Annotated in this window: 40 protein-coding genes and 8 tRNA genes (2 of these 48 running past the window's edge); 35 read left to right on the forward strand and 13 right to left on the reverse strand. The window is 42.8% G+C overall.

The window, feature by feature from the left end; all coding sequences use genetic code 11:
• From SWOO_RS10845 to pdsR, 3 genes are all read right to left on the reverse strand, one after another.
• On the reverse strand, positions 1–265 hold the 5' end (the start) of the coding sequence (locus SWOO_RS10845) for a cystathionine beta-lyase (protein ID WP_012324749.1). It extends 911 nt beyond the left edge of the window; only the first 265 of its 1,176 coding nucleotides appear in the window; it begins with the start codon at positions 263–265; its stop codon lies off the left edge, out of view.
• A gap of 99 nt (positions 266–364) precedes the next feature.
• Positions 365–2,542 carry a proteobacterial dedicated sortase system histidine kinase gene (gene pdsS / locus SWOO_RS10850; protein WP_012324750.1) on the reverse strand — a complete coding sequence of 726 codons (2,178 nt, stop codon included), beginning with the start codon at positions 2,540–2,542 and terminating at the stop codon, positions 365–367.
• Positions 2,543–2,611: 69 nt separating this feature from the next.
• A complete protein-coding gene (pdsR, locus tag SWOO_RS10855) occupies positions 2,612–3,307 on the reverse strand; it encodes a proteobacterial dedicated sortase system response regulator (protein WP_012324751.1) in 696 nt (231 codons plus the stop codon).
• Positions 3,308–3,606: 299 nt separating this feature from the next.
• Between pdsR and pdsO the strand changes: the two genes are divergently transcribed.
• From pdsO to SWOO_RS10870, 3 genes are read left to right on the forward strand one after another with little or no spacing between them, the layout of a single operon-like run.
• Complete coding sequence (gene pdsO, locus SWOO_RS10860; protein ID WP_012324752.1) at positions 3,607–4,323, forward strand: sortase-associated OmpA-like protein PdsO; 717 nt, start codon at positions 3,607–3,609, stop codon at positions 4,321–4,323.
• A 27-nt stretch (positions 4,324–4,350) separates the two neighbouring features.
• Positions 4,351–6,570: a marine proteobacterial sortase target protein gene (locus tag SWOO_RS10865; RefSeq protein WP_012324753.1), complete on the forward strand. Its 2,220-nt coding sequence runs from the start codon at positions 4,351–4,353 to the stop codon at positions 6,568–6,570.
• A complete protein-coding gene (locus SWOO_RS10870) occupies positions 6,563–7,168 on the forward strand; it encodes a class GN sortase (RefSeq protein ID WP_012324754.1) in 606 nt (201 codons plus the stop codon). Before SWOO_RS10865 ends, SWOO_RS10870 begins: the two co-directional genes overlap by 8 nt.
• Here SWOO_RS10870 and SWOO_RS10875 read toward each other — a convergent pair.
• The 4 genes from SWOO_RS10875 to SWOO_RS10890 form a co-directional block, all read right to left on the reverse strand.
• Positions 7,165–8,190, reverse strand: coding sequence for a GGDEF domain-containing protein (locus SWOO_RS10875; RefSeq protein WP_012324755.1), 1,026 nt, complete (start codon positions 8,188–8,190; stop codon positions 7,165–7,167). The genes SWOO_RS10870 and SWOO_RS10875 overlap by 4 nt on opposite strands.
• Before the next feature lie 195 nt (positions 8,191–8,385).
• Positions 8,386–11,010 carry an MlaD family protein gene (locus SWOO_RS10880; protein ID WP_012324756.1) on the reverse strand — a complete coding sequence of 875 codons (2,625 nt, stop codon included), beginning with the start codon at positions 11,008–11,010 and terminating at the stop codon, positions 8,386–8,388.
• Positions 10,979–11,629 (reverse strand): paraquat-inducible protein A, encoded by a 651-nt coding sequence (locus SWOO_RS10885; protein ID WP_012324757.1) that lies wholly within the window; start codon positions 11,627–11,629, stop codon positions 10,979–10,981. The genes SWOO_RS10880 and SWOO_RS10885 overlap by 32 nt, the downstream gene beginning before the upstream one ends.
• Positions 11,622–12,248 (reverse strand): paraquat-inducible protein A, encoded by a 627-nt coding sequence (locus tag SWOO_RS10890; RefSeq protein ID WP_012324758.1) that lies wholly within the window; start codon positions 12,246–12,248, stop codon positions 11,622–11,624. The genes SWOO_RS10885 and SWOO_RS10890 overlap by 8 nt, the downstream gene beginning before the upstream one ends.
• Before the next feature lie 239 nt (positions 12,249–12,487).
• Here SWOO_RS10890 and SWOO_RS10895 point away from each other — a divergent pair, with 239 nt between their 5' ends.
• The 18 genes from SWOO_RS10895 to rmf all read left to right on the forward strand — a co-directional run bounded on the left by SWOO_RS10895 (position 12,488) and on the right by rmf (position 40,178).
• Positions 12,488–12,772: a YebG family protein gene (locus SWOO_RS10895; protein ID WP_012324759.1), complete on the forward strand. Its 285-nt coding sequence runs from the start codon at positions 12,488–12,490 to the stop codon at positions 12,770–12,772.
• 17 nt (positions 12,773–12,789) lie between these two features.
• Entirely contained in the window at positions 12,790–13,248 is a 459-nt protein-coding gene (locus SWOO_RS10900) for a GAF domain-containing protein (RefSeq protein WP_012324760.1), read from the forward strand.
• A gap of 287 nt (positions 13,249–13,535) precedes the next feature.
• Positions 13,536–14,168 carry an RNA chaperone ProQ gene (gene proQ / locus SWOO_RS10905; RefSeq protein WP_041417597.1) on the forward strand — a complete coding sequence of 211 codons (633 nt, stop codon included), beginning with the start codon at positions 13,536–13,538 and terminating at the stop codon, positions 14,166–14,168.
• A 30-nt stretch (positions 14,169–14,198) separates the two neighbouring features.
• Positions 14,199–16,271, forward strand: a complete 2,073-nt coding sequence (gene prc / locus SWOO_RS10910; protein ID WP_012324762.1) for a carboxy terminal-processing peptidase — start codon at positions 14,199–14,201, stop codon at positions 16,269–16,271.
• Between the two features lie 90 nt (positions 16,272–16,361).
• Positions 16,362–18,923 carry an aminopeptidase N gene (pepN, locus tag SWOO_RS10915; protein ID WP_041418111.1) on the forward strand — a complete coding sequence of 854 codons (2,562 nt, stop codon included), beginning with the start codon at positions 16,362–16,364 and terminating at the stop codon, positions 18,921–18,923.
• 88 nt (positions 18,924–19,011) lie between these two features.
• Complete coding sequence (locus SWOO_RS10920) at positions 19,012–19,227, forward strand: DUF2835 domain-containing protein (protein ID WP_041417599.1); 216 nt, start codon at positions 19,012–19,014, stop codon at positions 19,225–19,227.
• A 330-nt stretch (positions 19,228–19,557) separates the two neighbouring features.
• A complete protein-coding gene (locus SWOO_RS10925) occupies positions 19,558–21,606 on the forward strand; it encodes a DUF1302 domain-containing protein (RefSeq protein ID WP_012324765.1) in 2,049 nt (682 codons plus the stop codon).
• Positions 21,607–21,624: 18 nt separating this feature from the next.
• Complete coding sequence (locus SWOO_RS10930) at positions 21,625–22,989, forward strand: DUF1329 domain-containing protein (protein ID WP_012324766.1); 1,365 nt, start codon at positions 21,625–21,627, stop codon at positions 22,987–22,989.
• A gap of 56 nt (positions 22,990–23,045) precedes the next feature.
• Complete coding sequence (locus SWOO_RS10935; protein WP_012324767.1) at positions 23,046–24,074, forward strand: WD40/YVTN/BNR-like repeat-containing protein; 1,029 nt, start codon at positions 23,046–23,048, stop codon at positions 24,072–24,074.
• A gap of 16 nt (positions 24,075–24,090) precedes the next feature.
• A complete protein-coding gene (locus SWOO_RS10940; RefSeq protein ID WP_012324768.1) occupies positions 24,091–26,403 on the forward strand; it encodes an efflux RND transporter permease subunit in 2,313 nt (770 codons plus the stop codon).
• Positions 26,404–26,673: 270 nt separating this feature from the next.
• A complete protein-coding gene (locus SWOO_RS10945) occupies positions 26,674–31,518 on the forward strand; it encodes an NAD-glutamate dehydrogenase (protein WP_012324769.1) in 4,845 nt (1,614 codons plus the stop codon).
• Positions 31,519–31,577: 59 nt separating this feature from the next.
• On the forward strand, positions 31,578–32,600 hold the full coding sequence (gene pyrD, locus SWOO_RS10950; protein ID WP_012324770.1) for a quinone-dependent dihydroorotate dehydrogenase: 1,023 nt from the start codon (positions 31,578–31,580) through the stop codon (positions 32,598–32,600).
• Between the two features lie 164 nt (positions 32,601–32,764).
• Positions 32,765–33,298, forward strand: a complete 534-nt coding sequence (locus tag SWOO_RS10955) for a cell division protein ZapC (RefSeq protein ID WP_041417601.1) — start codon at positions 32,765–32,767, stop codon at positions 33,296–33,298.
• A gap of 292 nt (positions 33,299–33,590) precedes the next feature.
• Positions 33,591–35,726 carry a bifunctional 23S rRNA (guanine(2069)-N(7))-methyltransferase RlmK/23S rRNA (guanine(2445)-N(2))-methyltransferase RlmL gene (rlmKL, locus tag SWOO_RS10960; RefSeq protein ID WP_012324772.1) on the forward strand — a complete coding sequence of 712 codons (2,136 nt, stop codon included), beginning with the start codon at positions 33,591–33,593 and terminating at the stop codon, positions 35,724–35,726.
• Positions 35,716–35,955: a glutaredoxin family protein gene (locus SWOO_RS10965; protein WP_012324773.1), complete on the forward strand. Its 240-nt coding sequence runs from the start codon at positions 35,716–35,718 to the stop codon at positions 35,953–35,955. The genes rlmKL and SWOO_RS10965 overlap by 11 nt, the downstream gene beginning before the upstream one ends.
• A gap of 1 nt (position 35,956) precedes the next feature.
• The gene (locus SWOO_RS10970) at positions 35,957–37,876 is read left to right on the forward strand and encodes an ABC transporter ATP-binding protein (RefSeq protein WP_012324774.1); all 1,920 of its coding nucleotides are present in this window, start codon (positions 35,957–35,959) and stop codon (positions 37,874–37,876) included.
• 35 nt (positions 37,877–37,911) lie between these two features.
• The gene (locus SWOO_RS10975) at positions 37,912–39,825 is read left to right on the forward strand and encodes a DUF3466 family protein (protein ID WP_012324775.1); all 1,914 of its coding nucleotides are present in this window, start codon (positions 37,912–37,914) and stop codon (positions 39,823–39,825) included.
• A 176-nt stretch (positions 39,826–40,001) separates the two neighbouring features.
• Positions 40,002–40,178, forward strand: a complete 177-nt coding sequence (gene rmf / locus SWOO_RS25935; protein WP_012324776.1) for a ribosome modulation factor — start codon at positions 40,002–40,004, stop codon at positions 40,176–40,178.
• Between the two features lie 96 nt (positions 40,179–40,274).
• Here the strand turns inward: rmf and fabA are convergent, their stop codons facing one another.
• Together fabA and SWOO_RS10985 are read right to left on the reverse strand one after the other, a co-directional pair.
• Complete coding sequence (gene fabA, locus SWOO_RS10980) at positions 40,275–40,790, reverse strand: bifunctional 3-hydroxydecanoyl-ACP dehydratase/trans-2-decenoyl-ACP isomerase (RefSeq protein WP_012324777.1); 516 nt, start codon at positions 40,788–40,790, stop codon at positions 40,275–40,277.
• A gap of 68 nt (positions 40,791–40,858) precedes the next feature.
• Positions 40,859–42,490 (reverse strand): S16 family serine protease, encoded by a 1,632-nt coding sequence (locus tag SWOO_RS10985; protein ID WP_012324778.1) that lies wholly within the window; start codon positions 42,488–42,490, stop codon positions 40,859–40,861.
• A 184-nt stretch (positions 42,491–42,674) separates the two neighbouring features.
• Here SWOO_RS10985 and SWOO_RS10990 point away from each other — a divergent pair.
• From SWOO_RS10990 to rplY, 14 genes are all read left to right on the forward strand, one after another.
• Positions 42,675–42,765 (forward strand) — tRNA-Ser (locus SWOO_RS10990).
• Positions 42,766–43,140: 375 nt separating this feature from the next.
• Positions 43,141–43,231, forward strand: a tRNA-Ser gene (locus tag SWOO_RS10995).
• A gap of 691 nt (positions 43,232–43,922) precedes the next feature.
• Positions 43,923–44,573, forward strand: coding sequence for a UvrY/SirA/GacA family response regulator transcription factor (gene uvrY / locus SWOO_RS11000; RefSeq protein WP_012324779.1), 651 nt, complete (start codon positions 43,923–43,925; stop codon positions 44,571–44,573).
• Positions 44,574–44,594: 21 nt separating this feature from the next.
• Complete coding sequence (gene uvrC, locus SWOO_RS11005; RefSeq protein ID WP_041418112.1) at positions 44,595–46,427, forward strand: excinuclease ABC subunit UvrC; 1,833 nt, start codon at positions 44,595–44,597, stop codon at positions 46,425–46,427.
• A gap of 45 nt (positions 46,428–46,472) precedes the next feature.
• On the forward strand, positions 46,473–47,030 hold the full coding sequence (gene pgsA / locus SWOO_RS11010) for a CDP-diacylglycerol--glycerol-3-phosphate 3-phosphatidyltransferase (protein WP_012324781.1): 558 nt from the start codon (positions 46,473–46,475) through the stop codon (positions 47,028–47,030).
• A 138-nt stretch (positions 47,031–47,168) separates the two neighbouring features.
• A tRNA-Gly gene (locus tag SWOO_RS11015) sits at positions 47,169–47,244 on the forward strand.
• 15 nt (positions 47,245–47,259) lie between these two features.
• Positions 47,260–47,355 (forward strand) — tRNA-OTHER (locus tag SWOO_RS25940).
• Positions 47,356–47,466: 111 nt separating this feature from the next.
• A tRNA-Cys gene (locus SWOO_RS11020) sits at positions 47,467–47,540 on the forward strand.
• A gap of 91 nt (positions 47,541–47,631) precedes the next feature.
• Positions 47,632–47,717, forward strand: a tRNA-Leu gene (locus SWOO_RS11025).
• A 662-nt stretch (positions 47,718–48,379) separates the two neighbouring features.
• Positions 48,380–48,453, forward strand: a tRNA-Cys gene (locus SWOO_RS11030).
• A 91-nt stretch (positions 48,454–48,544) separates the two neighbouring features.
• Positions 48,545–48,630 (forward strand) — tRNA-Leu (locus SWOO_RS11035).
• Positions 48,631–49,360: 730 nt separating this feature from the next.
• Entirely contained in the window at positions 49,361–50,746 is a 1,386-nt protein-coding gene (locus SWOO_RS11040) for a L,D-transpeptidase family protein (RefSeq protein WP_012324782.1), read from the forward strand.
• A gap of 112 nt (positions 50,747–50,858) precedes the next feature.
• On the forward strand, positions 50,859–51,407 hold the full coding sequence (locus SWOO_RS11045; RefSeq protein WP_041417602.1) for a DUF882 domain-containing protein: 549 nt from the start codon (positions 50,859–50,861) through the stop codon (positions 51,405–51,407).
• 674 nt (positions 51,408–52,081) lie between these two features.
• A complete protein-coding gene (gene rplY / locus SWOO_RS11050; protein WP_012324784.1) occupies positions 52,082–52,369 on the forward strand; it encodes a 50S ribosomal protein L25 in 288 nt (95 codons plus the stop codon).
• 67 nt (positions 52,370–52,436) lie between these two features.
• Here rplY and SWOO_RS11055 read toward each other — a convergent pair whose 3' ends face one another.
• From SWOO_RS11055 to sodB, 4 genes are all read right to left on the reverse strand, one after another.
• Positions 52,437–53,963, reverse strand: coding sequence for a SpoVR family protein (locus SWOO_RS11055; RefSeq protein ID WP_012324785.1), 1,527 nt, complete (start codon positions 53,961–53,963; stop codon positions 52,437–52,439).
• 8 nt (positions 53,964–53,971) lie between these two features.
• Positions 53,972–55,240, reverse strand: a complete 1,269-nt coding sequence (locus SWOO_RS11060; RefSeq protein ID WP_041417604.1) for a YeaH/YhbH family protein — start codon at positions 55,238–55,240, stop codon at positions 53,972–53,974.
• A 50-nt stretch (positions 55,241–55,290) separates the two neighbouring features.
• Complete coding sequence (locus SWOO_RS11065; RefSeq protein ID WP_012324787.1) at positions 55,291–57,225, reverse strand: PrkA family serine protein kinase; 1,935 nt, start codon at positions 57,223–57,225, stop codon at positions 55,291–55,293.
• Positions 57,226–57,504: 279 nt separating this feature from the next.
• Positions 57,505–57,671: the 3' portion of a superoxide dismutase [Fe] gene (sodB, locus tag SWOO_RS11070; RefSeq protein ID WP_012324788.1), read on the reverse strand. The gene runs 415 nt beyond the window's last position; only the last 167 of its 582 coding nucleotides appear in the window; its start codon lies beyond the right edge, outside the window; its stop codon occupies positions 57,505–57,507.

Genomic DNA, 57,671 nt, shown 5'->3' on the forward strand with positions numbered 1-57,671 from the left:
CGCTAATCGCCGCAGAACCAGATGGATAGAGGGCAGTGCCTACTCCGCCTTCAAGCTCTGCAATAGCTGCTTGAAAAGCAAAATGAGTTGGGCCGCCACGTCTGCCGTAAAACATCTCTCCTTTGGCTCTATTTTTAGTCGCAAAACGCATCTCCTCCATGGTATCGAATACCATGGTTGATGCTCTAAAAACAGGCGGGTTTATCACCCCTTTAGTCCATTTTTTATCACGTCCGACACTGACTATCTGGGTATCTTTTTTCATAGGGCAGCTCTTTTTTACAACTAAAGAATGTGGTTTTAGCCATCTTAACATCTAAACGGCTAAATGAAAGTGAAGATTTATAGGTAACAGGTTTACCCACTAATCAAGGGGCAAACTCACCCGTATCTCCACACCTGTGATTGATTTATCATTTTCATCTACAGGGAGGTTTTTGGCGATGATCTTTCCATGGTGAAAGTCGGTGACTAGCCTTGCAATGTAGAGGCCTAAGCCAAGGTGTGGTTTCTCTTGAGCCTTCTGTTGCCTGACAGAGACCATAGATTCAAATATTTGCTCTGCCATATTTTCTGGTAACTCTGGACCTAGATTACGGATAGAGAGCTGAGCTAAGCGATTTTTTGCCGAGAGTGAAACCGAGATTTGGGTATTCTCTAAACTGAACTCTAGGGCGTTGGCGATGAGTTTATCCATTAGCTGGGCTATATATTCAGGTACCCCTGTCATCATCAAATCCTCATCTGAGATCTCTGTGATGAACTCTTTATTGGGGTAGGTGAGCTGATAACCTTGAACGCAACCACTAATCACTTTTGAGAGAGGGAAAGTATCAAGCTCGGCTTTAGATAAACTCTCCTCCAGTCGGGTAGCTTCACTCATATTATTTAAGATCATATTGAGTCTACTTACCCCTTCTTGTGCCCGATCAACATATTTACGGCTGTCAGGATCGAGTGATTGCAATCCAAGATGCTCCAGTGAAGAGCGAACCACGGCGACGGGGGTTCTTAACTCATGTGAAAGCCGTGAGCTCATGTTTTCAAGGTAGTGAGTGTATTGCCCTAAACGGCCAACAATATTGGCAAAACTTCTGGAGAGATCACCTATCTCATCACGGACTTTAGAGCCCTTTATGTGTTGCTTGATTCGTCCTTGGCTATCGATGGCCTCTTCAGCTTCATCTCTGAGTTTTCGGATCCGGCTTGAGATACTTGATGCAAAGAAAAACAGCGCTAATGTCCCCATGCTCATGATGGTAATGATGACATTAAAGAGTTTCTCTAACGCTTTATTGCGTAAGGTTCTGATCCCGTGGGTTGTCTCTTCTGAGATCACGGCTCCCATCACCTTATCGTCTATCCAGATAGGACTGGCAGCAGCTAAAATCACTGCTTTATTGTCGGGGGTTAATCGCCAAGTCGATCCCTGTTTTCCCGATAATGCTTGTTTAATATGGCTACCGCCTAGGACGGTGGAGTCCTGTAAAGAGTCGATAAAATCTTTAGGTGGCGTGGTTAAGATCCGGTAGTAGAGCGGATGCAGGTATTTTTGCTTAAATTGTTCCCAAAACCCTGGGTTTGTCGGCTCTTTAACTGTGCGAGTCCAGACACTGTTACTGGTGCGAATATCCCCTGATTTTGCAAGCACGCGGCCATGTTTATCGACCACCCAGATCCGTGAGCTGTTATGACTCATTCCTTTAATGATGCTCTCTATCTCTGGTGAGGGGACAAGCACTGTGCCCAGTTTATTCACATCATCAATGGCTGAGGTGCCCACAATTGCTTCAAGTTCGCCCGTTTTGCTGTCGTTAACATCATAGATGGCAAAGCCCAGCTTGCTACCCACCATCTCCAGTGGGATACGCAGCTCAACATTATATCCTTGCTCTGTTTTTTTCCATTTTCCCTGGATTTTAATTTCAGGGGTGACAGGGGTAGAAAGGGCAGGATCTTCAGGCAGCTCAAATGCGCTGATCCAACCATCTTTTGTCGTAGCGACGATGTAACGTCTGAATTTTCCATCGGGTGCCAAGGTCGCGATAGCTAGATGGTCATTTCGATCGATATTAAGGGTATTTTTGCCACGGTACACTACATTGGGATCCGTGACTTCAAAGAAGCCATAGAGGTAACCTGCGTATTTACCAACCATATGGGTAAAGTTGACGCTTAAGGGGGCATCGGGATCGGCTTTGAATATCTGATGATTGTCGCCGTAATTTATACTCTTATGTCTATAAGGTGCCCAATCAGCCAGCTTTCCATCTAATTGAATAGGACCTGAGAGTGGGTAGGCGTAGAGATCTCTGCCTTGCTGTACTTGAGTCAGAAAGCTGGCTTGACTATCAAATAGTTTAGGCCTCTCATGCAGGGCGGTAGCAAGGGCTTGAGTCGTGCCCTCTAAGGTCTTCTCTTGACCATGGCGCAGGTACTTTTCCATCTCCCAGACATATTGGTAGCCGAGCCAGGGGAGGCAGAGCAGAAACAGAGAGAGTATGGCAACTTTTGTTCTTAGGCCAATAGGAAGGTTAAACATGCCAGTTTCTCTGTTTATGGATAGATAAAGCTACCGAGATTAAGGGAGTATAGAAGCGATAATATCTCATTAATTGACTTGAGGCTCCCATCGATATCCCATGCCATAAACCGTATCTATGCAATCAAATTCAGCATCTTGGGCGATGAATTTTTTCCTTATTCTTTTTACATGGGAGGTGATGGTGCTGTCGTCGACAAATATCTTAGCCTCCTGCATCAAGTCTTGGCGGTTTTTAACATGTCCTGGTCGCTTTGCCAGTGAATGTACCATCCAAAATTCAGTGACAGTGAGCTCTATTGGCACTTGATTCCAAAAAACTTGCATACGATTCGCGTCAATGGTTAGGGCGCCTCTTTCGAGTAGGTTTTCGACTTCGAGTGATTTTCCCTGCAGTTCGGCTCGCCTGAACAGCGCGGCTAGTCGGGCGATTAAGTGAGGAAAGCTCACATCTTTACTCAGGTAGTCATCGGCTCCTAAACGTAGGCCACAGACGGTATCAAAGTCGCTGTCTCTGGCGGTTAAAAAGATAATGGGTAGGTTGCTAGACATGGCTCTAAGGGATTGGCAAAGGGTAAAGCCGCCATCAATCTCATCCTCCAAACCGATATCAATAATGGCCAAGTCGGGTAAACGGGTGGAAAATGCCTGCATGGCACTGGGACGATTTGCGTATGCCTGAACGCTATAGCCTTGCTGCTGTAGTACCTCTTTATAATTTTCTCGTATGGCTGCTTCATCTTCCACAATGGCGATGCGTTTCATCAATCTCTACCTTCTACTGTTGTCGATGGCTAAAGGCGTGAACATTTATGAATGAACACTGAGCCTATTGCACTTAATCTGTATCTAAATGACCTTTGTCAGTGACTATACAGGAAATTTTTACGGATTAAAGATGCTGATAACGATTGCCATTTTGTTGCCACAATTGATACCCGTAATGTCATTTTTCCTCCCTGTAGTAGCCATTTATCTCCTGTTTAATTGACCTATCGAAACTGATATTGAGCGGTGATAGTTCACTGGTTCAATCGTTAATCTCCAATGATAGGAATAGAAAAATGAATAAGAAGATAATTGCCCTTTTAGTGATGAGCAGCCTAACCCTCTCAAATGCGACACATGCACAGGAGCAGCTTGATGAGAGAGAGCATAATGAGGAGCTTGTTGGACTGACGTCAGGCATAGTGCTTGGCGCGGTTGTTGGTGGCCCTGTAGGTGCCATTATTGGTGCATTTACTGGAGCACTATTGGGTAAATCGGTTGGGGATGATTCTGAAATTGACGCCCAGCATGCCAAGATTGCCGCGTTGAGTAGTGATAAGCAATCCTTGCTGGTTATTGCGGATCAATATGATGAAGCGCAGCAGCAGTTAGCTGAGTTAAAGCTGGCTCAAGATCAGAAATTAACTGAGCTTGCTATGGGACTTAATATCCAGTTCAAAACGGGTTCCTCTGAACTTGCTCCTCACATTAAGCGTCAACTCGATGATCTGGCCTATGCTATCACTATCTCTCCTGAGTTGAGATTAGATATGACCGGCTACGCGGACAGAAGAGGTGATTCAACCTATAACCAAGCCCTGTCAGAGCAGCGGGTAGCGGAAGTCAAATCCTACCTTGTCTCCCAAGGTGTCGATGAGAGTCGTTTATCCTATAAGGCATTTGGTGCCAGCGCGCCCTTGACTGAAGATCAGAGCTTCGAAAATGACTTTTTTGACCGAAGGGTGAATATAAAGCTCATCTCAAATGGATCTGCACTCGCTGCAAACCAATAATCAGCCAGATAATAAAGGATTATTGTGATGAAAACGGATAATCGCGGCTTCTTGGCATTTAGTTTGGCTCCTTATTTACTCACCATGCTTGCCCCCTTTAGGGGGGCGGCTGTCATTAATATACTTACTATCGGACTGCTATCTTGTTTGAGTTTGTTCAGTTATGCCCAAGAGAGGATTGAGAGTGATCAAGCAAGCTTGATCTATCACTCCGGTGATGGTGAGGAACATGTGAGCTTACCACTTACGACACAAGTTGAGATGAAGGTGTCGGGCTGGACAAACCGGGTCAATTTTAGACAGGTATTTCGCAACGACACTCAACACTGGCTCAATGGCCGTTATCAATTCCCACTGCCCGATGAAGCAGCGGTGGATCATATGCGCTTAGAAGTCGGCAGTAAGGTCATAGAGGGGCAGATTAAGGAGAAGCTCAAAGCAAAAAAGCAGTTTGAAATGGCAAAAAAAGCAGGTAAACGTGCCAGTTTAGTCTCTCAATCTACTCCCAATATCTTCACTACCTCAGTAGCCAACTTAGGACCTGGTGAAGCCTTGGTGGTGGAGATCAGTTATCAAGAGTTGGTGTCCTATAAAAAAGGGGAGTTTAGCCTTAGATTTCCTATGGTAGTCAATCCACGATACTTCTCTCCTTTATCAATGCAGGAACAAAAGAGCCGCAGTGTTAGCTTCGCAAACACCTTAGCTACAATTGAAAATGGCACGGCGTTCAATGACCATATTGGAATAGATGCTGCCGCCAAAGTGAGCATCGAGGTTGAGCTAGATGCTGGAGTAGAGTTAGGTCTGATATCGAGCCCCTATCATAAGGTAAGTCACACTCAGCTAAGTGGCTCTCACTATCGAGTGTCACTCACGGGGGTAAAGGCTGATCGAGATTTTGTATTGAACTGGCGACCACAGCTTGACACTAAGCCTGTTGCTGCTGTTTTCTCTCAGCAGGGTAAAACACACTCACTATCTTCTAAGGCACAAGTTGAACCAACGGACTCTAATGCGAGCACAAAGGCAGACAGCAACAAAGCTGTGGAGGATGATTATGCTTTGCTGATGTTGTTGCCACCATCAGATCAGAAGCAAGATGTATCTATTTCAAGAGAGCTTATCTTAGTGATAGACACCTCTGGCTCTATGTCTGGAGCATCGATTGCACAGGCAAAACGTGCCCTTAATTATGCCCTTGCGGGGTTAAAAGCCAAGGATACTTTTAATGTGATTGAGTTTAACTCTAACGTTGGTTCGCTATCTCCTTACTCTCTACCCGCTACAGCGAAAAATATAGGCTTGGCTAATCAGTATGTGCGTTCACTTAAGGCCAATGGCGGTACTGAGATGCAATTGGCACTCAATGCTGCGTTAGACAAAGGTACTGAGACTGAAGCGCTGGGTAGTGAAAGATTACGTCAGGTGCTATTTATGACTGATGGCTCCGTTGGAGATGAGCAATCCCTGTTCCACCTTATTAAGCAGAAGATAGGTGAAAGCCGATTGTTCACCTTAGGCATTGGCTCAGCGCCAAATTCACACTTTATGCGCAGAGCGGCTGAGTTTGGACGCGGCACGTTCACTTACATAGGTAAGTTGGATGAGGTACAGAGTAAAATTGAGTCACTGCTTTACCAGATAGAGCGTCCTCAATTGACTGATATTAAACTGAGGTATGCCGATAATAGAGTGCCGGATTATTGGCCTGCCATGATCCCTGATCTCTATGCTGAAGAACCTTTGTTAGTCGCAATAAAGATGAACTCGACGCAGCATGTATCATCTCCTACTGAACTTATCGTATCTGGCACCATTGGGGGGCAATACTGGCAGGAAAGTGTATCACTGAAGGAGAGAAAGCCAGAGTTAGGTTTAGATCTTATCTGGGCAAGGAAACAGATCGCAGCTCTTGAGTTGAGTAAGAACGGGGTGAATGAACAGAGAGTAAAACAGCAGATCACCGCCTTGGCTCTGGACTATCACTTGGTTAGTGCTCATACAAGTTTAGTGGCGGTTGAGATGACTCCAGTAAGAGCCAGTGGTATCACGAGTAAGAGTGTTGAGTTGTTATCTGCTATTCCATTTGGTTGGGTGCCGCCTGCAACGCTACCTCAAACAGGAACTGCGAGTCGACTGTTTATCTTGATTGGTGGTCTATTATTGAGTTTGCTGGGGATCTACCTTCTAAGTTATTACCGTGCATTTGGCTTAGTGTTCAGTCCTCAGGAGAGGAGAGATGCTTAAGTCTGTGCATTTTCACCGAGCAATCATATTCATGTTACTTGCTCTTGCGGGAATATTTCTTGGTCAGGGAGTCTATATGCAAGCGAAAGCACATTTTGCCCAATACCTTATTGAACAGGCATGGAAGCGAACATTGGTGGATCAACAGCCACATAAACCATGGAGCTGGGCTGATACTTATCCTGTTGCCCAGATGACATTTATCGATGAGCAAGGAGATAAAGAGGGGCTGCTTACTGGAGACTCGATGTATGTTCTAGAAGGGGCATCGGGTAGAAATTTGGCTTTCGGTCCAGCACAGCTTCAAGATGGTAGGGAGAGCTGGCGCGGCGAGAGTCGGATTATTGCTGGTCACAATGACACCCATTTTTCCATTTTGGAGGGGGTGAAGCAGGGCAAACAGATTAAGCTGCAGGAGAGGGACGGAACTGAAGTGATCTACCAGGTGGTGGGAACCCAAGTTGTGCATGAGTCTGATACCCAAGTGCTTAATTCTGATTCAGATAAACGACTCACTTTGATCACTTGTTATCCGTTCCATTCTCTAACAACTGGCGGCCCGCTCCGCTTTATTGTCTATGCTGAAGTGATCGGTTAGCTGGCAATAGGCATTACTCGGTTTCTGCCCAACCGCTTAGCTTCGTAGAGTAGTTTATCCGATTGCTCTATTAGCTGGGTGGCAGAGAGCGAAGGATCCCATTGTGCAACACCAAAAGAGGCCGTGATATTGTTGATCATGGCATCTTTTCGTCTGTCTTTTAGTGAGACCTTCTCAAGGGCTCTGCGCATCGCTTCTGCCAAGTGCCTGGCTTTTCTTAACTGGCTATTGGCTGTGATAACGGCAAACTCTTCTCCTCCGTAGCGGTACAGCTTGGTTCCCTCTCTACAAGATTCCCCCAGACGTTTAGCAACGGCTTTTAGTACTTGATCCCCTAACTGGTGGCCATAGTTGTCGTTGAATGCTTTGAAATGGTCGATATCGATAAGAATCAAACAGAGTCCATCTGGCGATTGGCTTAGGGAACCCTTTAGATCTGAATCAAAAGCTCTTCGGTTCAACACGCCAGTTAAAGCATCGAATAGGACATCTTTTTCTGATTTCTTTAATTGCGCCTTTAATGCATCAATCTCTTGTTGGGCCCGTTTAAGATGACCAGTAAAGTACTCAGTGCTCGAACGTATTTCATCGGATTCCTTCACTAGGTTTCGCACCACACCCAATACTTTCTCAAGACTGACTCCCTCCTCCTCAATGCGGTTGAGTTTATCAAAGTTACTGTCAATCCGTTTTTGGAAGTGTGTGGCGTCTGTGTTGGTATCTTTTAGAGACTGAGAAAGCTCGGTGGCCATCGCTTCAAGGTTTTGTCTCATATCAATGACATCTAGTTCAACCGGATCGGCAACAAATTCACGATAGAGCAGTGTTGAGTTTGAGGGAGGGCAGGTGCTGTGCTCATTAATAATCGTATCGAGTTGTTCATTAAGCTGAGGTTGCTGTTCACCTACATAGGCGTACCAGAGCGCATAGTTAGTCGGTGTTGTGGGAATTTGATGTTTGAGCATCAAAGGGACCGCTTTTTTTAAATTGAGTGCAGCGACTTGCATAAGTTCTTTGGACATTAATAAGGCACCTAAATATGAGGGAACTCCCTAAGGCACTTCACATGAGTTAAGTTTTACGTTTGAAGTGAACTGGGCAAAAATCTTGCTGTATATGAAATAATAGTTAAACAGCATTGAGGAAGCTAGCAGGTATAAAAAATAAAACCAGAACTTTTGTTCTGGTTTTATTAAATTATTTTTTATTAGTTAAGGTTATGGGGCTTTTTGCTCAGGGGCCCAATTTAGCCATTCAGGATCCAGCTGCTTTTGCAGTGGAAACTGACTATCAGCTGCTAGCTGGTTTGAATCTGAGGTTTTAGATTGTGTAACAACGCCAATGCCACCGGCCAGAATTGTCTCTAATGTCCCAGTTTCTATTTTTGCGCCAGAAAACAGACCGATGTCGACTTTGACGCCAGACAGGTTCCAAAATTGACTGCTTTGATTGACCAAGTGGCTAAACTGACTGTCTATATGAGAATGCATAAGCACAGAGTTGCCAGTTGCAGATAAATCATAGCTATCTACTTGGCCTATTTTCATGCCTCGAAAGAAGATAGGAGTACCTGACTTGATAGAGCCAAGGTTGCTGTCCTCGAGTGTGAAATAGAGCTCTCCGGTTTTACGTTGTTTAGATGGCGTGTCGTTAGCAACGAAGTTTTCACTCCTGATGTCACTCTTTCCCGGAGTGACACCGATATATGGCCCTGTTATCAAGGTTTCTGGAGAAGTGATACCTGACAGTGAGATCTGCGCATCAACAATAAAATAGCTGGCGTCTGTTTGTGTAAATTGTTTAGCGTAGTTGCCATATAAATAGGCTTTAGCGGTAACGCTATCAAGAGTTTTGTCCAGTTTTACAGATTCAACTTCACCGACTTGATGGCCATGATAACGAATAGGCGCTTTTGCACTGAGTTTAACATCCGCAGGAAAGCTTAGGCTGATTGGCTTAGCTTGAGCTAAAGCTAAAGATTTAGAGGCGTAGAGATGTTCTTGATCTCCATGTTCAGTTTCATCGAGCAAGCCCAAAGTGATACTACCTTTCAATGCACCTTGAAGAGGAGCGACATCTATCTCAATACCTGTAAGTGCAGCGTTAACTGACAGGGCACTATTTCGCCAAAATACAGTATTTGATTTCAGTAACTCTGAGAACTGCTCTTGAATGCTTAAGTTAACAGCGAAACTCTGCTCGCCAGTTTGCCAGTTGACTTTATCGACCTCACCTATCTGCATCTTTTGGTAATAGACGGGGGCGCCAGGAGAGAGGTCTGCACCATCTGGACTGCTTAATGTGAGCTTGATTAAGTTCAGATTTTGAAAATGCTCTGCGGCTGTTTGGCGTGAGGCAAATAGGGTTAACGTAGCGCCTTTTTTTACCTGTGACTTACTGCTACCTTGAATTAGGCTTATAGCTCCTTGGGTGAGCGTGGTGAAGTCACGGGTTTTAACCGAAACTCCCTCAAGGGATGCGTCAATAGAGAGTGCGCTTTCAGGTACAAAGTAACTGTCTTGGGTCATAAGCCTAGTAAATTCAGGCCAGATCTCAATCTGGTACTCTATGCCGGACAAACTGTTATTTAGCTTTACAGAGTTAACTTTGCCGATAGCGATCTGTTTATATCTGACCTCTGCGCCCTCTGCGATACCTTGGTTACTCTCTGAAGTTAAGGTGAGCGTGAGCTTTGATGTCGCTAGCTTATCAGGTTGCTCAGCTAGAAGAGGGTATTGTGATGCTGGTTCACCTGAGCCCGGTGAAAAGTTAATTACGCTTCCTGTGAGTAACCGCTCTGCATGTTTAACGCCTGAAAGTGATAGATCTGCCCCCTCTAACCAAAATTGGGAGCTTGCGGAAAGTAGTTCTGCATGCTCAGTATTGAGCTTAGCGGTAAACTCAACCCCTGAGTTGGTGAGTTTAGAGTCGGTGATGCGGCCAATGTTGATGCCTCTAAATACAATTGGAGTACCTATGGTTGCTGACTCAGCTTTATCAGCGGTCAAGGTAAACTCTATCCCGCCTAGAGCGAGTTCTTCATTGTCATAAATCTTATATTGCTGGCCTTTTTCTGCCATTTCTGAGTTTTCAGAGGAGCTGAAGCTTAACCCGCCAGCCAAAATAGTGGATAAGCTTTCGGTTTTTATCTTTATGCCAGAGAGTGAGGCATCTATTTTAAGGCCTGATACATTCCAAAATTGTGAGTCTTTTTTGACTAGGTGAGCATATTGTTTCTTAATAAAGGCGGTGAGTGAGATCTCACTTGCTCCTTTGAGTTTATAGCTTATCACCTGTCCAACGGGGATCTGGCGATAAAAGAGCTGAGAACCAACATCTAAAGAGCCCAAAGTTTCACTCGTCAGCTCTATCACTAATCCATCTTCGTTAGGCAAAATTGCAGGTGCATTCTCTTCTGCTTCAAAGAAAGACTGGGATTCGCCATCTCCGGGTTGAATAGCAATATAGTTGCCAGAAAATAGGGTATCTAACCCCTCAACACCTGTAATTGACGCTTTTGGGGCAACTAGCCAGAATTTAGTGCCTTTATTAAGAAAAGGATCGGCTCGATAATCCATTTTTAGGTCAACATTAACGCCTTTTAGCTCGTCATCAATACTGATATCGACCACTTTACCGACTGTTAAACCTTGGTAGCGGACTAATGTTTTTCCTACATCAATACCAGTAGCGCTAGGGAAGTGGATCCGCACTTCGATACCCGCTTCTTTAATACTCTTTACGCCTAACCAAGCGCCTAATGCCAGCGCCACTAGTGGCAGAAGCCAGATTGGAGAGAAGAGTTTCTTTTTAACGACTTTTGGTGCTTCTATTTTTGTCATCTTTCGATTCCAGTCGATCCCAGAGTAAACGAGTGTCCAGTACTTTTGCTGCCATCTGAGTCAGCAAAATCACTAATGCAAATGCAGTGGCGGCTGGGGCGGGCTTGGCATCCAAGAGCTGCCCCATATTAACCAGTGCGACAGTGATGGATATGACAAATAGGTCCAACATGGACCAACGTCCTATCCATTCAATGATATGGAAACCTACCATTAGCATCTTCTTGGAGATGGGCAAACGAAAACTGATGGCGGTTAGGTAAATCGTTAAGCCGACTATTTTAAGTAGAGGGACTAAAATACTGGCGGTAAACAGTATAATCGCGATAGGAAACATGTCGGATTGTACTAGGTGTGTGATCCCGGTAAAGATGGTGTCATGGCGAATACGCCCACGATCGGTCAACATGGTGATTGGATAGATATTTGCCGGAATTAACAAGATGGCTGCGGTGATAAGTAACGCCCAGCTTTTTTGCAAGCTAGTGGTATCTCGTACCATTAATGGGCTATCACAGCGAGTACAGTGAGTCTGTTTCTGCTCATTTAGTTTATTACAGGAGGGGCAAGTGGTTAATCCCATCTCCTTGCCTTGAGCATTTTCATCGATGTTACTCATCAAGCATGCTCCACATATGCTCTAAATTATATTCACGCTGTAGAAATAGAGTGACGATAAAAAGCATAGAGAAGCAAAATGTTCCCATGCCTAAGAAGATATCGGCAAAATCAGATAAATTGAACACAGACACTAAGATACTGATGAGGTAGATCTCAAGCATGGTTAGCTGCGACAGAATATCTTGATATTTCAACAGGCGTTTAAGCACGTCTCTAAAAAAAGGCGAGTGCAGACGGTATTTAATGATTAGGATCTGCGACAAGATTGATAATATTAGTACTCCTGGTGCGATCACCGCCGTGAGCATGACCGATATTCCCACGATCCAGTAACCTTGGTGCGCAACGGCTATGGCTCCTTCTGCAATTGTTGCTGTTCTTACACTGCCTAAAAAATGTAACTCTAAAATGGGAAGAAAATTAGCAGGCGTGAAAAAGATCAGTGCAGTGATGCAAAGCGCTAACATACCGTTAATGGAACAGTATGGCGTATCGTAAAGGGCGGTATGACAACGCGGACACAAGGCCCTAACTCCCGAAGGAAGTGCTCGCTTGGTTACCACTAAATCACAGGAGCGGCATAAGGTCACGCAATCATCAATACAATCTCGTTCCATCTCTAGCTTCAAATCCCTTATTGGTATCCTGTTTTACATGGACATTTGAGCGGGTAAGCTATCCCACCAGACTAAAACGCGGCTTTAGTATAGTGATGAACCTTAAACCATTCTTAAATATACAACATCAGTAACTGTTGATAATCAGCTGGATTATATCAGATTTCTCAGAATACTTGCATAAGAAGTTATTTTTGTGAGACTCTGTAACTGTATATAAAAACAGTATGAGGGCAGGTATGGCGGTAATTACTAAATTTGTCGTGGTCAGAGAAGGGGTTGAGAAGATGACATTCACATCTAAGAAGGAAGCTGATGCTTACGACAAGATGCTTGATATCGCTGATCAATTGACGCCTTTTGTGGCGAATTCTGAACTTGAGCTGGATGATAATGTCTGCGAAAAGTTAGCTTTCTATATGGCACAAAATAAAGATGAGTTATTCAGTTTACTAAAAGGTGTGGCACCTTCTGCAGCAAAAACCGCTAAAAAATCGCCTAAAAAGGCAGAAACTAAAAAATAAAGTGTTAGGAAATTTGTATGGATCTGGAATGTTATGACTCCTTAAATCGTCAGGCTCAGGCACTGCTCTCGGGAGAAGATGATCTGGTTGCTGCGATGGCAAACTTTTCAGCCTTGATTAATGATGCTGTTGAGCAACTTAATTGGGTTGGTTTTTACCTCCTAAAAGATGAGCAACTTGTTTTAGGTCCTTTTCAAGGAAAAGTGGCATGCAGTCGTATCCCGCTTGGTAAAGGTGTATGTGGAACTTCAGCAGCAGAAAAAAAGACGATGCGAGTTGATGATGTCCATCAATTTGATGGTCATATTGCTTGTGATTCAGCCAGTAACTCTGAGATTGTCATTCCTGTTTTCGATAATAATAGGCTTATCGGTGTACTCGATATAGACAGCCCAATTTTGAACCGATTCACTAAAACAGATCAAATTGGCCTGGAAAACTTAGTTAAGAGCTTCGAAAGTGCGTTATTTGGTTAAACTACAACCAATTTTGCGCAATTGATGGTCGCAATCGCGGCCGTCACGCTTATAATAGGCGATTCGAATGATAAGGGCGTTAAGCGTTTCTCATTCTTAGAATGAATGCTTGGCGTTTGTTAATTGTAATTGCTAAGGTATGTCTGCTGCGTTTGTACTCTTGCCCAATGTTTAGTCATAGACTGGAGCTCGAATACAGCTGAGCCTGACGAATATAAACGACCCTTGATGACATATTATGCTGATATGTTTGGATAGAGTCCCTTTTTTTAACTGTGGAAGTAATGATGGAATCAACAGAGAAGTTGACCGACACCAACGCAATACTTGCGTATTTATATGAAACATTTCCTTTGTGCTTTATCGCCGAAGGTGAAACTAAGCCATTAAAGATTGGATTGTTTCAGGATTTGGCTGAAAGGTTGGCTGATGATTCTAAAGTAAGTAAAACCCAATTGAGAATTGCTTTAAGACGCTATACTAGTAGCTGGCGTTACCTAAAAGGCGTAAAAGCGGGTGCACAACGTATCGATTTAGACGGTCAAGCGTGTGGTGAATTAGAGCAGGAGCATATTGAACATGCTCAGTTGACTCTTAAAGAGAGCCAGGAAAAAGCTAAAGCGAAGCGTATTGCTAAAGCAACAGCCGCTAAGGCTAGCGAAAAGGCAAGTAAGAAGCCTGCTAAGAAAGTCGCACCTAAGCGTACAAAACCTGCACCTAAGCCAGTTAAAGAAGCGGCACCAGCTGTTAATTTAACGCCTGCAGTACTAAATGAGCTGAAACAAAACCAGCGTGTTAATGTCAAACTAGGTAAGTCACCTGTTGCCGGTGTGATTGTTGACATTAAGAAAGAAGATGTTCAAGTACAGTTAGACTCAGGTTTAACAGTTAAAGTACGTGTTGAGCACATAATGCTGTAATAATCTTAAAGTAAAAGGAGTAACTTGTTGATGCGAAAAATACCCTTGGTTGTTTCAATCGCCAGTATTTTTGTAGGATTCTCGGCGTGGGCGTTAACCCCATCAATTCCATTCAGCGAGTTACCCGCTTTAACACAGGAGCCGCAACATAAAGTTGCAAGCAAACGTGTTACAGGTCTCTTCACTCGTTCCCATTACCATAGATTCGATCTTGACGACACTTTCTCTGAGCAGGTGTTTAAACGTTACCTTAAGCAGTTAGATTATCGCCGTAACGTGATGCTGCAGAGTGATCTCGATAGTTTTGGCTTATATTCAAAGCAGTTCGATGACATGTTAAAGAGTGGAGATCTGACCCCTGCCTATAAGATGTTTGATCTGGTGCAGAAGCGTCGCTATGAGCGTTTTGCTTACGCCTTGTCTCTTCTCGATAAAGAGATCGATTTTACCGTCCCTAATGATAAATATCAGTATGATCGCGAAGATGCCGCATGGCCGAAAGATGAAGCTGAGATTAATGAGTTATGGCGTCAGCGTGTTAAATATGACGCGTTGAACCTGAAACTGACGGGTAAAACATGGGAAGAGATCGTTCCTGTCCTTGAGAAGCGCTATAACAATGCTATCAAGCGACTGAGCCAGACAAAAAGTGAAGATGTTTTCCAAGGTGTGATGAATGCTTTTTCTCGCACGGTAGAACCTCACACAAGTTACCTTTCTCCACGTAATGCTGAACGTTTCCAGATGGAGATGAACCTAAGCCTTGAAGGCATAGGTGCTGTGTTACAGATGGATGATGACTATACAGTGATCAAAAGCCTTGTTGCCGGCGGACCTGCTGCAACTAGTGAGAAGCTTTCTCCTGAAGATAAAATTGTTGGTGTTGGTCAAGATGGCAAAGAGATTGTCGATGTCATTGGCTGGCGTCTTGATGATGTAGTTGAATTGATTAAAGGGCCTAAAGGCAGCAAAGTTGTGCTGCAAATTCTACCTAAGAAGGGCGGTTCTTCAGCTAAGCCATTTGAAGTCGTTATCGTCAGAGACAAAATCAGATTAGAAGATCGCGCCGCAACATCTGAGGTGATTGAGCCTGAAGAGGGCATGTACGCTAATCGTAAGGTCGGTGTTATTCAGATCCCGGGTTTCTACATGGATCTCTCTAAAGATGTTTCTAAAGAGCTTGTTAAGCTAAAAGAAGCGCAAGTTGAAGGTATTATCATTGACCTGAGAGGTAACGGTGGTGGTGCGTTAACTGAAGCAACCCTATTAACTGGGCTGTTTATTGAGCAGGGACCTGTGGTTCAAATCAGAGATGCCAACGGCAAAGTGTCTCAGAATCGTGATAATGACGGCAAAGTCACCTACTCAGGTCCATTGAGCGTGATGGTTGACCGCTATAGCGCGTCGGCATCAGAAATTTTTGCTGCAGCACTTCAGGATTATGATAGAGCCTTGATTGTCGGTGAATCTACATTTGGTAAAGGCACGGTGCAGCAGCACAAGAGTCTTGGTCGAATTTATGATATGTATGAAAAGCCGATTGGCCATGTTCAGTACACGATCGCGAAATTTTACCGAATCAATGGTGGCAGCACTCAGCTTAAAGGTGTGACTCCTGATATCTCTTTCCCTAGCGCATTAGAGCCTGGTGAATATGGAGAAGCGGAAGAGGAGAATGCATTGCCTTGGGATAAGGTGCCTGTTGCTCAGTACGGCACTTTGGGTGATATAAACCCAAATTTAATCTCTAACTTGGATGTTAAGCATCAAACTCGTATCGGCAAAGATGTCGAGTTTGGCTATATCTATCAAGATATTGCTGAGTTTAAAAAGCACCACGATGAGAAAACAGTTTCTTTGGTAGAAAGTGAGCGGATCAGTGAGCGTGAAGCTAACGACAAAAAGCAATTGGATCGTTTAAATGAGCGCCGTGTTAGCCAAGGTTTGGCCATGGTTAAAAGTTTAGACGGTGATGATGAGACGGAAACTGACTCAGAAACAGAGGAAGAGGTCGAAACACCAGATGCATTCCTTGATGAGACCGTTTACATCACTTTAGACTTAGTTGATATCGAGCGAGTAGCGAAAAACCAAGTTAAATAGAGTTAAAGATTCAGATAAAAACGCGCTATAAGCGCGTTTTTTTATATTAAATCCGCTTTAGCGGGTAAATAGATGATTGAAGGCTGGCATATGACACAGATGAAAGCAAAGTACCTTAAAGATTACCTACCACCGGCATATACGATCACCCATATTGATCTTGATTTTAATTTAGCGGGTGAACAGACCCGCGTGCTCGCTAAGAGTCAACTTGTTAGAAGGGATTCGTCGCAGACAAAACTCGTGCTCGATGGCGATAAGATGAAGATACTGTCGGTTAAGCTTAATGGTGAAGCGATCGACTATGTTCAAGATGAAACAAGTTTAACTATTGAAGCCGACTTTTCTGAATTTGAGTTAGAGATAGTAACGCAGCTCGATCCCGAGGCAAACTCAAGCCTAGAAGGTCTATATATGTCAGATGGTGCATATTGTACTCAATGTGAAGCAGAAGGCTTTAGGCGCATCACTTACTTCCTCGATAGACCTGATGTATTGGCTATCTACACCGTGCGAGTTGAAGCTGATAAAAGTGCATTCCCTTATCTGCTGAGTAACGGAAATTTAATTGAGCAAGGGACGCTTGAGGGCGGCCGACACTTTGTTCAATGGCAAGACCCATTTCCTAAACCTGCCTACCTGTTTGCGCTTGTTGCGGGTGATTTCGATCTGTTAGAAGATGAGTTTATTACTCGTAGTCAACGCCCTGTTAAGCTTCAGGTATTCGTTGATAAAGGAAATTTGCATAAGTCACATCATGCGATGGCATCATTGAAAAAGTCCATGGCTTGGGACGAGTCCAGATTCGATCTCGAGTATGACCTTGATATCTACATGATCGTTGCTGTCGATTTCTTCAACATGGGAGCGATGGAAAATAAAGGGTTGAATGTTTTCAATACTAAGTATGTATTGGCAGACACTAGCTCAGCGACCGATGATGATTACCATGGTATCGAGTCTGTTGTGGGTCATGAGTATTTCCACAATTGGACTGGAAACAGGGTGACATGCCGTGATTGGTTCCAGTTAAGCCTTAAAGAGGGCTTAACCGTTTTTAGAGATCAAGAGTTCAGCTCAGATCTAGGTTCTCGTGCCGTTAATCGTATTCATGCTATTAAGGTGATTAAGAATCAACAGTTCGCAGAAGATTCCGGCCCGATGGCGCATCCTATTCGACCTGAATCTGTCATTGAAATGAATAATTTCTATACAGTAACGGTTTATAACAAGGGTGCGGAAGTAATACGTATGATGCATACCTTGCTAGGAGAAGTAGGATTCCAAGCTGGTATGAAGCTCTATTTTGAGCGTCATGATGGACAAGCTGTGACTTGTGATGATTTCACTACGGCCATGCAAGATGCAAGTGGAGTTGATTTAAGTCAATTCACCTTGTGGTATAGCCAGTCAGGTACCCCTGTTGTGAGTGTAACTGAGAGTTTCGATGAGGCGAAAGGGGAGTACAAACTAGTGATTGAGCAGCAAACTCCTGCCACTGTCGAGCAAACAGCAAAAGCTGCGATGCATATTCCTTTTGACCTTGAGCTTATCTCACCAGATGGCGACTCCATGTTAAGTGAAGTCTTGGATGTTAAGTCATCTCATCAGGAGTTTGTGTTTAGCGGTTTAGATCATAAGCCGACTCCGTCATTGTTACAGAACTTCTCCGCACCAGTTAAACTGCATTTTGATTACTCGGTTGATCAATTGGTTCATTTGATGCGTTTTGCATCCAGTGAAGTCGCTCGTTGGGAAGCATCCGTTGCCCTTATCAGTCAGTCAATCTGGGATAATGTTGCGAATCTTGCGGCTAAAAAGGCGATGCATCTAGATCTAAGAGTGAGTGATGCCTATCGTGGCGTAATATTGTCTGATTCTTTAGATGCTTCACTGGTGGCAGAAGTATTTACTCTACCTAGTGTTTCAGCTCTCATTGAACAGGTAAATAGTGTTGATCTTGATGCTTTAGTGCTCGCTCGTGACTTTGTTATTGGGGAGTTGGCGTCCGCCTGTGAGGATGAGTTATTAACTCGTTACCGCGAGCAAGCTGAGATTGATAAAGCAGGGGCTCGATCGCTTAAGAACGCTTGCCTATTACTTTTACAAAAAGTGTCAGATCTGCACCAGCAACATGCCCAATCACAATATGAGCATGCACTGAACATGACTGATAGCTTAGGGGCTTTACAAGCACTTAACGGTGAGGAGTCTTCCCTGAGAGATAGCTTGATGGCCGACTATGAAAAGCGCTGGCTAGAGACACCACTTGTTATGGATAAGTGGTTAACTTTGCAGGCAACCTTAGGTTCTGAAACCTGTTTAGAGAGATTAGAGAAGCTTACTGAGCACAGCTCATTCTCTTTCTCAAACCCAAATAGAGTTCGCTCTTTAGTGGGGGCTTTCGCCGCTGCTAACTTAGTTCAATTTCATCGACTTGATGGTAAAGGCTATGATTTTTTGACTGAAACAATCATTAAACTAAACAAGTTAAACCCACAAGTTGCAGCAAGGCTTATCACACCATTGATTCAGTTTAAGAAGTTTGATCTTGATAGACAAAAACTAATGAAAGCATCATTGGAGAAGATTTTAGCACTGCCAGATCTTTCTAAAGATCTCTATGAAAAAGTATCAAAAGCACTTGATTGATAAGCTGCTTTTTTAACAAGTTTTTTACTGTTATAAACGCCAATGATGCCACAATCATTGGCGTTATTTTCTGATAAGAATGTATATAATGATTTTTTACTTCTCGATTAACGTGAATTATCAAGAGTTTGAACGGTATTATCAAGGCCACGCTGATAAAGTTGAGGTACGTGATAATGAAGGCAGGATCCTATGGATCCATGGCAGACACTTTCGCCCATTTCTAACAAGAACTGGGGTTCAGGGTCAGTTTAAAATGGAGTTAAGTCAAAGTGGCGAGCTCCTGTCACTTTTTAAAATTTAGAAAATATTTATTAGAGTAATTACTTCAAACGACTGATTATATTGTTGCCCTGCAATTACTCAGTCGTGCTGATTATATCTTATTGTTATTTATCGGCTTTCCTCATTCTTCTTACTTCTTTTCTCTCTGAGTTGGTTACTTTTTAAATCAAGCGTTTAAATTATTGTTTTATTATTGATGAAACTCACTAAAACTTCAGAAGATTTTCTCCTATTCAACCTTGCTCATCAGATGTAAATGCTGTAACAATGGTGTTACCTGTCGGCTAACGAAATGTTGGTTGTCATTCCTATAACAAAAGAATCCAGCAGGTTACGGAGAAGAGCTAAAATGAAAAAGGTTATTAACGGCTTTAATAAGTCGACGCTTGCTTTAGGGATCGTAGCGGCATTGAGTATGGGAGTAACATCCAGTGTCAATGCTATATCTTTCAATTGGGGAGAAGTTGAAGGTACGTTCGATACGACTTTGTCAGCAGGGGCAAGCTGGCGCGTTGAAGGGCGAGACTGGGAGAGCCATATCGGTAAGGTGAATCACCCAAGATTCGATTGGTCTAATTATTCCGCATTTAATAATACTAAATACACCTCAACAGAGATCTGGGCCCAACCAGGTTCCTATTCAAGTAATGGTGACTTGAGTAACTTGCTTTACTCTCAAGGAGACACCACTGCAGTTGTATTTAAAGGTCTGCATGAACTCTCTTTAAAATATAAAAACTTCGGTATGTTTGCACGAGGTATGTATTTTTTCGATCAAAAAGCCAATAACGGTAGTTACGGATATACAGATCCTATTACTGGCCAAGAGTATGATCCCTGTGCGGATTCAAAAGCATCAGAAGTTCAATGTAAAGACATTCGACTTTTAGATGCATTTGTTTATGGTGATTTTGATTTTAATGATGGTGCTAACCCACTAACTGTTCGTATCGGTAACCAAGTTGTCTCTTGGGGTGAGAGCACGTTAATTCCTCACGGTATTGGTGTGATTAACCCGGTTGATCTTAATATCTTGAATGCACCAGGTGCTGAGCTAAAAGAAGCCTTTAGACCTCAAGGTATGATTTGGGCATCATTGGGCTTGACCGATGAGATGTCTGTCGAAGCTTTCTATCAATATGATTGGGAGCCTGTTTGGGTGCCAACTCCTGGTTCATATTTCGCAACCAATGATTTTGCTGGATATGGCGGTTATGGCCAAAATGCACAATTAGGTTTTAATGCTAACCCTGATATTAACTTGGCTTTTTTAGAGCAAGAGTATAATAAATTAGCCGCAATGATAGCCTCAAACCAGTTTACTCCAGCTCAGCTTGGTGAACTTGCGTTGGCTTATCCGACTAAGACCACCTTGATTGAAGATCAGGCCAGTGCCAGTGATTCAGGTCAGTTTGGTTTAAAGATTGGCTACTATGCACCTGAATTGGGTGAGACTGAGTTTGGCCTCTACTACATGAACTACCACAGTCGTCGTCCGCTTATCAGTGGTACTGTGGCTAACTTTACTCAAGAAGCCATCGGAAAAGATCTTGCAACCCTTGGAGCTGTCGCTGCCAGCGGCGGAACGGTTGACCGTGAAACCATGTTAGGTTTAGAGACCTTCTCTAAAGCACAAATTGTTTATCCAGAAGATATTCGACTTTACGGCTTTAGCTTCAATACCTTAGTTGGAGATACGTCTGTTGCTGGTGAAATCGCTCACCGCAAAGATGAACCGTTACAGATTGATGATGTTGAGTTGTTATTTGCCGCTATGCCACAACAGCTAGCTAATGCTGGTTTGCGTCCAGATCTTGATGGCATCTCACAGATGGATGTGATTGCTCCTGGTGAAACCGCAGAGGGTTATGTCTTAAGTGATACTACACAGGCGCAGTTTACCTTAACGCACCTGTTTGGTCCTACTTGGGGGATGAGCAACTTAGTGATGCTTGCTGAGGTGGGTGGTGTTTGGATCCACGATATGCCAGATCAAGATGTATTGCGTCTAAATGGCCCAGGTACTGGCCGCTCAGGTGGTAACCCTGACATGCCTGGTATTATTCAGGCATTGCAAGATGGTGTTGAAACTAACCCATTCCCAACAGATTTTGCTTGGGGATACCGTTTAGTGGCTAAAGCGGATTACAACAACCTGTTTGCTGGTGTAAACATGTCTCCGCGTATTATCTTCTCTCATGATGTTGATGGTATCACTCCAGATCCCATGTTCCTGTTTACTGAAGGTAAGAAGTCAGTATCTGTTGGTGTCAACTTTGATTACCAGAGTCGCTGGGGAGCAGATTTTTCTTACAACAGCTTCTTCGGCGGTGTAGGAACAACGAACCAGATGTCTGATCGTGACTACGTATCATTTAACATCAAGTATTCAATCTAAATCACAAGGACAATAATAATGAAGAAACTTGGGATATTGTCGGCTGCTGTGATGGTTGCACTGAGTGCACCGAGTGCCATAGCAAAAGTTACCGACGCTGAAGCTGCAAAGCTGGGCACAGAGTTAACCCCTATGGGTGGAGTCAAAGCAGCAAATGCCGATGGCTCTATTCCAGCTTGGGATGGTGGTATTACATCTGCAATCGCGGGATATGAGAAGGGGATGCATCATCCAGACCCTTTCCCGCAGGATAAAATTGAATTTACCATCACCAATGGGAATAAAGATAAGTACAAAGCGAATCTAACTGAAGGTCAAATGAAGTTGTTTGAGCTTTATCCTGATACGTTTAAGATGAACGTATATCAGACACGACGTACGGCTTCAGTTCCTCAATTTGTCTATGATGCAACGAAAGCCAATGCAACTCGTGCAGAGCTGGTCTCTGATGGCAATGGTATTAAGGGGGCATCGATTGGTGTGCCTTTCCCAATTCCTCAAAACGGTCTTGAGGTTATCTGGAACCACGTATTGCGTTTTCGTGGTGTCGATGTTGAAACGGCCCGTAGCCAAGTCGCACCCACAGCAGGTGGCGGTTATACCTTGGTTGAAACAGCGGAAGAGATCCGTTTTCAATACTCTCGCCCTGAGATGACATTAGACAAGCTAAATGCTTCTAATACTCTGTTTTACTTCAAGCAAGTCGTGACCCAACCTGCACGTTTAGCGGGGACTGCACTACTGGTTAAAGAGACGATGGATCAAGAAGCTTTACCTCGTCAGGCTTGGACCTACAACACAGGTCAGCGCCGAGTTCGTAAAGCTCCAAATGTTGCTTTTGATACACCAGGTTCAGTTTCTGATGGCTTAAGAACAACCGATGACTTTGATATGTTTAACGGCTCTCCTGTGCGTTATAACTGGGAGCTTGTTGGTAAGCAAGAGGTATACATTCCATATAACGATTACAAACTTCATTCAGATAAGTTGAAGTACGACCAAATTATTCAACCTGGTCATATCAACCCTGAATTTGTTCGTTGGGAAAAGCATCGTGTTTGGGTGGTTAAAGCTCAGCTAAAAGAGGGAATGCGTCATATCTATAAGACACGTACTTTCTATATAGATGAAGATTCTTGGCAGGTATCGCTAGCCGATATGTATGATAACCGTGATGAGCTATATCGTGTGGCGTTTGCACATGGCATTAACTATTACGAAGTGCCGACACACTGGAGTACTTTGGAAGTTTTCCATGATCTTCAGTCTCGTCGCTACCTTGCTATGGGCTTAGATAATGAAGGTCGTATGTATAACTTTGATGCTAAGTTGAGTGAGGCTAACTTCACTCCAGCAGCATTGAGACGTGCAGGTATTCGTTAACTCTCCGATACAATAGGGGCACAACTATGTGCCCCTCTATCTTTAAGGAAGTCTGTATGTTGTCTAGCATGCTTCGATTTATCTCAATCTTTCTGTTCGCTGTGACTTTATCTCCATCAATTGCTATCGCCAGCAGCGACTCGTTAAGTTTAAGTAATCAAATTCAACCTCTAGCTATTAAGTCCATCATTTTAGATATAGCAGTTAAAGATGAGACTATGGTGGCTGTTGGTGAGCGCGGTCATATTTTTATTTTTGATGAGAAAAGTACCCCAAAATGGCGTCAGGTGCCGTCACCTACATCTTCTCATTTAACTAAGGTCTTTTTTACCACTCCGTCACTTGGCTGGGCTGTTGGCCATGATGCAACGATTATCCATACTCAGGATGCAGGACTGACCTGGCAGGTTCAGATGAGTTCACCTGAGATTGAAAAACCTTTGATGGATGTGCTCTTTTTTGACACTGACAATGGTGTAGCGATTGGGGCTTATGGTCTGTTTTATCGAACTGATAATGGCGGTAAAAATTGGACTCCAGAGTACCATGAAGAGTTATTGTTTGAGGAAGATATAGCTTATTTGGCCGAGTTAAAAGCGGAAGATGAAGCCCTTTATTTAAGTGAGCGAAGCACACTTCTTCCTCATTTTAATCGCATTATTGCCACTAATGATGGCTGTTTAATTATGGTTGGCGAGTTAGGTTTAGTGTCTGTTTCTGATGATAGCGGTGTTAATTGGCAAAAACTAGATTTTGTCTATGAAGGTTCACTGTTTAATGTTATCGAGTCCGATAACGGTTTTTATGTCATGGGACTTAGAGGAAACATTTTTCAGACTGGTCTTGATTTAAACCGATGGGATCAAGTGATGTTACCGACAAAATCGACCATTAATGGTGCCATATTGGCAAAAGATGGAGGTTTACGTGTTGTCGGTAATGCTGGGGTTATATTAGATATTACCGCTAATGGTAAGGGAGAGCTGGTGACTCAGCGTCAAGGTGAGAATCTGGTTTCTATTGCGCGAGATCCTCAGGGCCATATCTGGGTTGCAGGTACTAAAGGCCTTTTCGAATTAAAATAATAATGGGATCCTTAAGATGTTAGATAAAATAGTCAATGGATTTGAATCCTTCCTATTTCGGCACAGGATTTTTGTCATACTCCTGTTTATGCTGACCACCCTATTTTTGGGGTTTCAAGCAAGTAACTTAAAGATGGATGCGGCGTTTATTAAGAATATTCCGCTAAATCATAGTTATATGCAGACCTATTTAAAACACCAGAAGCAGTTTGGTGGCGCCAACAGCATTATGGTGGCGGTAGAGGACACCAGCGGTGATATCTTCAACGAGACATTTTTCGATGCGTTGAAAAATGTTCACGATCAACTTTTCTTTATCCCCGGAGTGGATAGGGCGCAGGTTAAATCTCTTTTCTCCCCCTCAACACGCTTTACCGAAGTGGTGGAAGATGGATTTGCCGGTGGTCCAGTGATCCCCGCAGATTTCTCAACCACAGAGCTGGGACTGTCTGTGGTTAGAGGGAATATTGAGAAAGCGGGCATTGTTGGACGTTTAATTGCTGAAGATTATTCCGCAGCGATGGTGTCAGCACAGTTGATGGATTTTGACCCTCAAACAGGGGAGCCTCTAGATACACTCGCGTTTGCAGAACAGTTAGAGCAGGAGCTAAGAACTCAGTTTGAAAATGATGAGATAAAAATCCATATTATTGGTTTTGCCAAGATGGCGGGTGATGTGGCTGAAGGTGCCAAAGGCGTTATGCTTTTCTTCCTTATTGCCATCTTAGTTACCGCGGTAATGGTGTACCTGTTTTCAAAATCATTAGTACTGACTTTTTTACCTTTGGCTTGTAGTTTAATTGCGGTAATTTGGCAATTAGGTTTGCTAACGGTTGTGGGCTTTGGCTTAGACCCAATGTCCATCTTGATCCCTTTCCTGGTGTTTGCCATTGGCGTGAGCCACAGTGTGCAGATGATCAATGCGGTGAGGAGAAGGGTAGCCGATGGTGAGTCAACTAAAGCAGCATCAGCTTCCGCTTTTCGTAGCCTACTCATTCCAGGTGGTATCGCTTTACTCTCAGATACAGTGGGTTTCTTAACCTTACTGGCTATTGATATTGGTATTATTCGTGAGCTAGCTATCTCAGCGTCATTGGGCGTCGGGGTGATTATCCTGACTAACTTGATCTTACTACCTTTAGTTATCTCATTTACTAAAGTATCAGTGGCTAACACCTCTAAAGATCCAGCTGAAAGTAAAATTAATCAGCTCTGGAGAAAACTCTCTCTTTTTGCTACGCCTAAGTATGCAACTTGGGTGTTGATAATTACCGCTGTACTTTATGGGGTAGGTGTTCAGCAAGCGAGTTTGATGAAGGTGGGCGATCTACAAGGCGGGGCACCTGCACTGCACTTTGATTCAAGGTACAACCAAGATACCTTTTACATTACCGATAAATTCTCAATAACCACAGATGTCATGACTGTGATTGTAGAGGCGTTTCCCGAAGCCTGTACCTATCACTCAGTGCTTAATCAAATTGATGAGTTTGAATGGATCATTGGTAACACACCTGGGGTTGAGTCAACGGCGAGTTTAGCGTCAGTGGCCAAAAGGGTGAATGCTGGGTTTAATGAGGGTAATCCTAAGTGGCAGGTATTACCTAGAACAACAGCTAGCTTAGTTCAAGCGGTTGGCCGAGTGCCTACAACTTCAGGACTGTTAAACAGTAATTGCTCTGTGATGCCTGTTTATCTGTTTTTGAAAGATCATAAAGCAGAAACTATTGAGTTAGTTATTGAGCGAGTTAAAGCGCTCTCTGCTGAGATGGACAATGATAAGATCCAATTTAAGCTCGCATCAGGCCCTGTAGGGGTGATGGCTGCAACCAATGAAGCGGTGGCTGAAGCACAGTTCCCAATGATGCTTTATGTTTATGGTGCGGTTTTTGTCCTTTGTTTGATTAGCTTTAGATCGTTAAGAGCAACAATCTCAGTTATCTTGCCTCTTTATGTCGTTTCAACGTTGGCTCAGGCTCTAATGACTCAGCTCGATATTGGCCTGGCGGTGAGTACTTTGCCTGTTATTGCATTGGGGGTGGGAATTGGTGTTGATTACGGCATCTATATCTTGTCTACAATGGCGGTGAGGTTAAGGGACGGTATGCCGGTTCAAGAAGCATATTTCGAAGCACTCGTTGAGCGAGGAAGCGCAGTGATATTTACTGGTCTGACCTTAGCTATTGGTGTGAGTACTTGGTTTTTCTCTGCCTTGAAGTTCCAGATGGACATGGGGATCTTGCTCACATTTATGTTTTTAGTAAATATGTTGGGTGCCATAATTATTTTACCCGCTATCGGGGCATTTTTCTGGCGAAAACCCAGATAGAGACCAGTAAACAGGGAGCTTCGGCTCCCTTTTTACTTTTTATAATGTGAATAGTTAAGCTTAAATGTCGATTGTTTGTTCATCTAAATTGCTAAAATATTGCTACAACTGGTTTTATAGAGGATCTACCACTAAAATAAGACTCGAAAAGCGAGAGATTTAGTAATAAACTTCGCCCATGACCTAGGTCACACTATTCGAACTGGTCATTTGTACAAGCATCCCAAAAAAATATAAAAGCGCTGCCATAGACCCTAAGGAAACAGCAACATGGCCTTGAAAGATGCAATGCCTTCGGTACTACTTGAAAATGTAGTAAACCTTATTCACTCTAAAGTTCCTAACGCACAAGCAAAACAGGTAGAACAATTTGCCAATTGTCTCTACGCTCACATGTCTAAAGATGATCTAAAAGCCCGAAATGACAGTGATCTTTATGGGGCAGTGTTAAGCTTGTGGAATGCGGCAAATCTCACTGAAAAAGGTGAGTCTCATATTCGGGTTTTCAACCCAAGTCAGTCTAAGCATGGCTGGCAATCTACTCATTCAATCATCGAAGTTATCCAACCTGATATGCCTTTCTTGGTGGACTCCATCAGCATGGCATTAAATCGTGTCGGGATCACATCCCACATGATTTTGCACACCCCACTCTCAATAAAAAGAACAAAAGGGAGTATTTCTCAGGTTAGGTATTGTGATGATGCCGATGATAAGTTTGAAAAAGTTGCGGTTTTTCTTATCGAAATTGATAGGCAAAGCACCAATAAAGATATAAAACAGCTAGAGAAAGAGATTGAGTCTGTATTGGGCGATGTCGCGGCATCTGTGCATGACTGGAAAGCGATGTCTGGTAAGTTAAGCTCAACAATCTCTGAGCTTGCAACTCGCCCTTACCCTGGTCATAAGCAGGAGCTGGAAGAGGCTACAAACTTCCTTAATTACCTAAGTAATCACCATTTTACGCTTCTTGGTTATCGCCGATACGATCTGCGCAAGGTTGCTGGTGATTTAGAGTTGGTACCTGACACTTCAAGTAGCTTAGGCTTAATGAATATTCCGGGTAAACCACAGCCTGAAACTGGCTTATTACTCTCTAATTTTTCTGAAAGTGCTCGTAGAGAAGCGCTAGATAACAGCTTACTGGTTCTAACTAAGAGTAGTGAGAAGAGTCGTGTACATCGTCCAGCGTATGTTGATTATGTCGGTGTTAAGCGATTTGATGAGCAAGGAAATGTTATCGGCGAAGATAGGTTCTTAGGTTTATATGCTTCGAATCTATATAACAGAAGCCCACGTGAGATCCCGCTTCTATCAGAGAAAGTGCAACGTGTGTTAGACCGTTCAGGGTTAACCCCGCGCTCTCATGATTACAAAGCTTTGATGCATATTTTAGAGACGCTTCCTCGTGATGAGTTAATTCAAGGTAATGTTCAAGAGCTTGCTCAGGTCGCCCATGGCGTTCTAGAGATGCAAGATCGTGACAAATTGAAGCTGTTTGTCCGTAAAGATGGTTTTGGGCGCTTCTTCTCATGTCTAGTTTATGTCTCTAAAGACAGATATAACACTAAGCTACGTGAAGATACTCAACGTATTCTGGCTCAACACTTTAAAACTAACGCCGATGTTGAATTTACGACCTACTTCTCAGAATCTACGCTTGCGCGTACGCATTACATAGTTAAAGTCGATAACAATAATATGGATGTAGATGTGGCCGCCATTGAAAATAATTTATCAGAAGCTGCACGTTCTTGGGAAGATAAACTCAATGATGCGCTAAGCAGCACACAGGGTGAAGAGTCTGGAACGGGTCTGACTAAACGTTATATACATGCGTTTCCTCGCAGTTATAAAGAGGATGTACTACCAAGCTCTGCAGTTGTTGATATTCAGCATTTAGAAGCGTTAGATGACAGCCATAAGCTGGGCATGCTCTTCTACCAACCGCAGGAAACGGCGCTAAATAACAGTAAAGTTCGATTAAAGCTGTTCCATAAAGATGAGCCGATCCATCTTTCTGACGTCCTGCCTATGCTGGAGAACTTTGGTCTTCGCGTGATAAATGAAAGACCTTATGAGTTAAAAACTTCAGAGAACGACACTTACTGGATTTTAGATTTCTTAATGACAGTGCAGGGGAGCTCGACTCAAAGTATTGCCGACAGTCAGGTACGATTCCAAACAGCACTGGCTGATGTGTGGGATAAGCAGCTTGAAGATGATGGTTTTAACCGCCTACTTTTAGAGACAACGTTGAGTGGCCGTGAAGTTTCAATATTACGTGCTTACGCTAAATATATGCGTCAAATTGATGCAACCTTCAGCCAAGCTTATATCGAAGAGACCTTTACTCGTTACCCTCAGATAGCTGAGCTACTTGTGAAGATGTTTATTCGTAAGTTTAATCCTAAGCTTAAGACTCGCACACTGAACAAGTTTGTTGAGCAGATTGACCTCTGTTTAGAGGACGTCTCTAGTTTGGATGATGACCGTATTATTCGTCGTTACCTCGACTTGATTAATGCAACATTAAGAACCAACTTCTACCAAGTTGCAGCCGACGGTAGTGACAAAGAGTATGTTTCATTTAAGTTCTCGCCAGAGCTTATTCCTGAGATGCCTCGTCCATTGCCTAAGTTTGAGATTTTCGTGTACTCCCCAAGAGTCGAAGGTGTTCATCTACGTGGCGGTAAAGTGGCCCGTGGTGGTCTACGTTGGTCAGACCGTCGTGAAGATTTCCGTACTGAGGTGCTTGGCTTAGTTAAAGCACAGCAAGTTAAAAACACGGTTATTGTTCCAGTGGGTGCTAAAGGTGGTTTTGTCTGTAAACAGCTGCCAACAGAGGGGGGGCGTGAAGCCTTCTTTACTGAGGGGCAGGAGTGTTACCGCATCTTTATTCGTGCACTTTTGGATGTCTCAGACAATATTATTAATGGTGAAGTTGTTCCTCCTGTTAATGTTGTTCGACACGATGAAGATGACCCTTACTTGGTTGTTGCGGCGGATAAAGGAACTGCAACTTTCTCGGATATCGCCAATGCCATCTCTGAAGAGTACAACTTCTGGTTGGGAGATGCGTTTGCATCAGGCGGAAGTAACGGTTATGACCATAAAAAGATGGGGATCACAGCCCGTGGTGCTTGGGAGTCTGTTAAGCGTCACTTCCGTGAAATTGGTATCGATTGTCAGACCACAGACTTTACCTGCTTAGCGGTAGGTGACATGGCGGGTGATGTATTCGGTAATGGTATGTTGCTGTCTGAACATACACGTCTTGTGGTTGCATTTAACCATATGCATATCTTTATCGACCCAACTCCGGATGCTGAGTCAAGTTATAAAGAGCGTGCTCGCTTGTTTGAGCTGCCTCGTTCGAGCTGGGAAGATTACAATAAAGAGTTGATCTCAAAAGGCGGCGGCATCTTTATGCGCTCAGCCAAGTCGATCACCTTAACACCAGAAATTAAGAAGATGCTTGAGACTAAGAAAGCATCTATGACGCCGACGGAGCTGCTAAAAGAGCTTCTGAAGATGAAAGTCGATCTGATCTGGAACGGTGGTATCGGAACTTACGTTAAAGCCAGTAGCGAGACCCACGCTGAAGTTGGTGACCGTGCCAACGATACTTTGCGTGTTAATGGTAATGAGGTTCAGGCCAGAATTATTGGTGAAGGTGGCAACTTAGGTTGTACTCAGCTTGGTCGTATTGAGTATGCTGCAAATGGTGGCCGCATGAATACCGACTTCGTTGATAACGTTGGTGGCGTGGATTGCTCTGATAACGAAGTGAATATCAAAATTTTGCTTAATGCACTGGTTGCAGATGGTGAGATGACCTTAAAGCAGCGTAATCGCTTGTTAGTCGATATGACTGATGAAGTGAGCCGGATTGTATTGCAGGACTGTAAAGATCAGACCCGTACTATCTCCGTGACTCAGGTACGTGGTGCAGAGCAACTTAAAGAGCAGATCCGCTTTATTCACTACCTTGAAAAAGAGGGTAAGTTAGATCGCGCACTTGAGTTCCTGCCGTCTGAAGATGAACTTGCAGAGCGTTTAGCTAACGGTAAGCCGTTAACCAGACCTGAACTTTCTGTACTTGTCGCTTATGCGAAGATGGTACTCAAAGAGCAGTTGCTGACGCCTGAAATCACAGATGATCCTTTCTTGAGTCAGCTATTGATTGAGTATTTCCCTCAACAGCTGCAAGAAAAGTACAGTGATCGTATGGTTGCTCACCCTCTTAGGGCTGAAATTATCGCTACTTCATTGGCAAATGAGCTGGTGAATGACTTAGGTCTTAATTTTGTACAACGTATGCAAGATGAGACTGGTGCCTCAGTTGCTGAAGCTGCCATTTGTTATACTATGGCTCGTGAAGTATTTGGTTTAGCTGGTTTAACTAAAAACATTACATCGCTAAATGGTATTATCCCTGCAGTTGTACAGGGTGAGATGTTGCATCAACTTCGCCGTAATATACGTCGTGCTTGTCGTTGGTTCCTACGTCACAGAAATCGTGGTCAGAGTATTCAGCAAACAGTTGAGTTTTTTGCACCTGTATTTGCAGATCTTAAAGCGAATGTTCACGGTTATATGGTTGAGGATGAAGTCGAAGGAATTCGTCTTGAAATTGCAGCGCTCATTAAAGAGGGAGTCACAGAGGAAGTTGCAACGAACGTTGTAAACATGAGTACCCTGTTCTCCGCTTTAGATATTGCACAAATTGCTGAGCTAGAAAGTAAGCCTGTTGCATTGGTTGCACAAACTTACTTTAAACTCGGTGCGCAGGTTGACCTACACTGGTTCTTAGATCAGATAAGTGCTCAGCCAGTTGCGAACCATTGGCAGGCACTAGCAAGGGCAGCATTTAGAGAGGAGTTAGATTGGCAACAGCGTTCATTGAGTTCAGTAGTACTTCGTACTTGTACTGAAACTTGTGATGCTAACTCCATCATTGCTCAGTGGATTGACTCCAATCAGGGCTTATTGGAGAGATGGTTCCACATGCTAGCAGACTTTAAGACATCTCAAAGTCATGAGTTTGCCAAGTTCTCGGTTGCATTAAGAGAGCTAAACCTCTTGATTCTTCATTGTGAAGGTCAAAAGTAAACAATAATAATTAAATAGCCCTGGCAATTGCCGGGGCTTTTTTCGGTCTAGGAGAAAACATGTTTTACAAACTCGCTCAGAAAGTCATGTTTCAGATGGATCCTGAAAAGGCTCATCACTTTGCATTAAACAGCTTAATGGCAACGGCTAATACACCATTAGATTGTTTCTATGCTCAGAAGATTGCGCCAAGCCCAGTAGAGTTTATGGGAGTGACTTTTCCAAATCCTGTGGGATTAGCTGCTGGCATGGATAAAGATGGTGAGTGCATCGATGGTTTTCATGCTATGGGTTTTGGTCATATTGAAGTTGGCACAGTAACCCCGCGGCCGCAACCTGGTAATGATCTACCACGTCTATTTCGTTTAAAGCCTGCAAAGGGCATTATCAATAGAATGGGTTTTAACAATAAAGGGGTAGATAACCTGATAGCCAATCTAAAAGCGGCTAAATCAGGAGCCTTGATTGGTGTCAATATCGGTAAAAATAAAGACACACCAGTTGAGCAAGGAAAAGATGATTACCTTATCTGTATGGATAAAGTGTATGAATATGCAGCTTATATTGCGGTTAACATCTCATCGCCAAACACTCCAGGTTTGCGCAGTCTGCAGTATGGGGATCTTTTAGATGATCTATTAGGATCGCTAAAAGCCAAGCAGAAAGATCTTGCACAGAAGCATGGAAAGTACGTACCTATAGCATTAAAAATTGCACCGGATCTCTCTGATGAGGAGATTCAAAAAATTGCTGACTCTCTAATAAAGAACCAGTTTGATGGTGCAATTGCCACTAATACAACATTAAGTCGTGACGGTGTGAGTGGACTGATGAATGCCAATGAAACTGGCGGATTGAGCGGTAAACCTTTGAATTTGCTGTCTACATCAGTCATCAAAAAACTGTCTAGCTGCTTAAATGGTCAGATCCCGATTATTGGAGTCGGTGGAATTAACTCTGCTGCTGATGCAATCGATAAACTCGATGCTGGAGCAAGTATGGTTCAGATCTATTCAGGCTTTATCTATCAGGGTCCTAAGTTAATTAAAGATATCATCGAAGCTTGTAGAGTTCGTAAATAAAAGGATCGAATATTTGATCTTTTTATAGATCGTGCGATCGTTTTAAAGATCGCGCGATCTTACGTAACACCTTGTTAAATAAATTTAATTTTTTAAAATATACTTTGATATTGAACAAAATATCTACTATCATCGTGTTGTATTCAATATAAATGGTAGAGATTATGCTATTAATGCCAAAAAAGGATTGGCAATGGAGATATAGTGATACGTATGGTGTATTAAGCGTTTCATTAGGTTCCGAAATGGAATTTTTGACTCCTTATAAATCTAAATCTTTAATTCCTGATGCGTTATCGGAATTAGAGTTTAGTGTTGAGCACGCCAAATTTTATATTGATTTTATTGAACTCCTTTCAAAATCATTAACCATCTCTGATGCTATGAAAGTGCAATTAGCGCTTAATGGTACAGCAGCCCACTTCCTATTAAAGCCTCAAATGCCTAAGTCATGGTTTTTCGATACCAGTAGCATGTGCGTTTATAGTGAGTTAGGAAAAGTGTTTCAGCTTAAGTGCCGAGGTGCGATTGCACAGGTGCTTGTTGTGGAAACAAGTATTCAAGCCTCTTTGGTTATGTTGCTTTCTAACGAGTTGCCACTTAATGATAATAAATCATTAATGCAGTTTGAATGTATTAAAGTGATGCATGATAGATTGCACCCATTGAAGGTGAGCAGGGCTATTGCAGCTGCATAACAGCTAGTTCATATCTCGCTTTATCTTTGTTCGAGTTATTCTATTTATACCTGCCTCGCTACTTGTATCATCAAGTAGCGTTTTTGACTGTCTGCTCTGCCTTGAATTAGTTTGCCAAAAGACACTCTGAGTAGATCAACTTCTTATACTGATTGGTATAATTCAACCGCTCTTCGATAAAACTGCGAGGCAGTGATTGAATAAATCATGAGCTAAGCCAATAACTTTTTATCATTTATCCGTTCTACAAGGTATAATGCGTGATTAATTTTTACTGCGTACCTATTTATTGATGTTAAATTTCTTTGCTGCGGCTCCTAGGGGCTATGAATATGCGTTATCACTTGAGTTAGCGGACCTCGGTGCGTCTGACATTAAAGAGAGTGTTGCTGGTGTTTACTTTTCAGCTTCGCTCGAGTTGGGATATCGAATTACCCTTTGGTCAAGAATTGCTAGTCGGATAATTTTTGTTATCCATAAAGGACCATGTGAATCGCCTGAGCAGCTTTACAATGCCGCATATGGCATTGATTGGCAGATGGAGTTCAACCACCGCAGCACATTTAGTATCGATTTTCACGGTATGGGTGGCTTTATTAATAACACCATGTTTGGTGCACTTAAAATTAAGGATGCCATCGTTGATCGCTTCCGTGATGATGATTGCCCAAGACCAGACGTAGCTCGTGTCGATGCGGATTTTAGAATTGATGCACACTATCGCCGCGGTCAAATCACCATTGGTTTGAACTTTTCAGGCCCTGCACTGCACAAACGTGGTTACCGTGACATAACGGGTGAAGCACCACTTAAAGAAAACCTCGCCGCTAATATGTTGATGCGAAGTGGATGGCAGAAAAATCCAGTTTCCTTGTTAGATCCATTCTGCGGTAGTGGTACGATTTTAATTGAAGCCGCCATGATGGCCTGCGATATGGCCCCTGGTCTTCATCGGGAGCGTTTCGGTTTTGAACATTGGCTGAGACACAATGATAAATACTGGCAAGAGCTGCTGGACGAAGCAAAGGCGAGGGCATCGATAGGTATTACACGCTGTAAAACTAAATTTTATGGCTCGGATATCGACTCACGTATTGTGGCACTTGCAAAAAAGAATGCCGCAAATGCTGGTGTCTTGGAGTTAATCGATTTTAGTGTTACTAACGCATTAAACGTGAAAGTACCTGAAGAGACTGGCTATCTCATTACCAATCCACCTTATGGTGAACGATTAGGCACAGTGACAGCATTACTGCAGTTGTATTATCAGCTTGGTGATAAGTTTAAAGCTGAATTTGGTGGCTGGAATCTTGCTGTTTTGAACAGCGATGTAGAGCTATTGTCTGCGTTAAAGTTAAAAGCAGATAAACAGATGAAGATGAATAATGGTGCGCTAGAGTGCGCCTTTAATCTCTATACTGTTCATGCTACAAATACGCGACGTGTTGATCCAAGTAATATCAATCGTGAAGGTGATGTGAGTGATATTGCAGTGCCTTTTGTGAACCGGGTAAAAAAGAATATTAAGCAGCTACAAAAATGGGCTAAGAAAGAGGGGATTGATAGCTATCGTATCTATGATGCTGATCTACCCGATTACAAAGTTGCCATTGATAAGTACTTAGATTACGTTGTGATCCAAGAATATACTGCACCTGTCGATATCCCTGAGTCTGTCACTAAACGTCGATTAACAGATGTACTTATCACTCTACCGGGGGCGATCGGTATCGATCCCAATAATATTATTTTAAAAACCCGTGAGAAGCAGAAAGGCACTAACCAGTACGAGAAGATCCAAGCAAACAAGCTTGAGCTTATTACCACTGAGTATGGCGCTAAATTTAAGTTAAACCTTAAAGAGTATTTAGATACAGGTCTTTTCTTAGATCACCGCCTAACGCGTAAATTAGTGGGTGAAAAATCCAAAGATCGTGATGTATTGAACCTGTTTGCATACACAGGAACAGCCTCTGTCCATGCCGCTCTAGGTGGGGCTAAGTCGGTAAAGACTGTCGACATGTCTAATACCTATACAAACTGGGCTAAAGAAAACTTTGCTTTAAACGGTTTAAATGATGATAAGTATCAGTTTGTTCAAGCTAACTGTATGCAGTGGATTAAAACCACTCACGATAAGTTTGACCTGATTTTTATCGATCCACCGACATTCTCTAACTCTAAGAGAATGGAGGACTCTTTTGATGTGCTACGTGATCATGTGCCTCTTTTATCGAGTCTAATTAAGCTATTAAACCCTAATGGTGAGATTATTTTCTCAAATAATAAGCGCAAGTTTAAGATGGAAATCGAAGCATTAGAAGCCTTGAACTTTACCGTTAAGAACATAGATAACCAGACACTTCCTCTGGACTTTAAACGTAACCCGCAGATCCACAATACCTGGTTGCTTACCCATGGCGGATAGCCGTTCAAACTACATTTTGTTCCACACAGATGTTTGCCATCTGTGTGAGCTTGCTGCTGAATTGCTTATGCAGAGCGCAGTAAAATTTGAGAGCCAAGATATTTGCGATGATGAAACCTTAGTTGAGCAATATGGCACTCGTATTCCAGTATTAAAGCAGATCGATACCAATAGAGAGCTAAATTGGCCCTTTGATATCGATGCATTGAATGAATTTTTAGGAGCATAACTTGAGTTTAGTTCGTATTAATAATGGTTCATTAGCCTATGGCTATACACCACTATTGCAAAAAGCGGATTTCACCATTGAAGCGGGTGAACGTGTCTGTATTGTTGGCCGTAATGGTGCTGGCAAATCGAGCTTAATGAAAGTCTTAAGTGGTGATGTACTACTCGACGAAGGTGAATTCAATATAGCGACCGATGTTAAAGTCAGTCGTTTACAGCAAGATCCACCTAAAGCAGAGAAAGGCTCTGTCTACTCCTATATCTCTGCGGGTTTGCAAGAGGTTGGTGAGAAACTAGAGCGTTATCATCAGTTAGCACATGATGTGGGAAGTGCCGAGCCTGAGCAGATGGAGCGCATGCTTAAGCAGATGGAGCGTCTGCAAGAGGATATCGATCACTTAAATGGTTGGCAACTGGATAACCGAATCAATCAAAACTGTGAGTTGCTGGGGTTAGATCCCGACAGCCCACTGTGTGAGCTATCGGGTGGTTGGCAACGTAAAGTTGCACTGGCCCGTTCGCTTGTGAGTGAGCCTGATCTGTTGCTTTTAGATGAGCCGACTAACCATCTGGATATTGATACGATTGAGTGGTTAGAGCAGTTCCTTATGAGTTACAAAGGCGCCATTGTTTTTGTGAGTCATGATAGGGGCTTTATTTCACGAATGGCCACGAGAATCGTGGATCTTGACCGCGGTGTTGTGACCTCATGGCCGGGAAATTATCAGGCATATTTGGATGGCAAGGCTGAATGGTTAAGGGTTGAAGCTGAGCAAAATGCCCATTTTGATAAGAAGTTGGCCGAAGAGGAAGCTTGGATCCGTCAAGGAGTTAAAGCGAGACGTACACGTAATGAGGGAAGAGTACGTGCGCTAAAAGCCTTAAGGGTTGAGCGTATGGCCAGATTAAATCGTCAAGGCGGTGCTAAAATGGCCGTTGCAGATACGGACCGCTCTGGAAAACTTGTCTTTGATATTGAAGATTTGAACTACAACTTGCCAGATAAAAATTTGGTGAAAAACTTTACCTCAGCGGTAATGCGCGGTGACCGAATTGCACTTATTGGTCCAAACGGTTGTGGTAAATCTACCTTAGTGAAACTTTTAATAGGTCAGCTTGAAGCTCAATCTGGTAGCGTTAAAGTGGGCACTAAGCTTGAAATCGCTTACTTTGATCAATACCGTGAAGCTCTCGATCCTGAAAAAACCGTGGAAGAGAACGTCGGAGATGGCAAGAAGACGATCACCATTAATGGTCAAGACAGGCATATTCTAAGTTACCTACAAGATTTTCTCTTTTCGCCAATGCGAGCAAGAACTCCGGTTAAGGCTTTGTCTGGCGGTGAGAAAAATAGACTTTTGCTGGCTCGTCTCTTGTTAAGACCTGCGAACTTAATTATTCTCGATGAGCCAACCAACGATCTGGATATTGAAACTCTGGAGTTATTAGAGTCTTTGTTGACTGAGTATCCAGGAACTTTATTAATCGTGAGCCATGACAGGGCATTTATCGATAATACCGTGACCAGCAGCTGGTGGTTTACCGGTAATGGTGGGTGGAGTGAATACGTTGGTGGTTATCAGGATGCGGTCTCTCAAGGGGCTCGTTTTTATTCTGAGGAACCTCAGGCGATTAACACTGTCCAACCTGCTAAGGTTGAAACGCTTGAGGTTAAATCTGAGCCAAAAGCTAAGCCGGAAAAGAAACTTTCCTATAAATTGCAACGCGAACTCGAACAGTTACCAGCACAAATGGAGCAGTTAGAGCAAGAGGTTGAAGCGTTACAGGAAGTGATAAGTGCGCCAGAGTTTTACACTCAGGATCAAGAAAAAATAAATCTCCAGCTCCAACAGCTTGCAGATAAAGAACAAGAGTTGGAAGTTTGTTTTGAGCGATGGGAAGAGCTAGAGTCGCTTAAATAAAATACATAACTAGAAATAGTAAGGGAATAGCGTTAATGAAGTTTACATTGGATAAAGCCCTATCATTAGTTGCCGTAGGTGTAATTGGTGCACTTCAGGGGGTGCAAGCAGCCCCTGTTTACGAGATTAAAAATTTAAGTGAGGTTTATCAGTCTGAATCTGATTCGGCTGAACTTATCGGTACGCTTAAAAGAACGCGAAATGGCTATGGTATGGCCGTTAATGCAGATGGGAAGTCTGTTGCGGTTGCTAAGGGAAAGAAAAAGCTTTCTACATCTGAAGATGACGATGACGGAGTTATCGACATTGAAGATGGTATTGCACCCGAAGAGAAGATCACTTTTTCCATCGATAAGCCCATTATCGCGAACAATTTCTCTTTTATTGCCAGTGAGTTTGATACCGCTAAACCTTGGTTACCGGTTTTCGATTCTGTAAATGGTACGACGGATCCTAGCGAAACCGACTCTGAAAAACCAGAAACTATCAACTCAGTTGATGTGTATTACTATGGGATCAATGACGCTGGCGTGAAAGTGGGCTCCATGACGTCGAAGGAGCAGACTGCTCCTTATACAGGTACAAATGAAGATCAGGAGTTTTGGTACTATCGCGAGTTTGAAGAGCGCGGCTTTGCTAAAAATGCTGCAGGAACTGAAGTTCAGTTGCTGCCGCCTTGTACCATGTATGAGAAAGACGCGACTTGTAACAACACGGCTGGTGATAACAAAGTAAATATCGGTGGTTACTCTGTTGCTGCTGCCATTAACAGCGCTAACCTTGTGACTGGTTATGTCGGTACTGAGCTCTCTAATGATTCAGAAAACCGTATTGATGCCTGTGTTGAAGGGGAAACCTATCCAACGGATGTGTGTGTTCAGATAGAGCAGTATCCCGATACAAATGGTAACCGACGTATCATATATCAGCGCCGTGCTTATGTATGGCAGCTCGATGAAGCAGGTAGCTCTGTTACTGACAGTAAACTTCTGCCTCTAGGTTTTGAGACAACCTCAGATACTGTGTATATCGCTCAAGGTCTTGGTCTAAATGCATCAGGGGTTGTTGCAGGGCGTTCACACCACAAACGTCCAGGTTATGACAATGTCTCCTTTGATGCGTTTTTCTGGACTCCAGATGGTACAGATGGTGCTTATCAACCTCATTGGGTGCCGCTCATTGAAGATAGGTTTCAATCTATCGCTTATGATATCAATGATAGCGGTATGTTAGTCGGTAGCTTCCGTCAGTACATTGAGGGTTATGTTCGTGATAAGTTCTTCTATTTCGATACTCAAAACCCAGAGGGTGAGGTTGTCGTTCCTAACGATTTTTATAATGCTCTATCCGATCTAGGTAGCAAGCCAAAATCTGTTAACAACAAAGGTCAGGTAGTTGGATTTATTGAGACGACTCATGAGAAAGATAAGCCACGCCCTAAAGCGGGTTTCCTGTTTGACAAAGAAGCAACAGAGTTTAATGATCTCAATAAGATTTTGACTTGCGAATCAAAAGGCTTTGCTAAGAACGCTGACGGAGCTTGGGTTCGAAATAAAGTTGAAGTTCAAGATGGAACAGGTGTTACTCTCTCTTATAACCAAGATATCAAAGTGGTCGAAGGCAATAGCATCAATGAAGATGGTGTGATTGTGGGTACCGCTTTTGTTCGTAAGCCTCAATATCAATATGATATTAATGGTAACTTGGTTATTGGTGATAATGGGCTTCCAATCTTTGCAGTTGATGGTAATGGCGACCCATTAACCTCATTCCTTCCTCGAATGGTCGTGTTACAACCAGGCTCTGGTACTGCTGATGAAGCATGGTTAGCGGCGAACAACTGTATCGATGATAACGGTGAAGGTGAAAATTATGAGCGCAAAGGCGCAGCCAGTTTTGCCTGGTTATTTGCCTTACCACTACTTTGGCTTCGCAGACGTTTTAAGTAGTTTTCAATGTTAAAAAAAATCGAGGCATTTGCCTCGATTTTTTTTATTTAAAAACTCAATGGCTTAAAAAATAACCGCAAAAATCGACTATTTTTTGATTGATTTTGGTCTAGAAAAGTTCTATTCATAGTATGTGAAGCCATTGCTTCTTTGTACCTAGATCAGAGGATTTTTGCATGAAGAGACAAAAAAGAGATCGTTTAGATAGAGCTTTTTCGAAGGGATTCCAAGCTGGAGTTGGCGGCCGCTCAAAGGAAAATTGTCCTTATTCAACACTTGACTCTAAGTCACATTGGCTAGGAGGTTGGCGAGAGGGGGTCGACGGCCGACTGAGTGGTCTATTTAACAAATAGAGTGGTGATTGCCCTCGCAACTCTTTGCTCTCTATACAGAGATAGCTAGAGCAGAGCCTTGAGGGCATTTTTATGAGTTTTCTTTAAAGAATCGCGTTAAAAACTGGATGTATCTTTAAATATTCCCACCTTAAGATCGGTTGCACTGTATATCTCTCGACCATCGACTTCCATGACGGCATCGGCAATACCCATGACTAATTTACGGTAGACTTTGCGCTTAACGGTAAGTTTGTAAGTCACTTTTTTGGCATCAGGTAGTACTTGACCCGTAAACTTAACCTCTCCAACTCCCAGCGCTCGTCCTTTACCTTCAGCACCTTCCCAACCTAAGAAGAAGCCAACAAGTTGCCACAATGCGTCTAAGCCAAGGCAACCAGGCATAACCGGATCCCCATCGAAGTGACATTTAAAAAACCATAGCTCGGGGTTTATATCGAGTTCAGCTACAATTTCACCTTTACCAAACTCTCCGCCATCAGCATTAATCTTAGTGATACGATCTATCATCAACATATTATCTATAGGGAGGCGAGGAGAGTGCTCTCCAAATAGTTCACCATGGCCACAGGCGATGAGGTCTTCTTTATTGAAACTGTTTGCTTTACTCATTGTTATACTTTACTCCAGCAATTTTAGGAGCCAAGATTAGCGAACACGTGTAAGCTAAACAACTCCGATCAGCTGGAAAATTTCATTTTTTCGAGGAGTTTGGCGAAAAATCCACTCTCCTCTTCTTGATAGCCAGCCAAACGAGCCAATCTATCTTGTACTAGACCGTAAAGAGAGTCGTCAGGAAAGTTATTACTCTCGTCAGGTACACCGGCCTTCATGTTCATTAATAACTCAACCGCTTCATCAATATGCTCAATACCATAAAGATGAAATTTACCTGCCTTTATCGCTTCGATAATATTGTGATTGAGATTAAGTTGTTGTGTGTTTGAGCTCGGAATAATGACGCCTTGTCTTCCTGTTAAACCGCGGCGTTCACACAGATTATAAAAGCCTTCAATCTTCTCATTAACGCCACCAATAGCCTGAACATGACCGAATTGATCTAGTGCTCCAGTAACGGCAATACCTTGGTCAATAGGCTTCTCTGTGATGGCAGAGATTAAACTGCAATACTCTGCTAATGAGGCACTGTCACCGTCTATCTCTTGATAGGATTGTTCAAACACAATGTTGGCATTGAGGTGGAGTGGGGCGTCTTTACCAAAAATGCGGTAAAGACATGAAGATAGTATCATCATGCCTTTAGCATGAATATTACCTGCCAGCTCTGACTTTCGCTCAATATCGGCGACTTCACCGTCACCATAGTGGACAGAAGCTGTGATTCTGGCAGGTTCACCGTAGCAATACTCAACCGTATCTAATACTGTTAAGCCGTTAATTTGCCCTACCATATAGTCATCAGTTGGCAGGCTAATAAACTTATCATCGAAGTTTTGAGCTGATAGCATTTCTGAGGCGTTGTGACGCTGCTGGTACTGTTTTAATGCGTATTGGAAACTCTGAGCTGAGATTAGTTTTGAGTGGCCGTATGCCTTAGCTTGTGCAAGCATTTGCCCTATTTGAGCCGACAGCAATGAGAACCTTTGTTGATGATCGGCAAGTCGCGCACAGTATTGAAACAGTGGGGCGAGGGCAGATTGCTCAAGTTCTGCATCAACTGTGGCTGCAACTGCTTTTAGCCAGGTTGCATATTCAGACTCTGATGAGTGATTTAGGTCGAGCTCATTGACCATCTCACCTAAAATTGGAAACAGGTGCGGGAATCTGCTCTCTTCAACCCAATTGACGCTGTACTGCATACTGCTTCCAACGAGAATGACTTTACAGTCAAGGGGAGTGGCTGCAAGTGATGAGTGAACTTTATACTCTCGTTTAGATAAGATATCTAAAAGCAGATCCCAAAGTCCCTCTCTTTTCCATAATGATTCCGCACAAATAAACAGGTAGTGATTATTGGCAAGTGCACCTGGTATTGGGTTTTCAGCCATTGAGTTCTGTTCACGTTCGTTAAATTGACCTAACAGATCTGAGCGTTTTATATTACCAGAAAGGTATTGGTAACTTTGTTTCTCTTGAATACCAACAAGGCTTTTAATGAATTCAAGTCTATCAACGCCTGCATAGTCAGCTAGGTACATATGTTGATGTGCTGTCATCGTTAGCAGCTCGAATGCGTTTGATACTCTCTCTTGACCCAGCAGTAAAGTTTGATTGCTATGTGTAAGCTCAGAGATGGTTGGGAGCTTGTATTGCGGAGACAGCGCTGAAACAGGTATGGCGTTTGAATTCATATAGCTGGTGCTACTTAATGATTGTTTGTTTAATAGTAAGCAGATATTAGCACAGCTTGTTTGATGGCCAAATTCAATTTATTGAGTTCAATCAGATTATGTGCGCTAAGATTAATCGTTTCGCTGCATTATTGTGGAAAGTGGTTTACAAGGTCCAAGGATACTTATATTATTCGCATCGTTCGGAGGGATGGCAGAGTGGTCGAATGCACCGGTCTTGAAAACCGGCATGGGTTTATAGCCCATCTAGGGTTCAAATCCCTATCCCTCCGCCATATTCAAGACGAAAGGCTACTCGAAAGAGTGGCCTTTTTTCGTTTCAAGATAGTTAGTTGAACCCTAGGGTTCCTATTGTTTAAAATTAGCTATCCCTTCGCCATATTCAGAGAAGCCTGATATCGAAAGATGTCAGGCTTTTTGCTTTTGAAAGGGATGAACTCTAGGGTTCCTATTATTTAAATCAGCTATCCCTCCGCCTATCCCTCCGCCATATTCAAGACAACAGAGTTGTCGTTAAAAATATCGATTTTTTGTCCTGTACCGTCTAAGTTTTCACTGAGTGAAATTGATTATCAAATAAACATACAAAACGAGGATCATCAGATAGTAGTTTACAGCCTAAAAAACTGGGGCTATTATATCGCTCGTTCGGAGGGATGGCAGAGTGGTCGAATGCACCGGTCTTGAAAACCGGCATGGGTTTATAGCCCATCTAGGGTTCAAATCCCTATCCCTCCGCCATATTTAGATGAAGCCCCAAGTAGAGATACTTGGGGCTTTTTCGTTTCAAGATAGTTAGTTGAACCCTAGGGTTCCTATTGTTTAAAATCAGCTATCCCTCCGGCATACTAAAAGAGGCCTGATATCGAAAGATGTCAGGCTTTTTGCTTTTGAAAGGGATGAACCCTAGGGTTCCTATTGTTTAAAATTAGCTATCCCTTTGCCATATTTAGATGAAGCCCCAAGTAGAGATACTTGGGGCTTTTTCGTTTCAAGATAGTTAGTTGAACCCTAGGGTTCCTATTGTTTAAAATCAGCTATCCCTTTGCCATATTTAGATAGAACCGCTAGTAGCAATGTTAGCGTTTTTTCACATCTAGGGTTTATAGTTTAATATTAGGGCTCCTCTTTTTAATGTTTTTAATTCTGGTGTCATTTCAGGTTTGAGTCTTTGCTTGATTAGGGGGCCTATATCTTGATCTCTTTAATATGGGAAAGATTGCAGTCTTGAGTTCTGCATACTTTATTCATTACTTTCATGTGGTTTGTCAAAGTCGTGATCGTGAAGAACTAATAAGTTGTTTACTTATAATTCATTACGTTAGCTTATGGTAAATAGCGCTTTCCTATTGCTCCTTTATGGGCTAAATTACCTTTAAATACGATGTTGGATCGGTTAGGTTCATCGCATTACATCTAGGGTAGGTTAGATTTGATTTCTGTATATTTAGTCGATGATCATGAATTAGTTAGAACCGGAATACGGCGCCTTCTTGAAGATGAGCGTGGCATTAAAGTCGTAGGTGAGGCTGGAGATGGAGAAACCGCTGTTCAGTGGAGTCGAAATAATGAAGCCGATGTTATTTTGATGGATATGAATATGCCGGGAATTGGTGGTTTGGAAGCCACAAGAAAAATTCTTCGTTACCAGTCCCATGCAAAAATCATTGTGTTGACCATTCATACTGAAGATCCTTTCCCAACTAAGGTGATGCAAGCCGGGGCATCTGGCTATCTGACGAAAGGCGCGACACCGCCAGAAGTGTTACAAGCCATTAGGCAAGTCGCACACGGACAACGGTATTTATCTCCTGAGATTGCGCAGCAGATGGCGCTGAGCCAGTTTAATCAGACAGAGGATAACCCTTTTAAGACTCTTTCCGAACGTGAGTTGCAGATCATGATGATGATCACCAATGGTGAGAAAGTGAATGATATCTCCGAGCAACTTAATTTAAGTCCTAAAACCGTGAATAGTTATCGCTATCGCTATCGCTTATTTGCCAAGCTTGGAATAAGTGGTGACGTTGAGCTTACTCGTTTGGCCATCCGTTACAAAATGTTAGACACAGGTCAGTTTTAACTCCCTGCTTATTTGGAACCTATCTTGTCTCAGTTTGATTCAAAAGCATTTTTACAAAGCGTCTCTTCATCGCCTGGCGTGTACAGAATGTACGACAGTGAAGAGACGGTTATCTACGTTGGTAAGGCTAAAGATCTAAAGAAGCGGCTCACCTCCTATTTCAGAAAAAACCTGCCTAATGTAAAAACCCATGCGCTGGTATCACATATTGCCAATATCGATGTGACGGTAACACACAGTGAAACCGATGCCTTGTTGCTTGAAAATGATTATATCAAGCAGTATATGCCCAGATATAATGTGTTACTTCGAGATGACAAGTCCTACCCTTATATCTTGCTTAGCCATCATAAACACCCAAGGCTTGCCTATCATAGAGGCCCTAAACGCCATAAAGGGAGTTATTTTGGTCCCTATCCTAATGGAGGAGCGGTTAGGGAGAGTTTGCACTTGATGCAGAAAATCTTTCCGATCAGGCAGTGTGAAGATGTGTATTATAAAGCGAGGTCTAGACCCTGCTTGCAATACCAAATTGGCCGTTGCAGTGCCCCTTGTGTAGCTAAGATTAATGATGAGGAGTACGCGGCTCAGGTCAAACTTGCAAGCTTATTTCTTAAAGGGCGGGATCAGCAGGTGATGTCTGAGTTGGTGTTAAAAATGGAGACTGCTGCTCACATGTTAGAGTATGAGCAAGCGGCGCGTTTTAGAGATCAAATCTCTGCGCTAAGAAGGGTTGCTGAGCAGCAGGAAGTGTCACATACCTCTGGAGATATGGATGTTATTGGTGCTTATTATGCTTCGGGTGTGGCCTGTTTCCATCTGCTCTTTATTCGCGACGGAAAAATTTTTGGGAGTCGAAGTTACTACCCTAAAGTGCCTGCACAAACAGAGCTTGATGAAGTGCTAAGCTCATTTATGTTGCAGTTTTATCTTAATGCTGACAGTCAAAGAACCGTACCTAAAGAGATTCTCTTAAGTCATGATTTCGCAGATCTGCCTGTTTTAGTCGATGCGATACAGAGTGCACTTGATAAAAAAGTTGAGATTAAAACCAAAGTAAGAAGTGAACGCGCTAAGTTTTTAAAACTCGCATTAACCAATGCGACAAATGCAGTGAACACGCGTCTATCACATAAGAGTACTGTTGAGCAGCGCTTCCTTCTGTTGGAGGAGGCGATAGAGGTCAGTAAAGCGGTCACTCGAATGGAGTGTTTTGATATTAGCCATACTATGGGGGAGAGCACGGTCGCTTCTTGTGTTGTTTTTAACCGAGAAGGCCCGAATAAAGCTGAGTATCGTAGATACAACATCAGTGGAATAACCCCTGGTGATGATTATGCGGCAATGAAGCAAGCATTGACTAGGCGGTTCGATAATATTGAAAAGAGTGGCAAGGTGCCTGATATCTTATTTATCGATGGTGGAACAGGGCAGCTCAGAATTGCTCAGAAAGTGGTTGACGAAAAGTTTGCCAATTTAGATGTTGCGCCCCTGCTCATAGGTGTTGCGAAGGGAGAGGGCAGAAAACCTGGTTTAGAAACACTTATCTATGGTGAAAATGAGCAATCCTTTACTCTGCCAGCAGATTCAGGTGCGCTACATCTTATTCAACACATTCGAGATGAATCTCATCGGTTTGCCATAACCGGCCATCGTAATAAACGCCAAAAAACGCGTAATACCTCAACGTTAGAATCCATCGCTGGTGTCGGCCCTAAACGCCGTAAAGCACTACTGCAATATTTAGGTGGAATTCAGGAAGTAAAAGGTGCCAGTGTGTCTGAATTAGCAAAAGTACCCGGTATTAGCGTAGAAATGGCACAAACGATACATGATTCATTGCGGGGGTCATAAAATTAAGGCAAGATTGGCGCTGCTTTTAAAATTTTTGGTTTTCTCATGCCGTTTAATATACCTATCGCGTTAACTTTGTTCAGGTTGTTCTTATTGCCTGTGTTTGTTGTTATTTTTTACCTGCCCTATTCTTGGTCGCCATTTTTTGCGGCATTCGTATTTTGGTTGGCAGCAGTGACAGATGCTCTCGATGGTTATGCCGCCAGAAAGTTAAAGCAGTCGACTCGCTTTGGTGCTTTTCTCGATCCAGTTGCCGATAAAATTATGGTCACTACGGCGTTGGTGCTTTTAGTTGCCGAGTACAACAGTATTTGGATGACACTTCCTGCTCTGTTTATGATTGGTAGAGAGATCGTGATCTCTGCACTAAGAGAGTGGATGGCTGAAATTGGTAAGCGTGGTTCGGTGGCTGTCTCTTGGATCGGCAAATACAAAACTGCCGCTCAGATGACCGCCATTACTGGGTTAATTTGGCATCCTAATGACTTAATCACTTATGCAGCTTATGCCCTGTTTTATGTTGCTGCCGTACTGACTTTCTGGTCAATGATGAGTTATATCATGGCGGCTTGGAGTGATTTAACTGCTGAATCGAATAATTAAAATGCAAAAAGCCCATTTAGTGTTCAAGCAGTCATTTATTGTGAAATATGCAATTGACTCTTGGTATTAAATCGGTAGAATGCCATTCCGCAGTCAGGGGAAAGCTTGTTAAACAGTTCTGATTGATAGTTAAGATTTGCGACATTAGCTCAGTTGGTAGAGCGATACCTTGCCAAGGTATAGGTCATCGGTTCGAACCCGATATGTCGCTCCAATCTTACAAAGATTTGCGACATTAGCTCAGTTGACTCTTTATTAAAGTCAAGTGCGCGATACCTAGCTATAGGATATCGGTAATTTTTTTCGAACCCGATATGTCGCTCCAAAACTTTATTAAAGAGATAAGGTTTTGGTAGGAGATTGCTTCTTGTTTAAATGAAGAGGCGGTTCGAACCACTCTTTATTAGAGAAGGTTCGCTCCGATTTTATAAATATTGGCGCGATGGCAGAATGGCTATGCTGCGGATTGCAAATCCGTCGATCTCGGTTCGACTCCGGGTCGCGCCTCCATATTAAGATATTGATGAGTTTGGCTCAGTAACTTTACTATTCCAAACAGTATTAACTACCGATAATACGTATCGTCAACATCAACGAGTTTGCCCGAGTGGTGGAATCGGTAGACACAAGGGATTTAAAATCCCTCGCTGAATAAGCGTGCCGGTTCAAGTCCGGCCTCGGGTACCATCATTAAGATGACATTGAAGCCTCGACATTAGTCGGGGCTTTTTTGTATCAAACTTTTATGGAAAAGCCTAAATCCCTCGCTACTCTTAATAAGACGCGACCGGTTCAAGTCCGGCCTCGGGTACCATCATTAAGATGACATTGAAGCCTCGACATTAGTCGGGGCTTTTTTGTACCAAGCTTTTATGGAACAGCCTAAATCCCTCGCTACTCTTTAATAAAACGCGACCGATTCAAGTTCGGCCTCGGGTGCCATCATTAAGATGACATTGAAGCCTCGACATTAGTCGAGGCTTTTTTGTATCAAGCTTTTATGGAACAGCCTAAATCCCTCGCTACTCTTAATAAGACGCGACCGGTTCAAGTCCGGCCTCGGGTACCATCATTAAGATGACATTGAAGCCTCGGCATTAGTCGGGGCTTTTTTGTGCGCAAAAGAAAATGAAAATACGGTGGAGCCCATATTCTCGTGATTGTTGCCTAAAGAGAGCTTTGCTTAACTAGTAAGCATTGTGAATGTAAAGTAAACTGCGCGGATCGGTTTTTAACCATATGAATAAGAAAGATAAACCTTAGTGTTGACTCATTTTTCAAATCAGTTAAAGTAGCCACATCTTCTGAAGACGACATCGATTTGCTTGATTGTTTGAAGAGGTTTTTTTGGCGCGATGGCAGAATGGCTATGCTGCGGATTGCAAATCCGTCGATCTCGGTTCGACTCCGGGTCGCGCCTCCATATTAAGATATTGATGAGTTTGGCTCAGTAACTTTACTATTCCAAACAGTATTAACTACCGATAATACGTATCGTCAACATCAACGAGTTTGCCCGAGTGGTGGAATCGGTAGACACAAGGGATTTAAAATCCCTCGCTGAATAAGCGTGCCGGTTCAAGTCCGGCCTCGGGTACCATCATTAAGATGACATTGAAGCCTCGGCATTAGTCGGGGCTTTCTTGTATCTAAAGCTAAATCCCTCGCTACTCTTAATAAGACGCGACCGGTTCAAGTCCGGCCTCGGGTACCATCATTAAGATGACATTGAAGCCTCGGCATTAGTCGGGGCTTTTTTGTACCAAGCTTTTATGGAACAGCCTAAATCCCTCGCTACTCTTAATAAGACGCGACCGGTTCAAGTCCGGCCTCGGGTACCATCATTAAGATGACATTGAAGCCTCGACATTAGTCGGGGCTTTTTTGTATCAAGCTTTTATGGAACAGCCTAAATCCCTCGCTACTCTTTAATAAAACGCGACCGGTTCAAGTTCGGCCTCGGGTACCATCATTAAGATGACATCGAAGCCTCGGCATTAGTCGGGGTTTTCTTGTATATAAAACTAAATCCCTCGCTATTTTTGTTTATAACGTTTGATTTGTAAATGAGTGGCTGATAGAAGTTTTATTGAGGTATCGCTACATGCTTAGGGGATGTTAAGTATCCGAAAAAACATCATTTCTTTTTTTGAGATAGCTATGAGTACGACTGACTGAGTCGGTGAAGGTGCGGTTTTGAGTACTTTAGCTAAAATAGAGCTTTGGCATTATTTACCTTCCGAGGGTAAACTTTATTTACGCCCATGCATTAGATGTGAAAATATTTATTCACCTCTCTAGTGTAATAGGTAACATGGGGAGGCTGTACTATGCATAAAGGGAATAGGGTTGGGTATGTCATTATGGCACTATTCATTCAACTGTGTGCTACTCCCTGTGTATTGGCGCTAGACAAAAATTCTGCTGCAATTAATGCACTTAGATATCAAGTTCAGCTCATTAGTTTAATTGACCCATCTTTCTCTAAATATAATCAGTTGCTTACTCAGGACCTTGAAGAGGAGCAGCTTGATCTTACCAATGATATTCAACTCGAAGTTGCCAACTTCTGGCGCTCTGTCAAAATCCAGAGCCGTGGGGAGGGGGGAAGTGATGATCTATATCGTAATGTGATCTCCTTGGAACCTAGCTCTTCTGACTACCTTCCTATTAGCAACCGTATTCGCTATCTGCTTTGGGTTGAACAAACTGAAAGCTGGCAACCATTAGTGCTAGATATTTGGCTGAAAGAGGGGGATATTAATCCAGCTGTGAAGGTGATAAGCCGTAGATTAAACTGGCTAGGAGATCTCAACTTTTTAGATCCAGACAATAGCGTAATGACGTCAGAGCTTGTTAGAGGGGTCTTGAACTTTCAACGTCGTCACGGGCTAAAGCAGGATGGGGTGATTGGGCCTGAAACACTAAGATGGATTAATTTAACGCCCAAAAAAAGGGCCGCTTTACTCGCTGAAAATTTTATCAGTAAGTCAAGTTATCTCTCGACTATTGGGCCAAGGTTCCTGTTAGTGAATATCCCGGCTTTTGAGATGGTTTTAGTGGATAAGGGACAAGTCCAATTAGAGTCAAGAGTGATTGTGGGGAAACCATATCGTCAAACTCCTAGGTTAAGCAGTTATATCTCTAATATGGTGCTTAATCCTAGTTGGCGGGTACCGAGAACGTTGCTAAGGCGGGATCTGTTACCTAAAGTGCGCAAAGATGGAGCCTATATCAGTGAACATAACTTTGATGTCTTTAACTCTGCGGGTGATGAGATTGTAAAGTCACCTGAAGAGTGGCAAACGTTAGCGGGAGGAAGGTTTCCATACCGCTTAGTACAAAAGCCTGGAAAAGATAACACTTTAGGGCGTTATAAGTTTTACTTTAAAAATGAATATAATGTCTACCTTCATGATACCTATGACAAAGCGCTATTCGAGGAGAGTAACAGAGCGCTCTCTTCTGGCTGTATTAGGGTTGAAAAGGTTGAGTCATTAGCAAATTGGTTGGCTTCTAATTTGGTGAGTGATAAACAAACATGGGTAGATCTTCAAACTGAAAGAGACAAAACCCAGTGGTTTGCGTTCGATAACTTCCTCGCTGTTCATCTGGTCTATTGGACCGCATGGGTAGATGAATCTGGACTTGCACAATTTCGTAATGATATTTATCACCAGAATTCAATGCCTAAGCTTGCCTCAATACAGAATTAATTTTTGAAGCTTTTTTGATACGTCAAATCTTTATTAAGGTTAACTTGATTTCCCTATTCTTTCAGTTTACTTTGTCCGCACTCGTGTTTAAAAAGTAGTCAGTGGTGGTAGTGTGTCTTTAGTTTGTCCTGCTCGTAGGCAGTTGTTGCTTGGCCTTAGTGGTGTTGCAATGTTTTCCGTTATTCCTTCCAAAGTACAAGCAAGTCGTTCAACAACAGGTGTACGTAGCTTAGGCTTTAATAATCTTCATACTGGCGAACGAGGTTTCGGTAGCTATTGGATTGATGGAAACTATCAAGAGAAAACCTTATCCGAATTTAGTCATACATTGAGAGATCATAGACGCAATGAGTCTGCTCCAATGGATAAGCGTTTATATGATCTTCTATTTAAGTTAAAACTGTCGCTCAACGTGGAGGAGGATTTCAACGTGATATCAGGGTATCGCTCTCCACAGACAAATGCGATGTTAGCATCTAAAAATAATGGTGTTGCTAAAAAAAGCTATCATATGAAGGGGATGGCGATGGATATTGCACTTCCTAATGTTAATTTGAGCGACCTACGTGATGCAGCGATAGAGCTAAAGCTCGGTGGCGTAGGTTATTACCCACGCTCAGGTTTTATTCACGTCGACACTGGGCCTGTTCGAACTTGGTAACGAGAAGAATATCCCATTTTTAGCGACTTATACCAATTAGTATAAGAAGTTGATCTACTCAGAGTGTTTTTTGGCAAACTAATTCAAGGCGAATGGATGACACAATGGTTATACCCTTATGAGTTCATTCAACGCAGAAGTAGACAGCCAAAAACACTCCTTACAGGCGAGTTTTAGCGGTCCTGATGCTGTGACTTTTTATAAACAAAGAGGGAGCTTAACCCTAGTTTCACTATGCTCTTCACTCGTTGCAAACCACATGGTCTTGTATGTTCCTGACATACATAAGACATTTCCTCCACTGACCCATAGGGATATGGGAAATGTCTTTAAAGCGTATGGAACGCTTAAGACCGTGGAGGTCAGATGTGGTGAATGTCATTAATGCACGATTATATGGTCTTATTTTGTTCCATACAAAATAAGACATTTCTTCCTTTCCATGGAAGTCAGATATAGGAGGTAGGGCGAAGCAGGATGCTAGAGCCGAGGAGCAATTAAGGATCTTGCCTCAGGACCGCTAAACTCTCGCTGAGCGATCAAATCTTTATAATAATTGGTATTAATAGTTGGTTAGGCCTAACAGTGTGTGGTAGTATTCGCCCGCAATAAATGCGTCTTCATTGGTCGAAAATGAAGACAAACTGAAACTAATTTAATTAAGTGAGAAAAACATGTCTTACACTATCGCTGCACAAGTCCGTACTGAAATCGGGAAAGGTTCGAGCCGCCGCCTACGTCATGCTGACAAAGTTCCTGCAGTTATCTATGGTCCAGGTAAAGAGCCAGTTGCTATTGTTTTTGACCATAAAGATATCATCAACATTCAAGAGAATGAAGATTTTTACACAAGCACATTAACAATCAACCTAGACGGTTCTGATGTTAAAGTGAGTGTAAAAGCTATGCAACGTCACGCATTCAAGCCTCTTATCGAGCACGTAGATTTCACATACGCTTAATTGTATTGTGTTATCACATAAAAAAAGCGCCTAATGGCGCTTTTTTTATGTTTCATTTCTAAGTTTTTTAAGATTCCTCTTCATCTTCCTGATCGGGGCAGGCGGCTATTACTGTACGCTCACCGTCTAGATTTAACTCCTCTAACCTCACGTCAAAGCCCCAGAGCCGATGCAGATGCTTTACAACTTCATGGCGGCTTTTTGCCAGAGGTACGCGATTTGTTGGAATATACCTTAAGGTTAGGGACCTATCTCCTTTCACTTCAACACTCTGCACTTGAATGTTAGGCTCTAAGTTGGACAGGTTATACTGCTGCGATAGCATTTGACGTATATCTTTATAGCCTTGATCATCATGAATAGCCGATACAGACAGGTAGTTTTTCTTATCATCATCTAGTACACCAAAGAGTTTAAATTGGCGAATAATATTTGGTGATAGGTATTGGCTGATAAAGCTCTCATCTTTAAAGTTCTGCATAGCAAAATGCAGGGTTTCAAGCCAATCACTGCCTGCAATATCCGGGAACCAACGTTTGTCCTCCTCTGTAGGGTTCTCACATATTCGCCTGATATCGACAAACATATTAAAACCTAAGGCATAGGGGTTAATGCCGCTATAGTAGGGGCTATTGTAGCTTGGCTGTGCGACCACATTGGTGTGGTTCTGCAAAAACTCCATCATAAAACGATCTGTGACTAAACCATCATCATAAAGGTGGTTAAGTATGGTGTAGTGCCAAAAGGTTGCCCAGCCTTCGTTCATCACCTGAGTCTGTTTTTGTGGATAGAAATATTGCCCCATCTTTCGTACTATTCGAACAATCTCTCTCTCCCAAGGTTTTAACAGTGGTGCGTGCTTCTCAATAAAGTAGAGAATATTCTCCTGAGGCTCTTCGGGAAAATGAGATCTGGGTTTCTCTTTTGCATCACTTTGGTTTAAAGGGATAGTGCGCCAGAGGTCGTTGACTTGACTTTGTAGATACTCTTCACGGTCTTTCTGTCTTAGTTGCTCCTCTTTAAAAGAGATCTCACTGGGACGTTTGTACCTGTCCACACCGTAATTCATCAATGCGTGACAGGAGTCGATAATAAGCTCCACCTTTTCAGCACCGTGAGCCTCTTCGCATTGACTGATGTACTTTTTAGCGAATACAAGGTAGTCAATGATGGAGCTGGCATCTGTCCATGTTTTGAAAAGATAGTTATTTTTAAAGAAGCTATTATGGCCAAAACTGGCATGAGCCATCACAAGTGCCTGCATTGTGATGGTATTCTCCTCCATCAGATAGGCGATACAGGGATCTGAATTAATCACTATTTCATAAGCAAGGCCCATTTGACCACGCTTATAGCTCTGCTCTGTTTCAATGAACTTTTTACCAAATGACCAGTGGGTATAGCCAATTGGCATACCTATCCCTGCGTAGGCATCCATCATCTGTTCAGCGGTTATCACCTCTATTTGATTAGGATAGGAGTCTAGTTTGTAATGAGCCGCTACTTTTTCAATTTCGGTTAAGTAGGTTTGAAGAAGATCGAAGGTCCAATCTGGCCCATCGTCTAGCGGTGTTCTTTTTTTCTTGTTATCCATAACGCCCCCTAAACAGCTTGCTTTTTAAAGAGTTCTCTAAATACAGGGTAGATATCTTCGGCTTGCTTTATATGTTGTACAGCTATGTTATCAAAGCTTTTTTGTAAGCTTTCATATTCTCGCCAAAGTGTTTGATGAGCGCGGTTAGTGATCTCTATGTAGCTAAAATAGCGCACTACTGGGAGCAGCTTTTTCTCAAGCAGTGTCTTACATCCTGGGGAGTCGTCAGCCCAGTTGTCGCCATCAGAAGCTTGCGCTGCATAGATGTTCCACTCACTTTCTGGATAACGCTCTTTCTGTATTTGATGCATCAGCTTTAATGCACTGGAGACAATGGTTCCACCGGTTTCTTGTGAATAGAAGAATTCATGTTCATCCACCTCTTTAGCTTGGGTATGATGGCGGATATAGACAACATCTAAGTTTTTATAGGTTCGGGTAAGAAATAGATAGAGCAATATGTAAAAACGTTTCGCCATGTCCTTCGTTGCTTGATCCATCGAACCTGAGACATCCATGATGCAGAACATGACAGCTTGACTGGAGGGGATCTCCTTTTTAGCGAAGTTGTTATACCTAAGATCAAAGGTGTCGATAAAAGGTACTTTAGCAATTTTCTGTTTTAACTCCTCAATCTCTTGTTTTAAAAATAGAATTCTTTCAGCTTCTGCACCTGGGGTGTTTTCAAGTTCCTCAAGTTCATTAATAAGCTCTTTTAGTGCCTTCTTTTTCGATGAAGACATCGCAATTCGGCGGGCAAGGGATGAGCGTAGTGAACGGACAATGTTGATATTGGCCGGTACACCATCATTGGTAAACCCTGCTCTATAGGTTTGATATTCAACGAGCTTATTGAGTCGATTATTTTGTAAGTTGGGTAGCTCCAGATCTTCAAAAAGTAACTCTAAATACTCATCTTTCGAGATCTGAAATACAAAGTCGTCTTGCCCTTCACCTGAGTCTGAAGCTTCTCCTTGTCCCGCTCCTTGACCGCCACCTGATGGTGGACGCTCAATTTTGTCGCCTCGGGTAAATTGATCATTACCAGGGTGGACGCGTTCTCGAACGCCACCTTGGCCCTGATGAAACGAGGGCTCAGAGATATCTTTTGTTGGTATGCCAATCTTTTCACCTTTATCGACGTCTGTGACACTTCGTCTGGTCACGGCATCGCTAACAGATTTTTTTATCTGCTGTTTATATCTATTGATGAAACGTTGACGGTTGACAGTGCTTTTTCCTTTAGCATTAAGCCGTCTATCGATAAAATTCGCCATGCGCACCTCCCAAGTCATAGCAGGGAGCAAGCTCCCTACCAGTCCCTAAGTTAAGAAGACTTACGTACTCTCAGATACCACTCTGATAGCAGTCTGACTTGTTTTTTGGTATAGCCTTTTTCCATCATACGATCGATGAAGTCGTCGTGTTTACGTTGGTCATCCGTTGAGGTTTTAGCATTAAATGAGATGACAGGTAATAGATCTTCTGTATTTGAGAACATCTTCTTCTCAATGACAGTGCGGAGTTTCTCATAGCTGGTCCAAAGTGGGTTTGAACCTTCATTGTTAGCTCTAGCTCTGAGCACAAAGTTAACTATCTCGTTACGGAAATCCTTTGGATTGCTTATTCCTGCTGGCTTCTCTATTTTCTCAAGCTCGGCATTGAGTGCTGAGCGATCGAATAACTGTCCTGTTTCCGGATCTCGATACTCCTGATCTTGGATCCAAAAATCAGCGTAGGTGACATACCTGTCGAAAATGTTTTGTCCATATTCCGAGTAGGACTCGAGATAAGCTGTTTGGATCTCTTTACCAATAAATTCAACATATTTAGGGATTAAGTAACCTTTTAGGAACTCAAGGTAGCGCTCGGCCATATCGGATGGGAACTGCTCCTGCTCGATCTGCCTTTCGAGTACATAGAAAAGGTGTACTGGATTAGCTGCAATCTCACTATGATCAAAGTTAAAGACCTTAGAGAGGATCTTGAAAGAGAAACGGGTTGATAGCCCATGCATCCCTTCATCGACACCAGCATAGTCACGATACTCTTGATAGGATTTCGCCTTTGGATCGGTATCTTTGAGGCTTTCCCCATCATAAACTCGCATCTTTGAATAGATGGAGGAGTTTTCCGGTGCTACCATTCTTGAGAGTACACTAAATTGTGCAAGTGTCTCCAAGGTACCTGGTGCACAGGGCGCTTTCGCTAACTCTGAATGACATAGCAACTTGTTATAGATCTGTATCTCCTCAGTGACCCTGAGGCAATAGGGGACCTTAACTATGTATACCCTGTCTAAGAAAGCTTCATTGGTTTTGTTATTTCTAAAGGTGGTCCACTCAGATTCATTGGAGTGAGCGAGGATCATGCCATTGTAAGGAAGGGCGGACAATCCCTCCGTTCCGTTATAGTTTCCCTCTTGAGTCGCAGTAAGTAGAGGATGCAGAACCTTGATGGGCGCTTTAAACATCTCTACAAACTCCATCAAACCTTGGTTTGCTCGGCACAGTGCGCCTGAGTAAGAGTAGGCATCGGCATCGTTTTGGGCAAAATGCTCCAGTTGTCTTATATCCACCTTACCAACGAGAGAGGAGATATCTTGGTTGTTCTCATCCCCAGGCTCTGTTTTGGCAATGGCCATCTGATCTAAAATGGCTGGATATACCTTAACGACCCTAAACTTAGAGATATCACCGCCAAACTCATGTAACCGCTTAACAGCCCATGGAGACATGATGCATTTTAGGTATCTATGGGGGATGTTGTACTCATTTTCGAGTAACTCGGCATCCTCCTCTGGGTTGAACAGGCAGAAAGGGTGATCATTAACCGGACTTCTGACACCGTCTGCACTTAAAATGTAGATAGGTATCTTCTGCATCAAAGATTTTAGTTTTTCTGCAAGTGAAGATTTACCGCCACCAACTGGGCCAAGTAGATAAAGAATCTGCTTCGACTCTTCCAGCCCCTGTGCGGAGTGCTTAAGGTAAGCGACTATCTGTTGAATAGACTCCTCCATGCCGTAGAAGTCTTTAAATTCCGGATAACGTGAGATTAATCGGTTTGAGAAAATACGACTAAGAACAGGATCTTTTGATGTATCGACAACCTCTGGTTCTCCAATTGCTAGCAGCAATCTTTCTGCTGCAGAAGCATAAGAGTTCCGGTCCTCTTTACAGATCGTTAAAAACTCCTGTAATGAATATTCTTCGTCTAGTTTTTTTTCATAGCGCTGTTGGTAATGCTCAAATATACTCATATTTCACCCCCTGAAACGCCCAAATAGGTTCAAAGCGATAACTGAAAATCAGTCTCCTGCTATTAATATTAGACCTAATAAGCCAAGTAAGCATTAAAAAAGTCAAATAAAACAATAACAAACAGTTGCAAATGCAACAGTTGCAAATGCAACAGTTGCAGATGTGGTTGGGAAAATTTTATAGAAAATGACAGGGAGTAAGAACAAAAAAGGAGCTATAAAAAGCTCCTTTTATTTTGACTAACGAGTAGGGTTACTCGTTGGAAATTTCACAAGATTTTAAGCGAAATTTTGATTCACGAAATCCCAGTTTACCAACTCCCAGTAGTGAGCAAGGTAATCAGGTCTCACATTGCGGTAATCGATATAGTAAGCATGCTCCCACACATCCACAGTCATGATAGGTGTAACACTGCTATCAGTTAGTGGAGTGGCAGCATTGCTTG

It is taken from the genome of Shewanella woodyi ATCC 51908, assembly GCF_000019525.1.
Classification (GTDB): Bacteria; Pseudomonadota; Gammaproteobacteria; order Enterobacterales; family Shewanellaceae; genus Shewanella; species Shewanella woodyi.

Bases quoted from the DNA above. Each gene is read 5' to 3' on its own strand.
- pdsS (WP_012324750.1), bottom strand. From the start codon at position 2,542: ATGTTTAACCTTCCTATTGGCCTAAGAACAAAAGTTGCCATACTCTCT.
- pdsR (WP_012324751.1), bottom strand. From the start codon at position 3,307: ATGAAACGCATCGCCATTGTGGAAGATGAAGCAGCCATACGAGAAAAT.
- pdsO (WP_012324752.1), top strand. From the start codon at position 3,607: ATGAATAAGAAGATAATTGCCCTTTTAGTGATGAGCAGCCTAACCCTC.
- SWOO_RS10865 (WP_012324753.1), top strand. From the start codon at position 4,351: ATGAAAACGGATAATCGCGGCTTCTTGGCATTTAGTTTGGCTCCTTAT.
- SWOO_RS10870 (WP_012324754.1), top strand. From the start codon at position 6,563: ATGCTTAAGTCTGTGCATTTTCACCGAGCAATCATATTCATGTTACTT.
- SWOO_RS10875 (WP_012324755.1), bottom strand. From the start codon at position 8,190: ATGTCCAAAGAACTTATGCAAGTCGCTGCACTCAATTTAAAAAAAGCG.
- SWOO_RS10880 (WP_012324756.1), bottom strand. From the start codon at position 11,010: ATGACAAAAATAGAAGCACCAAAAGTCGTTAAAAAGAAACTCTTCTCT.
- SWOO_RS10885 (WP_012324757.1), bottom strand. From the start codon at position 11,629: ATGAGTAACATCGATGAAAATGCTCAAGGCAAGGAGATGGGATTAACC.
- SWOO_RS10890 (WP_012324758.1), bottom strand. From the start codon at position 12,248: ATGGAACGAGATTGTATTGATGATTGCGTGACCTTATGCCGCTCCTGT.
- SWOO_RS10895 (WP_012324759.1), top strand. From the start codon at position 12,488: ATGGCGGTAATTACTAAATTTGTCGTGGTCAGAGAAGGGGTTGAGAAG.
- SWOO_RS10900 (WP_012324760.1), top strand. From the start codon at position 12,790: ATGGATCTGGAATGTTATGACTCCTTAAATCGTCAGGCTCAGGCACTG.
- proQ (WP_041417597.1), top strand. From the start codon at position 13,536: ATGGAATCAACAGAGAAGTTGACCGACACCAACGCAATACTTGCGTAT.
- prc (WP_012324762.1), top strand. From the start codon at position 14,199: ATGCGAAAAATACCCTTGGTTGTTTCAATCGCCAGTATTTTTGTAGGA.
- pepN (WP_041418111.1), top strand. From the start codon at position 16,362: ATGACACAGATGAAAGCAAAGTACCTTAAAGATTACCTACCACCGGCA.
- SWOO_RS10920 (WP_041417599.1), top strand. From the start codon at position 19,012: ATGATTTTTTACTTCTCGATTAACGTGAATTATCAAGAGTTTGAACGG.
- SWOO_RS10925 (WP_012324765.1), top strand. From the start codon at position 19,558: ATGAAAAAGGTTATTAACGGCTTTAATAAGTCGACGCTTGCTTTAGGG.
- SWOO_RS10930 (WP_012324766.1), top strand. From the start codon at position 21,625: ATGAAGAAACTTGGGATATTGTCGGCTGCTGTGATGGTTGCACTGAGT.
- SWOO_RS10935 (WP_012324767.1), top strand. From the start codon at position 23,046: ATGTTGTCTAGCATGCTTCGATTTATCTCAATCTTTCTGTTCGCTGTG.
- SWOO_RS10940 (WP_012324768.1), top strand. From the start codon at position 24,091: ATGTTAGATAAAATAGTCAATGGATTTGAATCCTTCCTATTTCGGCAC.
- SWOO_RS10945 (WP_012324769.1), top strand. From the start codon at position 26,674: ATGGCCTTGAAAGATGCAATGCCTTCGGTACTACTTGAAAATGTAGTA.
- pyrD (WP_012324770.1), top strand. From the start codon at position 31,578: ATGTTTTACAAACTCGCTCAGAAAGTCATGTTTCAGATGGATCCTGAA.
- SWOO_RS10955 (WP_041417601.1), top strand. From the start codon at position 32,765: ATGCTATTAATGCCAAAAAAGGATTGGCAATGGAGATATAGTGATACG.
- rlmKL (WP_012324772.1), top strand. From the start codon at position 33,591: ATGTTAAATTTCTTTGCTGCGGCTCCTAGGGGCTATGAATATGCGTTA.
- SWOO_RS10965 (WP_012324773.1), top strand. From the start codon at position 35,716: ATGGCGGATAGCCGTTCAAACTACATTTTGTTCCACACAGATGTTTGC.
- SWOO_RS10975 (WP_012324775.1), top strand. From the start codon at position 37,912: ATGAAGTTTACATTGGATAAAGCCCTATCATTAGTTGCCGTAGGTGTA.
- rmf (WP_012324776.1), top strand. From the start codon at position 40,002: ATGAAGAGACAAAAAAGAGATCGTTTAGATAGAGCTTTTTCGAAGGGA.
- fabA (WP_012324777.1), bottom strand. From the start codon at position 40,790: ATGAGTAAAGCAAACAGTTTCAATAAAGAAGACCTCATCGCCTGTGGC.
- SWOO_RS10985 (WP_012324778.1), bottom strand. From the start codon at position 42,490: ATGAATTCAAACGCCATACCTGTTTCAGCGCTGTCTCCGCAATACAAG.
- pgsA (WP_012324781.1), top strand. From the start codon at position 46,473: ATGCCGTTTAATATACCTATCGCGTTAACTTTGTTCAGGTTGTTCTTA.
- SWOO_RS11040 (WP_012324782.1), top strand. From the start codon at position 49,361: ATGCATAAAGGGAATAGGGTTGGGTATGTCATTATGGCACTATTCATT.
- rplY (WP_012324784.1), top strand. From the start codon at position 52,082: ATGTCTTACACTATCGCTGCACAAGTCCGTACTGAAATCGGGAAAGGT.
- SWOO_RS11055 (WP_012324785.1), bottom strand. From the start codon at position 53,963: ATGGATAACAAGAAAAAAAGAACACCGCTAGACGATGGGCCAGATTGG.
- SWOO_RS11060 (WP_041417604.1), bottom strand. From the start codon at position 55,240: ATGGCGAATTTTATCGATAGACGGCTTAATGCTAAAGGAAAAAGCACT.
- SWOO_RS11065 (WP_012324787.1), bottom strand. From the start codon at position 57,225: ATGAGTATATTTGAGCATTACCAACAGCGCTATGAAAAAAAACTAGAC.